Below are 55000 nucleotides of genomic sequence, written 5' to 3' on the forward strand. Positions count from 1 at the left end.
CGGCTGAGCCTCACAGGTGGCGGCCGTACTCGTCGAGGACCTTGAGGACGTCGCTCTCCCCGGCCGGCGGCAGTTGCAGCACGACCTCCTCGATGCCGAGGTCGGCGTAGTACGCGAGCTTGCCCGGGGAGGGGTGGACGGCGTACGGCACGATCTGGAGCGCCTCCGGCTCCCGCCCGGCGTCCGCCCACGCGGCGCGCAGCACCGGCAGGGTCTCGGACAGCCCGCGCCCGCCGATCGGCAGCCAGCCGTCGGCGTACTCGCAGATGTGGGCGAACAGCTTCGGCCCGGCGGCACCGCCGACGAGGGTGCGGGGCCCGACCACCGGACCACGCGGCTTCTGCGCCGGCTTGGGGTGCGCGGAGCTGGCGCGGACGGAGCCGTACGCCCCCTCGTACGGGGTGGGCTCCTCGCTCCACAGGGCGCGCATCAGCCCCATCCGGTCCCGGACGAGCTCCCGCCGCGTCCGCCATTCCACGCCGTGGTCGGCGGCCTCCTCCACGTTCCACCCGAAGCCGAGGCCGAGGGTGAGGCGGCCGCCGGACAGGTGATCGACGGTGGCGATCTGCTTGGCGAGGTCGATCGGGTCGTGCTGGGCCACGAGGGTGATGCCGGTGCCGAGGCCGAGGCCCTCGGTGACGGCGGCGGCCTGGCCGAGGGCGACGAAGGGGTCGAGCGTACGGCCGTACTCGCGCGGCAGGTCACCACCGGCGGGGTACGGGGTGGTCCGCTCCACCGGGATGTGCGTGTGCTCGGGCAGGTAGAGCCCGGCGAAGCCGCGCTGCTCCAGCTCACGGGCGAGGCGGGTCGGGGTGATCGTCTCGTCGGTGAGGAAGATCGTGACGGCGATGCGCATGGCGGGCCTTTCGATGCCGGTTCCTCTGTGTTCATCTGTGCCGGTTCATCTGTACCGGGAGAAGGGGTCGGTGTCCATACCGACCGGTCGGCACTGTGAGAAGGGTGACTCCGTGACGGACGCACAGGACATCCCCATGGCACGCCGCGCACTGTTGACGACGGGTGCCGCCGCCGCGCTTACGTTGGGGGACGTGAGCTTCGCCGCGGCCGACGGACGAGAGCCGGAGACACCGGAGCGGGAGACGCGGACGGTACGGGGCACCCTGCCGCCCGGCTCCCCCGACTTCGTGTACGTCCCGGTCGACGTCCCGTCGGGCGTACGGGAGCTGAGGATCTCGTACCTCTACGACCGTCCCTCCGTCCCCGCCGGCACCCCCGGCAACGCGCTCGACATCGGCCTCTTCGACGAGCGCGGCACGGAGCTGGGCGGGGAGGGCTTCCGGGGCTGGTCGGGGGGCGCTCGGACGGAGTTCTTCGTCCGAGCGGACGGGGCCACGCCCGGGTATGTGGCGGGCCCGGTGCGGGCGGGACGGTGGCACATCGCGCTCGGCCCGTACACGGTGGCGCCGCAGGGCCTGACCTACGAGATCACCGTGACGCTGACGTACGGGGAGCCGTCGCCGGCCGCGCCCGTGACCTACCCGCCCTCCTTCGCGCGGGGCCGGGGCCGGGCCTGGTACCGGGGCGACTGCCACCTCCACTCCTGGTACTCCGACGGCCGCCGCACCCCCGCCGAGATCGGGGCCCTCGCCCGGTCGGCGGGCCTGGACTTCATCAACACCTCGGAGCACAACACCCACGCGGGACACGGGGCGTGGGCGGACGTGGCCGGCGACGACCTGCTGGTGATGCTGGGCGAGGAGGTCACGACGCGGAACGGCCACGTCCTGGCGGTCGGCACGGAGCCGGGGACCTTCGTGGACTGGCGGTACCGGGCGAGGGAGGGCCGTTTCGGTCGCTTCGCGCGGAGGATCCGACAGGCGGGCGGCCTGGTGATCCCCGCCCATCCGCACGCCACCTGCATCGGCTGCGCCTGGAAGTTCGGCTTCGGGGAGGCGGACGCGGTGGAGGTGTGGAACGGCCCCTACACCCCCGACGACGAGGTGGCGCTGGCGGCGTGGGACGCGATGCTCGTGGCGGGGGTGCGGGGCGGCAGGGGCACCTGGCTTCCGGCGGTGGGCAACAGCGACGCCCACCGCGACCCGGACGTGGTGGGCCTGCCGCAGACCGTCGTCCTGGCGGACGACCTGACGGTGGAGGCGCTCCGGGAGGGCATCCGCGCGGGCCGGGCGTACGTGGCCGAGTCGAGCGCCGTGTCGTTGGCCTTCTCGGCGACGGGCGGGCGCGGCGAACGGGCCGGTATCGGCGAGCGGCTGGAACTGGACGCCGACGCGCCGGTGACCGTCCGTCTGGAGGTGACCGGCGCACCCGGCCGCACGGTCCGCTTCGTGACGGACGAGGGAGTGGTGTTCACCGGTTCCCCGCTGCCGGCGTCGGGGGTGGGGGTCGTGGAGTGGCGTACGACACCGTCGTACGCGGCATACGTACGGGCGGAGGTACGCCACGCGGCCACGGCACAGCCCCTCCCGGGGGCGTTGGCGGCGTTCACCAATCCGGTGTTCCTGGGGCGGGGGTGAGGACCGCACACCCCCGCCCGGACACGGTCGGGGGTGCTTCCGCTCGGGCGCGTTCAACCACGATGACGCCAACTTCAAGGTCGTCACCGGGTGATCACGGCCGCGCGGGGGCAGGCCACGGGCGGCTGATTGGCTCTCGACGCGGTACGGCGCTCCGGGGAGCCTGGGGATCCGGTGCCGTACGTGAAGGAGTCAGGATGCAGGTCGCCGTGGTCACCTTCGACGGGTTCAACGAGCTCGACAGCTTCATCGCGTCCGCGCTGATCAACCGGTGCCGCAAGGAGGGTCTGGAGGCGTTCATCACGACGCCGACGCCGGTGGTGACGTCGATGAACGGCGTCGAGGTCACCGGGCAGAAGCCGATGGAGTTCGTGACCGAGGCCGACGTCGTGCTGATCGGCAGCGGGGTGAAGGCGCGGGAGGTGGTGGCCGACGACCGGCTGATCTCCCGGCTCCGGCTCGACCCCTCGCGCCAGCTGATCGGCGCCCAGTGCTCCGGCGCGCTGGTGCTCGCCCGGCTCGGGCTGCTGGACGGCATGCCCGCCTGCACGGACCGCAAGAGCCGGCCCTTCGTCGAGGCCCTCGACGTCACCGTGCTGGACGTGCCGTTCCACTCCGACGGGAACATCGCGACGGCGGGCGGCTGTCTGTCGTCGCAGTACCTCGCCACCTGGGTGATCACCCGGACCCTCGGCGAGGAGGCCGCGCGCGACGTCCTCGACTACGTGGCTCCGGTGGGCGAGAACGAGGAGACCGTGGAACGTGCCCTGCGCGCCGTCCACACGGGCGAGGTCGCGCTGCGCGGCTGAGGGCGCTCAGGGCGCCGTCGGGCGGGTGAGGGCGGTGAGGGCGGCGCGCAGGGGGGAGTCGCTCGACGGGAAGTCGGGCCAGCGGGCGGCGATGTGGCCGTCGGGGCGGACGAGCAGGGCGCCTTGGGGGCGGAGGCCGAAGAGATCGGTGTGCTCGTGCGGCAGGGGCTCCACGCGCAGGGGCCAGGGGGCGGTGCCGTCGGTCTGCCGCTCCCAGTGGTCGGGGGCGGCGGTCAGGAGGGTGAACCATTCGCCGGAGCTGTCGAGCGTGGAGCGGTCGGGTGTGAGCCAGAGGTGCGGCAGGCGGTGCCCCGGCTCGGTGGTGGGGACGTAGTCCGTGCCGCTGTCGGGTGGCTCGGGTGAGGTGCCGTCGCCGTCGCCGTCATCGCGGCCATCGCCGTCGCCGTCGCAGAGGACGGCGTCGGAGCGGTAGGCCACGCCGAGCACGAGGCCGAGTTGCGCGAAGTACCGTTCCGACCACGGCAGTTCGATCCCCTCCTCCGGGGTAGTCTCGCCGGCCTGGACCTGGTCTCGGCGCTTGTTCTGCACCTGGAGCATGAGCTGGGTGTTGGCCACGGCCTGGCGGAGAGTCCGGTGGGCGACGGGCAGTCGTTCCGGCTCGTAGGAGTCCAGCAGACCCGGTCCGGCCCAGCCGTGGAGCACACCCGCCAGTTTCCAGCACAGGTTGTGCGCGTCGGCGATGCCGGCGTTCATCCCCAGGCCTCCGATGATGGGGACCGCGTGCGCGGCGTCGCCGGCCAGCAGGATCCGGCCGTGGCGGAGGCGTTCGGCGACGGACGCGTTCATCACCCAGTGCTGGACCCGTGACACGTCGACCCGTACGGCGGTCCGCGCGTCCGGGCGGGGGCCGAGCGCGCGCGAGACGAGGCCGGGCCAGTCGGCGTGCTCGACGTCCTCGGGTGTGGGTGCGATCCAGGCCCAGCCCCCTTCGGGGTAGAGCGGAAGGAACGAGCCGTGCGGGGTGAAGTAGACCCCGGCGGGCCGTTCGGCGCGCCAGTCGTCGAGGTCGGCGTCGAACACGACGGTGGTGACGCCCGCCAGCGCTCCCGGGCCGGTGGTGCCGATGCCCAACCGCTCCCGGACGGTGGAGTTCGCGCCGTCGGCGGCCAGGACGTACCGGGCGCGGACGCGGGTCTCCTCACCGCGCCGGTGGTCGACGAGGCGGGCCACGACGTGGTCGGTCTCCTCGGCCAGGTCGACGAGCTCGGCCCCGAACCGCGTCGGCGCGTCCGCCGCGGCGAGCAGGGTGGGTTCCAGCCGGTCCTGTGAGGTGACCACGCCGGTCACGGGGCTCTCGGGCACCGGCGCGTGGATCCCGACCATGGCCGCACTGGCGAAGTCAGGGCCGTGCAGGGTGTCGCGGAAGCGGATCCGGCCGTACTCCGCCGCGAACGCGTGGGCCGTGACCTCGGCGGCGAGGCCGAGCTGGCGGAGGATCTCCATCGAGCGCACGTTGACCAGCCGGGCCCGGGGAAACGGTGACAGATCGGCGTGCTTCTCGACCAGCAGGGTCGGCACTCCCCAACGCTCCAGCAGCGCCCGGGCGGTGAGCCCGACGGGCCCGCCCCCGACGATCAGCACGGGCACGTCGGCGTCCACTGCCGGCATGTCGAACTCCTTCACCGCGAGGTCGCCCCCGGTGATCAATCTCGCGCACCCGGTGGACGGCCGCAATGCGCGGGCGCCGGCGTACACCCGAACGAGCCGGGTCTCGGCCGCATGACGACGCCGGCCAGGCAGGCACGTCCACCGGCAGCGTTTCGCTCGCGGAAGCGTGCCGGTGGGCCGTCTACTCTCGGCCCGTGGGACAGCCCGAGCAGCGCGCCGAGGGCGCGGGACCCTTCACGACCCGGCTCACCTGGCGGCCTCCCGGTGGTGGCACGGCCGTGTGGGAGTCGCGGCCCGCACGGCGGCGCGGAGTCATCGCCGTCCGCCCGCCCGGCGCACCCACCAGCCTGCGGACCAGCGCCGACGCGGTCGGCCTCCGCCGCCTGCGCGGGCTCAACGCCATCGCCGCGACCGCCTTCGTCATCGGCGGAGCCCTCTTCGCGGTCGGCGCCGGCGTCGCCCAGTTCGGCTCCGGCGACGCCACCACCTGCGCGTCGATCTACTTCGCGGGCGGTCTCTTCTTCAACACCGGCGGCTACGTCTCGCTGCTCCAGGTCGTCAACGCCCCTCGCCATCTGCCCGGCGGCGAGGGCCGTCTGGTCACTCCCGGCTGGCGCTGGTGGAGCTACGAGCCGACGCGGGCGGACTGGCTGAGCGTGTTCGTGCTCTTCGTCGGCACCCTGGTGTTCGGCGTCAACCTGCTGGACTCCTTCTTCCAAGGGCTGAGCGTCCAGCAGGTCAACCGGCTGATCTGGGTCCCGGACGTGATCGGCTGCATCCTCTTCCTGATCTCCGGTCACCTCGCCTTCGCCGAGATCTGCCACGGCCGAGGCCCCTGCCTGCGCTGCCGCAGCCTCGGCTGGTGGATCGTCGCCGTGAACCAGCTCGGCTCCGTCCTCTTCATGATCTCGGCACTCGCCGCCTACACCCTCCCCACCACCGCCAGCCTCATCAACACGGACATCGCCAACTGGGGCACGCTGCTGGGGGCTCTGTGTTTCTCCGTCGGCGGGTTGCTTCAGTTCGGCGAACGCCCGTAGCCCCGGCCTGCGGGTCCCCCAAGGACTCAGCCCACAACCTGTGGATCACGGAAGTAGAAGACGACCGTCACTCCCATGCCTTGAGTGTGTGTATAGACGACCGTGATCGCCTCGGCCGAGTCGCGAGCGAGAGGGGTCGTATACGTGTACTCGACGGACGGCGGCCGCCAGCCGGGGATCTCTCGGCCCACCGCCGGGTCGCGTCCGATCGCCAGGAGCGCGTCCCGGACGACCTCCCGCTCCCCTTCGGTCAGATCACCGAACGCCTTCCTCGCCGGCTCGGCCTCCTCCAGAGGGACATCGTTCACGCACGGCCGCCTTCGCCGCGCGCGTCCTCCAGAGCGGCCATGATCTCCGGCGAGTTCCTGATCAGGATCCGGTGCCGGTACGCCCGTACCACTGCCGCCGCGCCCGCGAAGTCGTTGGTCGGTGAGGCTCCTATGGCGGCGGCCAGCTCCCGCTCGAAGCGCTCCCGGTCACCCGGGAAGCCGTAGCGGCTGAGCGCACTGCGCAGATCGTCCACGGTCCGGATCTCCGGGAGAGGCATCGCTCCCCAGCCGTGCTCGGGCTGTGCACTCATGGTCTGCTCCTGGTGTACGGGGCATGGCTCCACTTCCAGTATGACGTCGGCCGACCGGGCCCGGCAGCGCGTACTCACCACGCCACCCCGCCTCCGCAGTCCGCCCACAGCAGTTTGCCGCCCTTCGACGCGCCCAGTTCGCGCAGCACGGAGACGCCGATCTCGTCGGCACAGGCCCGTACGAGGTGCAGACCCCGGCCGCCTTCCGTGTCCGGTGGTGGTGCGGTGGGGGTCTCTGCCGAGAAGGCGGGCGGGATCCTGGGGTCCGTGTCCCATACGGCGACCCGTAGGCGGCCGGGGTGCGGGGACAGTACGCGTAGGGAGTACGGGCCCTTCGTGTGACAGTGCGAGTTGGCGAGCAGCTCGCCCGCGACCAGCTCCGCCGTAGGGGTCAGCTCGCCCAGGTCATGGGCGGCGAGGATCAGTCTGAGGGTGCCTCGGGCGATACCCGGTGCGCGTGGATCCCGGGGAAGGTGCAGGGTGTAGTTCCAGGACGGGGATACGGTGGGCATGGAAGTCTCCGGTCACTGAGGGGAGTTGGACGGGTGCCTGGTGTCATTGCCGCGGCGTTCCACGGTGCGCTTCCGGGCGGGGCGCCTGAACATGAAGATAGGGCGCAGCAAATGTCATTTGCGAGCTTTCAAGATACTTCCGCTTATATCTCGCTCGTGTGAGTGACCCAACTGAACGTGCGTCCAAGAGGAGTGCATGTGCCCGCAAGACCCCCTCTGACGGCCCGTCGCCTCCGGGTCGCCGCAGAGCTGCGCAAGATGCGGGAGCGCGCGGGCATAACAGCTACCGAAGCCGCGCGTACTCTCGGAACGAGTCAAGGGCAGCTCAGCAACGTCGAGTCGGGCCGCTTCGGGGTGAGCCCCGAGCGTCTCAGGGCACTCGCCCGCATCTACTCCTGCCCGGATCCGGAGTTCATCGAGGCCCTCGTCGACATGGCCACCGACAGGACGTGCGGCTGGTGGGAGTCGTATCGCGAAGTGCTGCCATCAGGCCTTCTCGACCTGGCCGAACTGGAGCACCATGCCACGGCGGTGCGGACCGCGTACACATCTCACATGCCCGGACTGCTCCAGACCCCCGATCACGCGCGGGAGATCTTCCGGCACATCATCCCGGCACCCACCCCGCCCGAGATCGAGCACCGCGTTTCCCATCGGATCAAACGGCAGGGCCTGCTCTATGGGGCAAACCCGACTCCGTACCGAACCGTCGTGCACGAAGCGGCCCTCCACATGGGCGTCGGCGGCCGGAGTGTGGCGCGTGGCCAGCTGCGACATCTGCTCGACATGGGAGGGCAGGACCACATCACAATCCGTGTACTGCCTTTCGGTATCGGCGCGTTCCCCGGATCGGGGCAGTCCATCAACTACCTGTACGGTCCCGTCCCCCAGCTCGATACCGCGCAACTCGACCAGTTCCACGGCCCCGTGCTTCTCGACGCCGAGGCCCACCTGCAGAAATACCGCCGTCTCCTCGACATCGTGGAAGGCACCGCGTTGACCCCCGAGAAGTCACTGGACCTGATCCACTCCATCGCCCAGACCATCTGAAGGATCCGACATGTCCCACAGCCCCTGGCAGAAGTCCTCGTACTGCCAAGAAGGCGACGCCTGCGTCCACATATCCGCCGGCCCCCACCCCCAAGCCATCCACCTCACCGAGTCCGCCGACCCCACCCACACCGTCCTCACCACCACCCACACCGCCTTCGCCGCCCTGCTCCGCGCCCTCAACCCGCAGTGACCGGATGAGCGATGAGGCCTTCAGTGAGTCGTTTCCAACCTGGGTGATCGGCAGGCGACTTGGCGTGGGAACGGTGTTGGGGAAGAGATGAAGCTCCTGGTAGATGGGTTGTCGACTAAGATCAACCTGTTCGCCTGGAGCTTCACGTGCTTGTCTATCCATCGGTAATCGATCTGTCCAGCGCGACCCTGCGTTACCTGACCGGCCTACTCGCCGCAGGCGTCGGGAGCGCGGGACACGGTGGCGCAGGCTGACCTGCGGCCGACAGGCCCTGCTTGTTCTGGCCCACCTGTGGTGCGGTCACACCTACACCCAGCTCGCGGCCGGGTTCGGCGTCGGCGTCACCACCGTCTATCGGTACGTCGCAGAGGCGGTTGAGATCCTGGCCGCCCACGCCCCCCGACCTCGCAACTGCCGTCCGCTCCGCGAGCCGCAAGGCGTTCGTGATCCTGGACGGCACCCTGCTGCCGATCGATCGGATCGCTGCCGACCGCCCCTTCTACTCTGGCAAGCACAAGAAGCACGGTATGAATGTGCAGGTCATCGCCGATCCCCTCGGTCGGCTACTGTGGGCCTCGCCCCGTTGCCCGGCGCAGTCCACGACGTCAAAGCCGCCCGCACGCACGGCATCGTCGACGCCCTGACCGACGCCGGTGTGCGCTGCTGGGCCGACAAGGGCTACCAGGGAGCCGGCGGTACCGTCTGCGTCCCCTACCACGGCCGCTGGGACAAGCTCTCCGCAGGTCAGCGGGCCGTGAACGTCTCCCACGCCAAGATCCGCACTCTCGGCGAGCAGGCCATCGCAGCCCTGAAGACCTGGCGGCTGCTGCGCAAGCTCCGCTGCAGCACCACGCGCATCACCGACCTGGTCAAAGCCATCCTCGCCCTCCATCGGGTGCCATCACGCTGAGTCGAAAAGTGGCTCACGGCCATCCAGGGCATCATCACCCGGCGCCCGCACGGCGGCGCACCCTGATGCCGGACGAGACAGCGGTCACAGGGCACGCCACGCACGTGCCCGGCGCGACAATCACCATCGTCGCCGCCAGGCGTCAGCCACGATCTGAGCGGGTCCCGTTTCGTTGACCGGGGCCGCGACCACCGTCCCGGCCCGGCTCAGGGCGCCAGCACAACCCTGCCGAACACCTTCCCCGCGTCCATCTCACGGTGGGCCAGCACCGCCTGGTCCAGCGGCAACACTGCATGCACGACTGTGCGCAGGTCACCGTGCGCAGCATCGGCGAAGTGGGACGACCGAACGGCCTGCCGGTCGGGGCCGGGCACGGTGTCAGAGCTGAAAGTGGCGAACGACAACGACCTGCGGAAGGCGTCCATCAGCCGCATGCCGAAGTCCGCCGGCGGCTGCCCACCGACCACACCGACAGCCACGTACCGCCCGTTGGAGGTCAACTTGTCCAGGAAAAGGGGAAGCTGGGCACCCCCCACGACATCGATCACCACGTCGAAGCCCGCCGGTGCGTCCGGGCCGCCCTCACCGGAGCGGTCAAGGACATGGGTCGCGCCCAAGTCCCGCAGGCGGGCGCCACGCTCCACCGACGAGGTGGTGACCGCCACCGCGCTCGCACCGCCCCTGGCTGCGAGCTGGACCGCCGTAATCCCGATGCTGCCCGCGGCACCGCGCACGAGCACCGTCTCGTCGGACGTGAAACGGGCCTGGTCCAGGGCGAAGTGGGCGACCACGCCGGAGCCGCCGAGGGTCACCGCGTCAGCGCCGGTCAGGCCGTCGGGCAGCGGAAGGACGTCCTCGATCAAGGCGACGGCCTGCTCGGCGTACCCACCGGACAGGCCGGTGAACGCCCACACCCGCCGCCCGATCCACGCGGCGTCCACGCCCGCTCCCACCGCTGTGACCTTTCCCGCGACCTCGCTGCCCAGGATATGGCCCTCCCGGAAGCCGTAGGCGGCAAGCGTTCCCCGGCGGATCACGGCGTCCACGCCGCCTACCCCGATCGCCTCCGTGGCGATCCGCACCTGCCCCGGGGCAGGAACGGGCACGGGCACATCGACGATCTCCAGGCCATCGGGGTCTCCGAACGTCCTGATCACGACGGCTTTCATCTCGGCTCCTCGGGTCGGTGGAAGGACGGATCGCAGCTGCTGCGGCCGCGGGCGTCGAGCCGGCCCCCACGGCCGGGGCACCACCGGCGAAGTGCCGGGACGGGGCGGCAGCACCGCCATCGGACCGTAACGGACGCCCCCGTCCGTTTGGCTAAAGTGAGAAACGATGACCAGTCGTTTGCCTCAGACCGTGCGCTCCGACGCCCGTGACAACCGGGCCCGCATCCTGGACGCCGCCCGCGCGGTGTTCGGGGAAGAGGGCCTGAGTGCGCCCATGCGCGAGGTCGCCCGGCACGCAGGCGTCGGCCCCGCCACGCTGTACCGGCACTTCCCGGCCAAACAGGCACTGATCGCGGAGACCTTCGCCGAGCAGCGGCGAGCCTGCCACGCCGCCGTCCGCGACGCCCTTTCGGACCCGGACCCGTGGCACGGATTCCGGAGCCTGATCGAGCGGATCTGCGAACTCCACGCGCACAGCCGGGGATTCGCCGACGCCTTCATGACGGCCTTCCCCGAGGCCATGGACTTCGCCGCCGACCAAGAGCAGACTCTGCGCGCGGTCGGAGAACTGGCCCGCCGCGCCCAGGAGACCGGCCAGCTGCGCCCCGGCTTCGTCGTCGACGACCTGACCCTCATGCTCATGGCCCACCGGGGCCTCCAAAGCACGCCGCGTGCCACCCGGGCCACGGCCTCCCGCCGCTTCGCCGCCTACGTGATCGAGGCGTTCCGCGCCGCACCAGAGACGGGAGCGCCTACGCCGCTGCCGCCAGCACCACGCCTGCAGCTCACAGACTCCCCCAGCACGCCGTAAATTCCATCACCTGCAGGTCCGTCAACCGCGCAGCAAGACAGCCTTGCCGGGTCCCTGCCGCAGCCAGGTTGGAAAGGCTCACTGCCTTTGACCAGCCACCCACTGCCGACCAGCCGAGCCACCTATAGCAGAAACGAGTGCCCACACTTCTCGTACGTCATAGTTACGCCAGAGATTTCCACGCGGTCAGAGTTCCGAAAACACCGGCCACAACTCGGAAACTCATCTTGGTCAACATGCAGGATGATCTCGCCGAGCACCGGCACAGCCACTCCTTCTCGAGCCAAAACATCCCGCACCACGGGCCTTGCCGCGTCATCAAGCTTCACCACGGTCCCCCTCCAGAGCATGTCCGCAGCCGCGCGACTAGACCGCGCATTATAGAGTCTATAGCACACACTAAGCCGCCACACGCCGTGGCTAATCAGAATGGATTGACGGCTTGACCCTCGCGGTGGCCCAGTTCATTGATCTCGTCGAGCGACATACCGAACTTTTCCATTACGAAACGAACGATCATCCAGTAATCAACGATCTCCTCCCTAAACGGACCGAAATAAGAAACATATAGGGGAATCCACCTAAGGAGATCCCGCACAGCTTCGCTTTTACCGATGTTCCGACTGTGATCACCAAAAGCTACCGTTCGATGGTGTATGAAATTCCCACCTGGCAGACTCTCGCACAGTTTCGCGTAAAATTCGGTCTGAAGTATGAGCTCATGCCATACATCGTCCACAGAATCTACGAGTGGAATAAAGCCGCTTCCCTCGATGGAGCGGATATAAAGAAACTTGAGACACTCTTCGAGTTGCAGCGCGAACTCACGCTCCTCTCGACCGGAGAGGCGCATACGAAGGGTGGAGATTATCTCTTCAGGAACGTAGGACATAACATCAACCATTTAAACTCCACTCCAAGCGCAAAGAATTGAGCATCCCGAGGGCACCAACCCTCGGGATGCTTACCCTGCCGACCTAGCGTCCCGGCCTTCCATCCGGGGCGGTGCACTCCTGTGCTGCTGCATCGAGGTCGTCGATCATCTCTTCCTCGATAACACGCTGAATTTCCTCAAGTGAAAGCATTCTCTCCTCCTCCCACCAAACAAAAATGACACTCACTGACCGCCGAAAGAGATTAATCGACCCACCGAAAAGTGTCCACAGGGCAATGCCGGGAATATCCCAAAATATCTTGAATGAAGCTCGTCGCGCATAGATTATGGCGACAAATACTGCACATTGCCATGATTTTTCGTTAACAGTCTTTGCCTTGCTCTGCCCCTGCGGCATTCCAAATGGCCTGGCACTTCGACCGATCTAAGCTCCTTCCCGATGCCCTCATGCATGCAGCACCCGAGGCCATCTCAGTCAGCTCAACCTGGACCATTGCGAAACTGCCTACCAAAACACGGTCATCCCAACCAATCCACCTCCGGTGCGCCCTTGCAGCCCTCGTCGCGGAAGGGTGATCTGGTTTCCGTCAAGTCCGCGTAAGGCCTGATCACCAAGGGCGCAGCCCGCCACCACCCACCAACTCCTCGTCGTCCGACTCATAGCGTTGGTGGTTGCTACGGGTGACCGAGGCATCCGGCTAGGAAACGGTGAGGTACCGGTGTCAGCGGGTGGAGTCGTTCGCCGGGACGGCAAAAGTCAAGCATTCGCCGACCTCGTGGTGATGGTGGTGTCCTCGGTGGTATGGCTCGTGGGCTCGTCGGTGCCCGAGCCGCAGCTCGCCGTCCAGAGCACCACGAAGGCCGCTGCCGCCATGCCAAGAGACCTGTCCGCAAAGGTCATCGACTGTCCCCGTCCCCGTCATCGATCATGACCGCCGGGAGGCTAGCACCCGGTCCCGCCCTCCCCCTCCGCCAGCTCCGCCACCACCGCCGCATGGTCCGACGGCCACACCCCGTCCACCGGACCGAGCCCCGCCCGCCGTACGTCACGGACGTGTCCCTCGCCGACCGGGCCGGGTGGGCCCACGTGGATGTAGTCGATGCGGGCGGGGGGTTCCAGGACGCGGGCCGCGTAGGGGTTCTCCGGGGTCCAGGTGGCGGAGGGGGCGGACGGGGCGGCGTAGTCCCAGGCGTCGTAGAGGATCTGGCCGGGGACGGCCGGTGGGGTGCGGTAGCCGCCGAAGAGGCGGACCTCGTCGGAGTCGGGCCAGGCGTTGAAGTCGCCGGTGACGATCGGCGGGTGCGGGGTGTCGCCCGTCCAGCGGGAGACGAACTCCGCCAGGGCGGTGACCTGTTCGCGGCGGACCGCGGAGGCGCCCAGGGTCGACGTGAGGTGGGTGGTGAAGAAGGGGATGTCGTACGACCCGGTCGCCAGGCGGGTGTACAGCGCCAGGCGGCCGTCGGCCAGTTCGGGCGGGGCCGGGAGGAGGAGGGTCTCCTGTTCGGTCACCGGCCAGCGGCTGAGGACCGCGTTGCCTATGTCGACGCCGTCGGAGTCGGAGGCGGCGATCCGGCGGCGCCAGCGTTCGGGGGCCGGGGACGGGGCCCAGGCGCAGTGCAGGCCCAGGTCGGCCGCGAGCCACTCCGCCAGGTTCTCGCCGTCCGCCGCCGCCCACACCTCCTGCAGGGCGACCACGTCGGGACGCAGGTCGCGCAGGACGGCGAGGATCGCCTTCTGCCGCTCACGCCACGGGCCGAAGCGCCACCACAGGTTCCAGGTCACCACTCGCACGCCCAGCCACCCGCTCTCCTCCGTACCGGCCCACCATTCAAGCAACAGTTCCGGTCGGCGGTACGCGGGAATCGCACGAACGTCTCAGTACCGCTGGGCCTTGGCGATCTCGGCGGTCAGCGGGGGTTCGGGGGGCTTGCGGCTGATGGCGAGCGGATGGGCGCTGCCGCCCGGTGCCAGGTCCTCGGCGCCGACGAAGCGGGTCTCGACGACCTTGCCGTCGGAGTCACGGAAGTCGACCTGGACGGCGTAGGAGGCGGTGCTGTCCGTGCGGTTGGTGATGTTCACGACGACGGCGAGCAGACCGCCCGTCTCGGATCTCGGCTTGCCCGTGAGGGAGACGTCGGCGGTCGCGTTGCCCCGGCCGTCGACGTCCTCGAGTTCCTTCTGTGCGGCCGCGTTGGCCCGCGCGACCTCCGCCGACACCGACGCCTCGAACTCGGAGGCCCGGGCCGAGGCCGAGGACGCCGCGGCGGAGGCCGCCGCGCGGGCGGACTCCTTGACGGACTCGCCGAGCGACGCGAGAGCGGAGGGCACCGAGCCGGCGGAGAAGGACGCGGTGTCGGCGGCCGTGGGGGTGGGGGTGAAGGAGGCCCCGCCGTTGTCGTCGCCGTCCCCGCCGCACGCGACGAGGGACGCGGTGCCCGCGGCGGCCAGGGCCAGCCCGGCGAGCACGGTCGCGACCCGGGGACGCGAGGCGGGGCGGGCCCGGGTCCGGGTCCGTCGCGGTGGTCTCCTGGGCTCCGACGCCTCGGCGCTCATGGGATGGGGTCCTTTCCGGCCGGATTCACACCCTTCAGCCAGATACATCCTGCATGGCGCGGACCGGTACGGCCACTCCGGCGGCGACCTGTGACTCCGCCGGTGGCAAGGTGGGGCACATCCCTGGCCACCTCTCGCCGGAAGGCACAACGGATCATGTCCGAACCGCGCCGCCCCGACCTCCGCTTCCGCGCGACCACCGCGATCCAGCGGTACGTCGCCAACCCCCTCATGCGCCGCCTGCCCTTCCACACCCTCCTGGAGACCACCGGACGCGTCTCCGGTGAGCCCCGGCGCACCCCGCTGGGCGGCCGCCGCATCGGCGACACGTTCTGGCTGGTCTCGGAGTTCGGGGAGCGGTCGCAGTACGTCCGCAACATCAAGGCCGATCCGCGGGTGCGGGTGCGGATCGGGGGGCGGTGGCACCACGGCACCGCCCACCTGCTGCCCGACGACGACCCGGTCGCCCGGCTGCGCACCCTCCCCAAGGCCAACAGCACGGCCGTACGGGCACTGGGGACGGGGCTGCTGACGATACGGGTGGATCTCACCGACTGACGGGCAGCCTTCACGAAAAAGGCAGTGGCCCCCTCGCGCCGGGGGCCACTGCCGTCGTGCTGTCGAACTACTTCGCCGGCTTGTAGAAGGCGTACGTCGCGGTGTACTGGACGCCGAGCTGCTCGGTTCCCGTGCAGGCGGTGGTCGGGGCGACGCCGCCGGTCGTGTTCAGGCGCTGGATGTAGGAGACGTCCGCGAAGACTCCGGTGCCCCGGGTGGCCGTGGACTTCAGGAGAACCTCGGGGATGGTGCCCTCCTTGGGGGAGGTGGCGACCGCGGAGGCGTTGACGGCGCTGCCGTCCACCGTGGACACCCAGACGGGGCCGCGGGAGTGCAGGGCGATGGTGCGGCCTCTCTTGTCCGTGAGCGTGGCGGCGGGCTCCAGGAGCTTCCAGGCACCGTCGGTGCAGGTGTAGGTCTGCACACCCCGGGCGGAGAAGACGCCGGTCAGCTTGTTGCCGTCGGGGACCGCGATCGCGGCGGGAGCCTTGACGGGGGCGAGGGCGGCGGCGGAGGTGGTGGCGGCACCGGCCGTCGTGCCCAGGAAGGTGCCGGCGGCCGCGATACCGACGGCCGTGGTGGTGAGGACGAGACGCTTGGCGAGCTTCAAGTGTGGTCTCCAGAACGGTTTCTGAATGTCTTTCAACGGGTAGACAGAGCTGATGTCCGTGTCCCCCTGGGCCGGGACGCTACGGGGCTACCGGAGGGTTCCAAGCCCGGTTGGCCGTTTTGGGTCCTCCGGCACCGCACTGTCTGCACGCCCGGGACAGCCCCGTAGCGCCAAAGGGCACCCACGCCGGTGACCTTGTGTGCGCTGAGGCGTCGTCAGCAGGTGCACAGTCCCCCCGCGGTTCTTCCCACACCCTGACCACTTCCTGATAACCGCGCTCCACGCTGGCCCCATGACCGACCGAGAATCCACACATCACAACGGCCCGGCCCGCCTCGTCCCGGCCCGGTCCGCCCTGGCACTGCTGTCCGTCTCGGTGTGCCTGCTGGCCGGCTGCGCCACCGGGGCGTCGGACGCGAAGAACCCCGCCGGCGCCCCGGCGAAGACACCGGTGCAGGCCGCCGGGGCGGCGACGGGGGCCCGACTGGACCTGCACGCCACCGACGGGCAGGAACATGTCCCGGTCACCGCCGGCGGCCGGGTCACGGTCGAAGGGGGCACGATCACCGAGGTGTCCCTGTCCACCGCGGACGGTCGGGCGGTGACGGGCGAACGGTCCCCGGACAAGAAGAGCTGGGCCCCCTCGGGCGACCTGAAGCACGGAACGACCTACCGGCTGACCGCCGCGGCCACCGACGCCGACGGCCACCGGGTGAGCAGGGCCGTGACGTTCACGACCCTTGCCGAGGCAGACCGGTTCACCGGCAAGCACACCCCGGAGAACGGCTCCACGGTGGGCGTGGGCATGCCCGTCTCGTTCACCTTCGACAAACCGATCACCGACAAGAAGGCCGTCGAGTCCGCCATCGAGGTGAGTGCCGACAGCGGACAGACCGTCGTGGGCCACTGGTTCGGCGGACAGCGCCTCGACTTCCGCCCGCGGGAGTACTGGAAGGCCCACTCCACGGTCACCGTCAGGATCCGCCTCGCCGGAGTGAAAGGGGCCGCCGGCGCGTACGGCGAACAGGACAAGACCCTCCGCTTCAAGGTCGGGCGCGGTCAGGTGTCCACCGTGGACGCCGCCGCGCACACCATGAAGGTCGTCCAGGACGGCACCACCGTGCGGAACATACCGATCACCGCGGGCGCCGCCTCGTCGCCCACCTGGAACGGGCAGATGGTCATCTCCGAGAAGCTGATCTCGACGCGGATGAACGGCGCCACGGTCGGTTTCGCCGGCCAGTACGACATCCCCGACGTCCCGCACGCCATGCGCCTGTCCACCTCGGGCACCTTCATTCACGGCAACTACTGGGGAGACGACTCCGTCTTCGGCCGGTCCAACATCAGCCACGGCTGTGTGGGGCTCAACGACACCAAGGGCGGCGGCGACTCCGGCCAGGACGCCGCCTGGTTCTACGACAACTCCCTCATCGGCGACGTGGTCGTGGTGAAGAACTCCGACGACAAGGTGATCGCCCCCGACAACGGACTCAACGGCTGGAACATGTCGTGGAACGAGTGGACGGCGGGTTCGGCGCGATGAGGCACCTCTTCTCTTCCCTCGGCTCCCGGCTGCCGGTTCCCGCCGCGGTCCTGGCCCTGGCCCTCGCCCTGGCCGGGTGCGGCGGCCCGGGTGCCGGCGCCGGGACGGAGGGGGTCGCCCCCTCGGCCGCCGCCGGTGCGCAGGACGTCCGGGCCGTCGCGCCCGCCACGGCTGACGCCGGATCCGAGCCGAACGCGGCCGGCGAAGGGGGCATGGACACCCCAACCGCGGCCACGAGCGCTTCCGCGGCGACCGAACTGCCGGGCCTCGGCCCCCGGACGCTCGCCGAGATCCCCGACAACGCCCGCCAGGTCGTCGTCGTCACCGGGAAGGACAAGAACTCCCCCGAATCGCAGGTGGTGCTGTACCGGCGCACCGACGACGCCGGCTGGGCCGCCGGGCATACCTGGGCCGCCCACAACGCGCTCAAGGGCTGGACCGACGACCACCATGCGGGCGACCTGCACTCGCCCATCGGCGTGTTCACCCTCAGCGACGCGGGCGGACTGCTCGCCGACCCGGGCACGAAGCTGCCCTACGACCAGTCCAGCAGCTTCACCATCGGCGGCACCGGATTCGAGGGCGAGTCGCTCGCCGGCTCCTTCGACTACGTGGTCGCGATCGACTACAACCGCAAGCCGGGCACCTCCCCGCTCGACTGGACCCGCCCGCTCGGCACGGGCCGCGGCGGCGGCATCTGGCTGCACGTCGACCACGGGGGACCCACCCACGGCTGTGTCAGCCTCGCGCAGCAGCACATGAAGGAGCTGCTGCTCACGCTCGACCCGGCGCTGCACCCGGTGATCGTGATGGGGGACCGCGCGTCCCTCGAACGGTGACGGGGTAACGGCTCCGGTCGCAGCCCTCACCCCGGCCAGACGATCGCCTGCACCTCGCTGTACGCATGGAGCGCGTACGAGCCCACGTCCCGTCCGACGCCGCTCTTCTTGAAGCCGCCGAAGGGGGCCTCCATGTTGCGCCCCACGGTGTTCACGCCGACCCCGCCCGCGCGGAGCCGTCGTGCCACCCGGAAGGCGCGGGCGACGTCTCCCGACCAGACGTAGTCGATCAGGCCGTAGTCGCTGTCGTTGGCCAGGGTCACCCCCTCGTCCTCCTCGTCGAAGGGGACGACGACGACCACCGGCCCGAAGATCTCCTCCCGGGCCACGCGCATGTCGTTCGTGCAGTCGGCGAGGACGGTCGGTGAGACGTAGAAGCCCCGCTCGAGGCCGGACGGCCGGTCGCCGCCCGCGACGACCGCCGCTCCTTCCTTGCGCCCGAGTTCGACGTAGGACTCCACCCGGTCGCGGTGCGCGGCGGAGATCACCGGTCCGACCAGCGTGTCCCGTTCCCTCGGGTCGCCCACCTTCAACCGGCTGGCGTATCCCGCGAGTTGCTCCACCAGCCGCTCGTACACCCCCCGCTGCGCCAGCACCCGCGTCGGGGCCGTGCAGATCTGCCCGCTGTAGAAGGAGAAGGTGGTGCCGATGCCGGCCACCGCCGAGGCGAGGTCCGCGTCGTCGAAGACGACCGCCGCGCCCTTCCCGCCCAGCTCCATCAGCTGGCGTTTCATGTCACGGCCGCACACCTCGGCGATCCGCCGGCCGACCGCCGTGGAGCCGGTGAAGCTCACCATGTCCACGTCCGGCGACTCCACGACGGCCTCACCGACGGACACCGCCTGCCCGGAGACGACGTTCACCACCCCGCGCGGCGCCCCGGCCGCCTCCAGCGCCTCCGCCATCCGGTAGACGGACAGCGGGTCCTGCGGGGCCGGCTTCACCACGACGGTGTTGCCCATGGCCAGCGCGGGGGCGATCTTCCCGGCCGGGTTCGCCCAGGGGTTGTTGTACGAGGTGATGCAGGCGACGACACCGACGGGCTGCCGTACGGCGAGCGCGCCCATCACGCCCGCCCTCCCGATCGGCCCAGCCTCGTTGATCTGCGGCGGGATCGCCCACTCGCTCGGCTCCACGCGCGCGTACCGCCGGAAACGGGCCGCGCCCACCCCCACCTGCATCCCGCGGGCCGTCCCCGTCGTGGCGCCGGTCTCCGCCTGGGCGAGGGAGGCGTACGGCTCCAGCTGCCCCCGGATGATGTCCGCGGCCCTCCCCAGAATCGCCGCCCGCTCCTCCGGCGTCGTACGCGACCACGGACCGAAGGCCTCCCGGGCCGCCGCGCAGGCCGCGAGGGCCTGCTCCCGGGAGGCCTCCGGCGCCCCGCCGACGGTCTCCTCGGTCGCCGGGTCGGTCACCTCGTAGTGACCGCCCTCCGGCTCGACCCACGCCCCGCCGACGAACAGCCGCTGCCCGTCGCCCCCTTGGGAAACCGGCCGGGAACTCACCGCGTGCTCACCGTCTCGGTGTCCCGCCCCGACCGCAGCACCCGGCCCGGTACGGCGCCGGTCACCACGTCGTCCCGGATGGCCTCGACCCCGTTGACCCAGACGGCCCGCACGCCCACGGCCCGGGAGTCCAGCCGCGGACTGTCACCCGGCAGGTCGTGCACCAGGGTGGCCTTGCCCGCGTCGATCCGGTCCGGGTCGAACAGGACGAGGTCCGCATGCCAGCCCTCCCGCACCTGCCCCCGCTCCCGCAGCCCGAACAGCCGCGCGGGATCGTCGGTCAGCATCTTCACGGCCTGCTCGAGACCCGCCAGCCTCCGCCCGCGCAGACAGTCGCCCAGGAAGCGGGTCGTGTACGGGGCCCCGCACATGCGGTCCAGGTGCGCGCCGGCGTCGGAGCCGCCGAGCAGGACGTCCTCGTGCTGCCAGGCCTCGGCGCGCATCGCCCAGGACGCGGGGTCGTTGTCGGTGGGCATGGGCCACAGGACCGTACGCAGCTCGTCGGCGACGCAGATCTCCACCAGACAGCTGAACGGATCCAGACCCCGCTCGCCGGCGATGTCCTCCACCACCCGCCCGGTGAGCCCCTCGTTGGCCTCGCTGTACGTGTCTCCGATGACGTACCGCCCGAAGTCGGTCAGCCGCCGGAAGACACCCGCCTCCTCGGACTCGGCCCGCCGCACCAGCTCGGCCCGCACGGCGGGATCGCCCAGGCGCTCGATCCGCTCGGGAACGGGCAGCCCCAGAACCGGCCCCCACCCCGGGATGAGATTCAGCGCGCAGAAGGTCCCCAGGGACATGTTCATCGGTGTGAGGATCGGCATGGTCAGGGCCACCACCCGCCCCCCGGCCTTGCGCGCCCGCTCGCTCGCCACCAGCTGCCGGGGCACCCGCTCCGGCACGGCCGAGTCGATCGTCAGGACGTTCCAGTTCAGGGGCCGTCCGGCCGCCGCGCTCATCTCCACGAACAGATCGATCTCGGCGTCGCTGAACTGGTCCAGACACCCGGCGACGATCGCCTCGATCTGCGTCCCCTCGTGCTCACCGACCGCCCGGGACAGGGCCAGCAGCTCGGCCGGCCCCGCATGCCGCGAGGCCACCGGCTGCCCGTCCCCGTCCGAGTGCGTGGACGACTGCGTGGTCGAGAACCCCCAGGCACCGGCGTCCATCGCCTCGTGCAGCAGCCGTACGATCTCGGCGAGCTGCTCCTCACTCGGCTGCCCGCCCACCGCGTCCGCCCCCATCACATACCGCCGCAGCGCACAGTGCCCCACCATGAACCCGGCGTTGACGGCGATCCGCCCCTCGAGGGCGTCCAGATACTCCCCGAAGGAACTCCAGCTCCACGGCGCCCCCTCCTCCAGCGCCACCAGCGACATCCCCTCCACCTTGGACATCATCCGCCGGGTGTAGTCGGCGTCCGAGGGACGGGAGGGATTCAGGGGCGCCAGGGTGAACCCGCAGTTCCCGGCGGCGACCGTCGTCACCCCGTGGTTGAGGGACGGGGTCGCGTACGGGTCCCAGAAGAGCTGCGCGTCGTAGTGGGTGTGCGGATCGACGAACCCGGGCGCGAGAACGAGGCCGGATGCGTCCTCGGACGTACGCGACTCCTCGGTGACGGTCCCGACGACGGCGATCCGCCCGTCCCGGATACCGACGTCGGCGACGAAGGCGGGCGCCCCGGTCCCGTCAACGACGGTCGCGCCCTTGATGACGTGATCGAGCATGAGGCCTGCCTCCTTGACGTGCGGCGAGCTGCCTAACCTCAGGGGCGCGGGGAACTGCGCGACCAGCCACAGACGGCCCGCACCCCGCAACGGCGATCAAGCGGCTTGACGGAACCGGGTCGTCCGATGCACAGGATCCGTGTCGATCTTCGGAATCACGTGCTCCCCGATGAGCCGAATCGTCTGGAGCGTCTCCTCCTTCGGCACCCCCACCGGCAGCCCGAAGGACAACTGATCCGCCCCCGCCTGCTCCCACCGCTTGCACTGCCGCAGCACCTCGTCCGGATCCCCGCAGATCAGCAGCTCCTCCTCCACGAGCAGCTCCACGAACTCCGGGGTGTACTCGGGCAGCGTCTCCGGCCACACCGGGAATCCCTCGGGCCGCGGGAAGGTGTCGTGGTACCGGAAGACGAGCGAGGGCAGATAGTGCAGCCCGCCGTTGACGGCGATGGAGATCGCCTCGTCGTGCGTCGGCGCGCAGATCGCCGTCGTCGTCACCATCACGTTGTCGTTGACGAAGTCCCCGACGGGTTCCGCGTCGACGATCGCCGTCTTGTACTTCTCCAGCACCCACTCCATGTCGGAGACCTTCTGGATGCTGAACCCCAGCACGCCGAGCCCCTTCCGCGCCGCCATCTCGTACGACGGCGGCGACCCGGCCGCGTACCACATCGCCGGATGCGACTTCCCGTACGGCTTGGGCAGCACCTTCCTCGGCGGGAGCTGCCAGTGCTTGCCCTGGAAGCCGGCGTACTCGTCCTGGAGCCACATCTTGGGGAACTCGGCGATGGTCTCTTCCCAGATCTCCTTGGTGTAGTTCATGTCGGTCACCCCGGGGATGAACCCGAGGATCTCGTGCGAGCCGGCGCCGCGACCGGAGCCGAACTCGAAGCGGTTCTCGGAGAGATGGTCGAGCATGGCGACCTTCTCGGCGACCTTCACGGGGTGGTTGACCTGGGCGAGGGGGTTGAAGATCCCGGATCCCAGGTGGATGCGTTCCGTCGCGTGGGCGAGGTAGGCGAGGAACACCTCGTTGGCGGAGAGGTGGGAGTACTCCTCCAGGAAGTGGTGCTCCGACGCCCACGCGTACTTGAAGCCGGACTTGTCCGCCTGGATGACGTACTCGGTCTCCTCCATCAGCGCCTTGTGTTCGGCGAGGGGGTCGGTCTCGGCGCGCTTGCCCACGTATCCCTGTACAAAGAGCCCGAATTCCACGGAGGTTCACCGTCCCTGGATCAGTTTTCTGACACATCGTCAGTTTTGGAGACTCTGACACCGCCCGCATGCGGGGTCAATAGCTGATGACCCGTCAGATGACACTGACCCCCGCCAGCCAGCCCCCGTCGATCACGAACGGCTGTCCGGTGATGTACGAGGAGTCCTCCGAGGTGAGGAACAGCGCCAGCCGCGCCACCTCCTCGGCCCGCCCGATCCGGCCCAGCGGCACGAGCTTGCGGTACAGCTGGTCCAGCGCCCGGGTCGTCTCCTCCGGGTCCGCGTCCGGGTCCAGCCGGGCCGGGTTGGACATCGCGGTGTCGATGGCGCCGGGGCACACCGCGTTGACCCGGATACGGCGGGGCGCCAGCTCCAGGGCCGCGACCCGGGTGAGGCCGAGTACGGCGTGCTTGGTGGCCGCGTAGGCACCCACGGCCGCCATGCCGGTGAGCCCGGTGTAGGAGGCGGTGTTGACGATGGTGCCGCCGTCGGCGAGCTCGGGCGCGGCCGTGCGCACGCCCAGGAAGCAGCCGACCTGGTTGACCTGGACGACCTGCATGAACTCGTCGAGAGGGGTGTCGACGAGGGCGTTGAAGCGCAGGATCCCGGCGTTGTTCACCAGCCCGTCGAGATGGCCGTAGGCCCGCTTGGCGGCCCGTACCGCCGCGGTCCACTGCTCCTCGCGGCCGACGTCGAGGTGGACGTAGAGCGCGTCGATCTCCTCGGCGAGGGCCCGGCCCGGTTCGTCGAGCACATCGGCCACGACGACCTCGGCCCCCTCCTCCCGGAACAGCCGTGCCTCCTGCTCTCCCTGCCCGCGCGCGGCGCCGGTGACGAGGACGACGCGTCCGTCGAGCTTGCCCATGCGGTTCTCCTTACGAGGGTCTCTCAGAGGTGGGGGCCCACTTCGGCGCCGAACGCGGCCAGCTGGTCGGTGAGTTCGCCGCGGTCGCGGCAGCGGAAGCGGACCTGGATCTGGTGCACGCCCATCGCGCCGTAGGCGCGCAGGGACTCGGCGAGGGCCTGCGGAGGCCCGGTGAGGGTGCGGCGGCCGACGTCCCAGGTGGGTGTGCCGACGTAGAGGGGCTCGGTGATGGCGCCGATCGTGAAGGGTGAGTCGTCGTCGCCCCGGAGCCGTGCGACGGTCTCGATCTGTGCGGGCAGCCGGTCCCTCGGGTCTCCCTGGGGGAGCCAGCCGTCGCCCTTGAGTGCGGCCCGGCGGACCGCCGCGGGGGAGGATCCGCCGACCCAGAGGGGCACGCGCGGCTGGGCCGGCCGGGGCCGCTGCCCGAGTCCCTCGAAGTCGTACAGCTTGCCGTGATGGGCCGGGTACTCCTCCTCCCCCAGTGCGGCCCGCAGCGCGTCGATCGTCTCGTCCAGGACGGCCCCCCGCTGCTCGAAGACGACCCCGAGCGCCTCGAACTCCTCCCGTACGTGCCCGGCGCCGACCCCGAGGATCAGCCGGCCGCCCGAGAGCGCGTCCAGGGTGGCGTACTGCTTGGCGGTGACCAGGGGGTGGCGCAGGCCGACCACCGCGACATGGGCCAGCAGCCGGACCCGCTCGGTCACCGCCGCGAGGTGGGCGAGGGTGGCCACCGGGTCGTACCAGACCGTGCTCATCGCGTCCGCGAGCCGGCGCGGGATCGCCACGTGGTCGCAGCAGGCGACGTAGGCGAAGCCGGCCCGGTCGGCGGCCCGGGCGATCTCCACCAGGTCCCCGGGCCCGGCGCCCGCCTCCCAGGGTTCGGCGTAGAGCGCGGACTGGGACTGGACGGGGAGCTGGATGCCGTAGGCGAGGCGCGCCGGGCTCACGCGGGGCTCCAGAGGCCGTCCGGGGTCAGGCCCAGCAGGTCGATGGCGTTGCCCCGGACGATGCGCTCGACCAAGGCCGGGTCCAGGTGGCCCATCTGGGCCTCGCCGACCTCCCGGGACTTGGGCCAGGTGGAGTCGGAGTGGGGGTAGTCGGTCTCGTACAGCACGTTCCCGACGCCGATCGAGTCCAGGTTGCGCAGGCCGAAGGCGTCGTCGAAGAAGCAGCCGTAGACGTGGTCGGCGAACAGCTCGGACGGAGGCCGGTGGACCTTGTCGGCGACGCCGCCCCAGCCGCGGTTCTCCTCCCACACGACGTCGGCCCGCTCGAGGATGTAGGGGATCCAGCCGATCTGGCCCTCCGCGTACATGACCTTGAGGTCGGGGAAGCGTTCGAACTTGCCGCTCATCAGCCAGTCGACCATCGAGAAGCAGCAGTTGGCGAAGGTGATCGTCGAGCCGACGGCCGGCGGGGCGTCCGCCGACGTGGACGGCATCCGGCTGCTGGAGCCGATGTGCATGGCGACGACGGTGCCGGTCTCGTCGCAGGCGGCGAGGAACGGGTCCCAGTAGTCGGTGTGGACGGAGGGCAGGCCGAGGTGCGGGGGTATCTCGGAGAAGGCGACGGCGCGCACCCCGCGGGCCGCGTTGCGGCGGACCTCGGCCGCCGCCAGCTCGGCGTCCCACAGGGGGATGAGGGTGAGCGGGATGAGCCGGCCCCGCGCCTGCGGGCCGCACCACTCCTCCACCATCCAGTCGTTGTACGCCTGGACGCACAGCAGGCCCAGCTCGTGGTCGGCGGCCTCGGTGAAGGTCTGGCCGCAGAAGCGGGGGAAGGTGGGGAAGCAGACGGCGGACTGGACGTGGTTGACGTCCATGTCGGCGAGACGGGAGGGGACGTCGTAGGAACCGGGGCGCATCTGCTCGTAGGTGATGACCTCCAGCTTGATCTCGTCCCGGCTGAAGCCGACGGCGGTGTCGAGGCGGGTGAGGGGGCGCTTGAGGTCCTCGTAGACCCACCAGTCGCCGAGCGGGCCGTCGTCGCTGCCGGGGGTGCCCATGACGGGCTTGAAGTGGCCGCCGAGGAAGGTCATCTCCTTCAGCGGGGCGCGGACGATGCGCGGCCCGGTGTCGAGGTGCTTCTTCGGGAGGCGGTCCTGCCAGACGGTGGGGGGTTCGACGGTGTGGTCGTCGACGGAGATGATCCGCGGGAGGGGTGTCGGGGTCGCCGGTGTGGTGTCCATGGGGGCACGGTAGCGCCGATCTGACGGTCCGTCAGCTGTATCAGAAGGGGTCGGAGTTGATCGTCTGTGTGGAGATGTGTGCGTCCCGGATGTGAGGGCTGTGTGGACTCACGCGTGTCGCCCGGAATCGGCGCCGTCCGCGGCTGACGACTCCGGCACGGACAAGGCAAACTGAACCGGTCATTCGGATGTCTAAGGGAGCCCTGATGGACCACCGCGTAGGACCCGGCGGCCCGCGCGTGCCGGAGCAGAGGCGTCCCGGCTCCCCCGAGGAACCGGCGGCGCTCTGCTTCGACGTGCTCGGCCCGGTGCGCGCGCGGCGCGGCGAGGAGCAGCTGAACACCGGCTCTCCCCAGCAACGCGCCCTGCTGGCCGCCCTGTTGCTGCGCGAGGGCCGTACGGCCACGGCCGGTGAGCTGATCGACGCGCTGTGGGGCGAGGAGCCTCCGTCGCAGGCGCTGGCGGCGGTGCGGACGTACGCCTCGCGACTGCGGAAGGTGCTGGACCCCGGGGTCCTGGTGAGCGAGTCCGGCGGGTACGCCGTGCGGGTGGGCGAGGGCGCCCTGGATCTCGGGCTGGCGCAGGAGTGGGTGGCGGAGGCGGAGAAGGCCCGTACGGCCGGGGACCTGACCCGGGCCCGCGAGGTGCTGAACCGCGCGCTGGGCCTGTGGGACGGCGAGGCGCTGGCCGGCGTACCCGGCCCGTACGCGGAGACGCAGCGCGTCCGCCTGGAGGAGTGGCGGCTGGGGCTGCTGGAGTCCCGGCTGGACATGGACCTGGAGCAGGGCTGCCACACGGAGGCGGTCTCGGAGCTGACGGCGCTGACGGCCGCGCATCCGCTGCGCGAGCGGCTGCGCGAGCTGCTGATGGTGGCGCTGTACCGCAGCGGGCGGCAGGCGGAGGCGCTGGCGGTGTACGCGGACACGCGGCGGCTGCTGGCCGAGGAGCTGGGGGTGGATCCTCGGCCGGGGCTGCGGGAGTTGCAGCGCCGGATCCTCCAGGCCGATCCGGAGCTGGCCGGGCCGTCGGCCCCGGCGGCGGAGCCGGGGGTGGTGCGCGTGCGCCCCGCGCAACTCCCCGCGAGCGTTCCCGATTTCACCGGCCGCTCGGCCTTCGTGGGCGAGCTGAGCAAGGTGCTGGCCGGAGCCGGTGACGGCGCGGGCCGGGTGATGGCGGTGTCGGCGCTGGCGGGCATCGGGGGCGTCGGCAAGACGACCCTCGCCGTGCACGTGGCCCACCGGGCCCGCGCGGCCTTCCCCGACGGCCAGCTGTACGTCGATCTCCAGGGCACGGCGGCCCGGGCGGCGGAGCCGGAGACCGTCCTCGGCTCCTTCCTGCGTGCGCTCGGCACTGCGGACTCGGCGATCCCGGACTCCCTGGAGGACCGGGCGGCGCTGTACCGGTCGGTCCTGGACGGCCGCCGCGTCCTGGTCCTGCTCGACAACGCGAAGGACGCCGCCCAGGTACGACCGCTGCTGCCGGGCACGGAGGGCTGCGCGGCCCTGGTCACCTCCCGGATGCGGATGGTGGACCTGGCCGGCGCGCACCTCGTGGACCTGGACGTGATGTCCCCCGACGAGGCGCTGACGCTGTTCACGAGGATCGTGGGCGAGGAGCGCGTGGCGTCGGAGCGGGAGGCCGCCCTGGACGTGGTGGCGGCGTGCGGCTTCCTGCCGCTGGCGATCCGTATCGCGGCGTCCCGGCTGGCGGCCCGCCGCACCTGGACGGTCGCCGTGCTCGCCGCCAAGCTGGCGGACGAGCGGCGCCGGCTGGACGAGCTCCAGGCCGGCGACCTGGCGGTGAAGGCCACCTTCGAACTGGGCTACGGCCAGTTGGAGCCGGCCCAGGCGAGGGCGTTCCGGCTGCTGGGCCTGGCGGACGGTCCGGATGTCTCCCTGGCGGCGGCCGCGGCGGTCCTCGACCTGCCGGCGGAGGAGACGGAGGACCTGCTGGAGGGCCTCGTCGACACGTCCCTGCTGGAGTCGGCGGCTCCGGGGCGGTACCGGTTCCACGATCTGGTGCGGCTCTACGCACGCGCGTGCGCGGAGCGGGACGAGGCGCCCCCCGGTGAGAGGGAAGCCGCGCTGTCACGGCTGCTGGACTTCTATCTGACCTCCGCGGCGGCGGTGTACGCGCTGGAGCGTCCCGGCGAGCGCGTCCTCGACCACTTCGCGGCCACCCGGTACCCGGGGCTGTCCTTCGCCACCCAGCAGGCGGCCCTCGACTGGCTGTTCACCGAGGCCGAAAACCTGCTGTCCTGCGCCCGCCAGTCGGCGGCCCTGGGCATGCTGCGCCGTGCCGCAGACCTGCTCATGGCGGCCGTGGACCTCGGTGAGTCCGGGGCGAACTCGTACCGGTTCACCCAGGCGGCGACGGCGGTCAGCGAGTCCGCCCGCTCGGCGGGGGACAACCTCGCGGAGTCCCGGGCACGGACCATGCTGACGCACGTCCACAGCCTGTCCGGACGGTTCGCGGAGTCCGAGTCCGAGGCACGCCGTGCGCTGGAGCTGGGGCTGGCGGCCAAGGACCCCGTGGCCTCGGGCCAGGCGCCCAACCAGCGCGGCATCATCGCCCTCTACGAGAACCGGCACGCCGATGCCGAGCAGCATCTGACCCAGGCGCTGGAGGCGTTCCGGGCGGACCAGAACAAGCCCGGGGAGGCCAGCGCGCTGTGCAACCTGTCCCGGGTCCACCTCGCGACGGGGCGGACCGCGAGCGCCGTCGAGCTCGCCCGGCAGGGAATCGCCCTCTACGAGGCGGCCGACACCGGCCTCGCGCTGCGGCTCGCGAACGGCAAGTACGCGCTCGGTCTCGCCCTCACGGGGGCCGGCCAGGTCGCCCAGGCGCACGCCGTCCTCACGGAGGCGCTGGAGACGTTCCGTGAGAACCGCCAGCAGTTCTGGCACGGGATGACACTGTTCCGGCTGGCCGAGGTCCACCTGGCCGACCGCCACCCCGCCCAGGCCGCCACCCAGGCAGAACAGGCGCTCGCCATGCTCCACGGCATCGGCGGCGAGTGGCGTCGGGCCAACATCCTCACCGTCCTGGGCCGCGCACTCGCCGCCATCGGCCAGACGGGCCGAGCCCGGGCATGCTGGTCCGACGCCCTCGCGGCCTTCGAGGAACTGGGGTCACCGGAAGCGGTGGAGGTCCGGGCCCTCATCAACCCACCCGCGGTCGTGTGAGGCCCGGGCGGCGGGGCGCCGAGGGCCGAGCGGATGGGTGCCGAGGGCGAGCGGATGGGTGCCGAGGGCCGAGCGGCCAGGCGCCGAGGGCCGGGTGGCCGAGCGGCCGAGCGCCGAAGACCAGGCGGCCCGGCCCCGAGAACCGGAAAGCCGAGCGCCGAAGACCGGACGGCCCGGCGCCAAAGACCAGGCGGCCCGGCCCCGAGAACCGGAAAGCCGAGCGCCGAGAACCGGAAAGCCGAGCGCCGAAGACCGGACGGCCCGGCGCCAAAGACCAGGCGGCCCGGCCCCGAGAACCGGAAAGCCGAGCGCCGAAGACCAGGCGGCCCGGCGCCGAAGACCGGGCGGCCGGGCGCCGAGGGCCGGGTGGCCCGGCGCCGAGGACCCGGTGGCATGGGGCTCGCCGGCGGGAGGGACGTTCCGCCCCTGGTCGTGCGCCCGTTCATCAATCGTTTATCGCAGCACGGCACTCTCGTGCGTATCGATCCGTCGCGTCGGGGGGCAGACGGGTCGGGCTGCGGCCGCACCACTAAGGTGAACGGCCTTGCGAAGCTCGTTCGGCGGCCCTCGGGGGAGCCGCCGGACGAGCCGTTCCATCCGTTGCACCGACTGATTCAGGAGTCCGCCATGGCCGACACCAGCCAGGACCTCAAGCCGACGGACGCTCACGCCTCCGGCGAGGAGCTCACCACCCTGGACGCCCACGCCTCCAGCGAACCGCTCAAGACCACCGACGCCACCGCTGAAGAGGTCACCACCCTGGACGCCCACGCCTCCAGCGAGCCCCTCAAGACCACCGGCGTCGCCACCGAGGAGATCACGACGCTCGACGCCCACGCGTCGACCGAGCGCCCGTGACGTAACAGACCGCTCCCGGACGGGGAAGCGCGGCCGCGGTGGCGCGGAGGGGGAGCCACCGCGGCCGCCGCGCGTCCCGGGCCGGCCCCCTCACCCCCTCCCGCGCAGTTCCCCCTTCACCACCTTCCCGCTGGCGTTCCGCGGCAGTTCGCCCACGAACTCCACCGACCTCGGCACCTTGTAGTTCGCCATCTCGCGCCGGGCCCAGGCGATCAGGTCGTCGGAGGTCAGGACGGCCCCGGCGCGCCGGACCACGTACGCCTTGCCCACCTCGCCGAGCCGGGCGTCCGGGACGCCGATGACGGCCACGTCCGTCACGTCCGGGTGCAGGCCCAGGAGTTGCTCTATCTCCGCCGGGTAGGCGTTGAAGCCGCCGACGATGAACATGTCCTTGAGGCGGTCGGTGATGCGCAGGTTGCCCGCCTGGTCCAGGACGCCGATGTCGCCCGTGCGCAGCCAGCCGTCGGGGGTCAGGACCTCCGCGGTCGCCGCCTCGTCCTCGTAGTAGCCGCGCATGACGTTGAAGCCCCGGACCAGGACCTCCCCGGGCTCGCCCGGTGGCGCGTCCACCCGTACCTCGGTGCCGGGGATCGCGCGGCCGGACGTCGAGGCGATGACCGTGGGGTCGTCGCCGCGCCGGCACATCGTGACGACTCCGCTCGCCTCCGAGAGGCCGTACGCCGTCAGGACCGTCTCCACGCCCAGTTCGCCCCGCAGGCGTTCGACGAGCCGCAGGGGCACCACCGCCGCGCCCGTCACCACCAGTCGCAGGGCGGAGAGGTCGTAGGCGTGCCGGGACGCGTGGTCCAGGAGCGACTGGTGCAGCGTGGGCGGACCCGGCAGCACCGACACCCGCTCCGAGGCCACGTTCGCCAGGACCGTGTCCACGTTGAACACCGGCTGGGGGATCATCGTCGCGCCCCGCATCAGACAGGCGATCACGCCCGCCTTGTAGCCGAAGGTGTGGAAGAAGGGGTTGACGATGAGATAGCGGTCGCCCTGCCGCAGACCCGCCAGGTCGGACCACACCTCGTACGCCCGCAGCGTCTGCGCGTGCGTGATCACCGCGCCCTTGGGGCGGCCGGTCGTGCCGGAGGTGAAGACGATGTCGGACGGCCAGGCCCCGCGGATCGTCCCCGCCCGCGCCCGGACCTCCCGCGCGCCCACGCCCTCCCCGCTCGCCAGGAAGTCCTTCCAGGTACGGAAGTCCGCCGGGGCGTCGTCCGAGAGCACGACCACCTCCTCCAGCGCCGGCAGTCCCGGCAGTGGCCCCCGGCCCCCGGACGCGCCCTCGCCCGCCGCCCGCCGCAGCGACGCCACGTACGACGTCCCGAGGAACGTCCCCGTGACGAACAGCAGCCGCGCCCCGCTGCGGCGCAGCACGTCCGCCGCCTCCGTCCCCTTGAAGCGGGTGTTGAGCGGGACCAGCACCGCCCCCGCCGACACCGCGCCGAGCGCCGCGACCATCCAGTCCAGGGAGTTCGGGGCCCAGATGCCCACCCGGTCGCCCGCCTCCACCCCGTTCGCCAGGCACGCGGCCGCCGCACGCTCCACCCGGGCGCCGAGTTCCCCGTACGAGATCCGCGTACGGCCCTCGACCACCGCCTCGGTGTCCGCGTACCGCTCGGCCGCCCGGCTCACCAGTCGGGGGATCGTTCCCCACTCCACGTCACCGCGCATGACCGGCCTCCCCACTAGCTGACTACCCGTCAGATTAGCTGTAACCTGACGGACTGTCAGCCGCCTTGTTCCCGCGCGGAGGTGCGTGCAGCATGCCCGGAGCGACCGGCCTGAAGGACGCCACGGCGATCGTCGGCATCGGCCAGACCCCCTTCGCCAAGCACCTCGCCGAGGACGAGCGGACCCTTGCCTGCCGAGCCGTCCTCGCCGCGCTCGACGACGCCGGGATCGCGCCCGGCGAGGTCGACGCGCTCGCCTCGTACACCATGGAGGAGACGGACGAGGTCGAGCTCGCGAAGGCCGTCGGCCTCGGGGACCTGACCTTCTTCAGCAAGGTCGGCTTCGGCGGCGGCGGTTCGTGCGCCACGGTCGCGCACCTCGCCGCCGCCATCGCCGCCGGACAGGCCACCGTGGGCGTCGCCTGGCGGTCCCGGAAGCGGGGCAGCGGACCGCGGCCCTGGACCAACACCGCCGTCCAGCTGCCCACCCCGGCCCAGTGGACCCGTCCCTTCGGCCTCCTGCGGCCCGCCGACGAGATAGCCATGCTCGCCCGCCGGTACATGCACGAGTACGGCGCGACCCGGGACCACCTGTTCAACGTCGCCCTCGCCTGCCGCAACCGGGCCAACCAGAACCCGGCCGCGATCATGTACGAGCGGCCGCTGACCCGCGAGATGTACATGACCTCGCGCTGGATCAGCGAGCCCCTCTGCCTCTACGACAACTGCCTGGAGACGGACGGGGCGCTGGCCTGCGTGGTCGTGAGCCGGGAGCGGGCGCGGGACTGCCGGCAGCGGCCCGTGTACGTCCACTCCGCCGCCCAGGGGCTGCCCGCCCAGCACCACGGCATGGTCAACTACTGGAACGACGACCCCCTCACCGGCCCGGCCTGGACCGCCGCCCGGCATCTGTGGAAGCACGCCGACCTCACCCCCTCCGACGTCGACGTGGCCCAGATCTACGACGCGTTCACGGCGCTGGTGCCGCTCTCCCTGGAGGGGTACGGCTTCTGCGGGCGCGGCGAGGGGGGCGCCTTCACGGAGGGCGGCGCGCTGGAGACGGGCGGCCGGCTCCCCCTGAACACCAGCGGGGGCGGCCTGAGCGAGGCCTATGTCCACGGCTTCAACCTGATCAACGAAGGCGTACGGCAGCTGCGCGGCACCAGCACCGCACAGGTCCCCGGCGCCGCCACCTGCCTCGTCACCGCCGGCGAGGGTGTCCCGACCTCCGCCCTGCTGCTGAGGAGCTGACCCGTGCTGACCCCCGTCACCGACGCCGACGGCGCCCCCTTCTGGCGGTACGCCGCCCAGGGCGAGCTCCGTGTCCAGGCCTGCGCCGACTGCGGTGAGCCCCGCTTCCCGCCCCGCCCCTGCTGCCCGCACTGCCAGTCCTTCGCGAGCGAGTGGCGGCCGGTGTCCGGACGGGGCCGGATCTGGTCGTACGTCGTCCCGCACCCGCCCCTGCTGCCCGACTACGCGGCGCAGGCCCCGTACAACGTGATCCTCGTCGAACTGGCCGACGCTCCCTGGATCCGGCTCGTCGGCAACCTCGTACGGCACGCGGGCGCGCCCCTCGACTCCCTTCCGCCCGAACGGATCCGCATCGGCGCCCGGGTGCAGGCGGTCTTCACCGCCGACGGTCTTCCGCAGTGGGTCCTGGAGCGGCCGTGAGCGTGCTGCTCGACATCGACAAGGACACCGGTGTCGCCGTCGTCACCCTCGACCGGCCGGAGAAGCTCAACGCCATCGACCTCGACACGGCCCGGCGGCTCGCGCACGTCTGGCGGGGGCTGCGGTGCGACGACACCGTTCGGGCCGTGGTCCTCACCGGGGCGGGGACGCGGGCGTTCAGCACCGGCCTCGACCGGGACGCGGTCGTGCCGCAGCCCGGCTCGCCCTTCATGCAGGACGATCCGCTGCTCACCATCGGGCCCAAGGCCAACGACCTGTGGAAACCGGTCGTCGCCGCGGTGGAGGGGATGGCCTGCGGGGGTGCCTTCTATCTGCTCGGGGAGTGTGAGTTCCTCGTGGCGGGCGCCGACGCCGTCTTCTTCGACCCGCACACCACCTACGGCATGGTCAGCGCCTACGAGTCGGTGCTGATGGCGCAGCGGATGCCGTACGGGGAGGTCGCGCGGATGATGCTGATGGGGACCGCCGAGCGGATCTCCGCCCGGCGGGCCCACGACATCGGACTCGTCTCCGAACTCACCGACGCCGGCGCGGCGCTGGGGGCCGCCATCGCCTGTGCCGCCGTCGTCGCCGGGTATCCGACCGCCGGTGTCCAGGGCACCGTACGGGCGTTGTGGGCGGCGAAGGAGGCGGCGCGCGCGGCGGGATTCGCACAGGCGCCGCATCTCATCGCCCTGGGGAACCTGCCGGACGAGCGGCAGGCGGAGCTGTTCGCGGGGCGGTCGACGGCCCGGCCGCGGATCCGCTGAGCGGAGGGACGGTTCACCTCGGCGCTGTCCGCGGAGCGGTGAAATCCGCGAGGCTGCGCAGATAGGACAGACCGGGGCGGCCGGAGAGCCGCGTCTCGCCGACGACGGCGAACCCCGAGCGGGCCAGCACGGCCCGCGAGGCCGCGTTGTCGAGGGTGGTGGCGGCACGTAGGAAGGTCAACCCGTAGGTGCGGGCAAGGCCGCACAGTTCCCGCACGGCCCAGGTGGCCAGTCCCCGTCCCGCGGCGCGCTCCGCGATCCGGTACCCGAGGTCGGCGCCGCCGTCCGCCACGTCCACGAGGTTGATCCGCCCCAGCACCTCGCCCTCGGCGCCGACCAGCACATGGAAGTAGCAGATGCCGGCCTCCTGCTCGGCGAGCAGGTCACGCAGACGCTCGTCGAACCGGGCGAAGTAGTCATCGCCCCGGTCGGGGATGGACGCGGCGAAGTAGGCCCGGTTCTCCTGCTCGAAGGCGAGCAGCGCGGGGGCGTGGCCTGGACGGAGCGGCTGGATCTCGGGCATGCACAGGAATATAGGAAACCCGGCCGCCGGCCGGTCCGTATTTTCAGTCGAGGCAGAACTCGTTGCCCTCGACGTCCTGCATCACGATGACCGACTCGTTCTCTTCGTCGGCGGGCAGCACGCGCACGCGTACCGCGCCGAGCGCGACCAGTCGCTCGCATTCGGCCTCGAGCGCGGCCAGGCGCTCCTCACCCACGAGTCCGGTGCCGACCCGCACGTCGAGATGCACCCGGTTCTTGACGACCTTCCCTTCGGGAACGCGCTGGAAGTACAGTCGCGGGCCGACACCCGAGGGATCACCGCATGCGGACCATGAACCCCGGTCCTCGGCATCCTCCGGTTGCGCCGCCAGGACGTACCCCAACACCTCGCACCAGAACCGGGCGACGCGCTCGGGTTCCGCGCAGTCGAAGGTGACCTGGATTTTCTTGATCGACGACATCGGGGCACCCTAACAGGGGAGCCCTCGCGGCTGTCACGGTCATGTCACTGCCTGGCGACCGGACGACACCGGGCGTAGCGTCTGGGGTGAGAGCGGTGAACGGACCGCTCCCCGCAGCGACGGCCGCCGCCCGGACCCCTTCCGTGCAGCCCCGGTACGACGGCCGTCCCGGACAGCGCCGGGACCGGACCGCAACCGGACCGACCGGACCGGCTCACGCCGTCCGTGCCGTCCCGGTGCCCTTCTCCGCGTCCAGCGCGTACACACAGCGGTCCTTGCTGCACGCGTACACCACGCCGTCCCGGACCACCGGGGAGCCGGTGATCTCGCCGCCCGTGGCCAGCTTCCAGCGCAGCCGGCCGTCGTCGGCCTTGAGGGTGTAGAGCAGGTGGTCCGTGGAGCCGAAGTGGATACGGCCCTCCGCGACCGCCGGGGCGCCCACGATGTCGCCGCCCGCCTGGAAGCGCCACTTGGGCGTGCCGGTGACGGCGTCCAGGGTGTACAGGCCCTTGCCGCTGCCCACGTGGACATGGCCCGCCGCCACCAGCACCGGGTCGACGGACGACCGGGACTCCGTGGCGATGCGCCAGCGGTCGCGGCCGTCGGTGGCGTCCAGGGCGTAGACCGTGCCGAGGTAGTCGGCGAGGTAGACGCCACCGCCGGTGACGGCCGGGCCGGGGACGAAGGCCGGCGGGGACAGGAACACCGCGGGCGCCTCGAAGTGCCAGCGCACCCTGCCGCTCGCCACGTCGACGGCGATGACGCGGGTGCCGGCCGAGAGGTACGCATAGCCGTCGGGGGCGGGCGTGACGCGGACCGGGACGCCGCCGCAGGAGGCCGCGTCGCCGATGGGGTACGACCAGCGTTCGTCGCCCGTGCGGGCGTCCAGGGCTCTGAGCCGGGCGTCCTGCCAGACGAAGACCGTGCCGTCGTGCAGCGCGGGGCCGGCCTCGGGGGACTCGAAGTCGCTCTGGCAGCCGGAGATCTCCCAGAGCTTCTGCCCGTTGGAGGCCTCCCAGGCCTGTACGCCGCCGCCACGGGTGCCGGTGACGATCGTGCCCCGCTCGGCCTTCAGGGAGTACACCCAGGCGTCCGTCTGAAGGCGCCAGAGGTCCTGGCCCTCGCGGGCCTCCAGGGCGAACAGCGTGGGGCCGTCGGAGGCGTGCACACGGCCGTCCGCGACCGCCATCGACCAGGCCACGTCCCGCGTCTTGAAGCGGCGCCGCCCGGTCGCCACGTCGAGCGCGTGCACCTCGAAGGAGGTGACGTAGACGAGGTCGCCGGAGACGGCCGGGGTGCCCCACACGTCGTTCGACATGCGGAACCGCCACGGGCGCCAGCCCGCCGGGGTGGTCTCCGGGGGCGCGGGCTGGGTGGCCGCGAGGCCGGTGTCGGCGCCGTTGACGCCGGGGCGGATCCGGGTCCAGTTGGCGACCAGGCCCGGCTCGGGCAGGGGCGCCTTGACGGCGGCGGTGGCGCGGACGTCGGCGACGCGCGGGCCGGGCCCGATCGGCACGGCCGCGCCGGGCAGCCGGACCGGGCCGGTGTCGGGGGCGCCGACCGCGACGGGCACCGGTCCCGGCACGACGGGGTCGTGGGACGGCGGGGGCGGCACCGGGAGCGGGGGCGGCGCGGGAAGGGCGTTCCGGCCGGCGCTGCGCGGGCCCGCCGGGGCCGGCTTGGGCGCCGGTCGGCCGCCGCGGCGCGTCTCGATGAGCGTGACGGCCTTCTCGGGCAGCCACGCCGACGCCGTACCGCTGTCGTCGGAGCCGGAGCCGAAGAGGTGCGGGGCCAGCTGGGCCTGGAGGTCGGCCGGGTTGGGGCGGGCCGTGGCCTCCATCTGCATACAGGACTCGATGAGCGGACGCAGCTCGTCCGGCAGGCCTTCCAGGTCCGGGCCCTCACGGAGCAGCATGAACACCGTCTCGACCGGGTTGGCGCCGTGGAAGGGCGGGTGGCCGGTGGCGGCGAAGACGAGCATGGAGCCGAGCGAGAAGACGTCGCTGGCGCCGGTGACGCTGCGGGAGTCCTTGGCCTGCTCCGGGGACATGTAGGCGGGCGTGCCGACGGCCACGTTCGTCATCGTCAAACGTGTGTTCGAGACGCCGGACGCGATACCGAAGTCGATCACCCGGGGGCCGTCCTCGACGACGAGGACGTTGGACGGTTTGAGGTCGCGGTGGACCAGTCCGGCGCCGTGGATCGACTGCAGCGCCTCAGCGACGCCCGCCGCGAGCCAGCGCACGGCCTGGGCCGGCAGCGGCCCGCAGTCGTTCACTATCTCCTCGAGGGAGGGCGCGGGGACGTAGGCCGTGGCCAGCCAGGGCACGGCGGCACGCGGGTCCGCGTCGACGACCGCGGCCGTGTAGAAGCCGGAGACCGCCCGGGCCGCCTCCACCTCGCGCGTGAAGCGCACGCGGAAGAGCTGGTCCTCGGCGAGCTCGGTCCGGACCGTCTTGATCGCCACGCGCCGGCCGGACGCCGAGCGCGCCAGATAGACCAGCCCCATGCCGCCGGCACCCAGCCGTCCCAGCACCTCGAACGGCCCGATCCGCCGCGGATCGTGCTGCGTCAGCTGATCCACCACTTGCCTGCCACCTCCCCGTACGGGCCACGTCACCCACTATGTGTACGCGACCGAAGTGCAGCGTCTCACCACAGCACCGCCATGGCGGCACGCACCCCAGATTCTTCCTGGCCGGGCGGCAGGTTGCGAACCCGGGGGCAATCGGGGTGTCTCCCCCCATAAACGGGCGAAACAGCACGTCGGACGGTACTTCAGCGAGTCTTCCAGTACGTGGTTCAACGCTGGAGCAGCGCGAACGACGCACCCTGATTGTCCGTGACGACGGCCACCGTGCCGTACGAGGCGGAGAACGGGCCCGCCTGGACCCGGCCGCCGAGCCGGGTCACCGCGCCGATCGCCGCCTCGCAGTCCTCGACCCCGAAGTGGACCAGGAAGTGCGGCGGCATCACCTCCGGGAAGACGTCGGTGACGGGCACCCGGCCGAAGTCGGGTTCGGCGCCGGGGCCGAAGAGGGCCTCGTGGAAGAGGTGGCCGTAGAAGGTGTTGGCGGTCTCGGTGTCGCGGGCGTACAGCTGCGCCCAGGCGAAGGCGCCGGGGATGTGCCGGACACCGAAGCCGGGGTGGCTGCCCGGCTGCCAGAGGCCGAAGACGGCGCCCTCGGGGTCGGCGGCGAGGGCGGCGGTGCCCAGGCCGTCGACCGGGAACGGGGGCATGACGACCTGTCCGCCGGCCGACCGGATCCGCCGGGCGGTGGCCTCGGCGTCGGGGGTGGAGAAGTACACCGTCCAGACGGTGGGCATCCGGCCGTCCGTCTTGTGGGCGAGCGCGGCGACGGGCCGTCCGTCCAGCCGGGCCCACACGGAGGCGCCGTACGCCTGCTCGAAGGTCCAGCCGAAGAGCTCGCCGTAGAACCGCCTGCCCGCGTCCACGTCGGGAAGCTGCGCGTCCACCCAGCACGGGACGCCCTCGGGGGCACCCGGGGCGCCACCCTCTGTGTTCACCGATGCCCTGTTTTCGGCCATGCAGCCAAACTAACGGCGGTTCACGCAACGCGCAGACCAGCACACCCTTCCCGTGACCTCCTCGCACCCCATTTGCAGTCGGCCGAATCGCGCTCCGATCACCCCTCGGTAAGCTGACGGCATGACAGGACAAGTGCGTACCGTCGACGGCCGCGTGGCCGGTCGGCGCGGGCAGGCGACGCGGCAGAAGCTGCTCGACTGCCTCAGCGAGATGCTCAGCTCCTCTCCGTACCGGGACGTCAAGGTCATCGACGTGGCCCGGAAGGCGGGCACTTCGCCCGCGACCTTCTACCAGTACTTCCCGGACGTCGAGGGCGCCGTCCTGGAGATCGCCGAGCAAATGGCCGCCGAGGGCGCCGGGTTGACCGAGCTGCTCGAGGGCCGCTCCTGGGTCGGCAGGGCCGGCTGGCAGACGGCGCAGGAACTCGTCGACGGGTTCCTGGAGTTCTGGAAGAAGAACGACGCGATCCTCCGCGTCGTCGACCTCGGCGCGGCCGAGGGCGACAAGCGCTTCTACAAACTCCGCATGAAGATCCTCAACTCGGTGAACAACTCCCTGTCGGACGCCGTCGCCGAGTTGCAGTCCAAGGGCCGGGTCGACAAGGACGTGAACCCGGCCGCGGTCGCCGGTTCGCTCGTCGCGATGCTCGCGGCCGTCGCCTCGCACCAGAAGGGCTTTCAGTCGTGGGGCGTCAAGCAGGCTGAACTCAAGCCGAATCTGGCGCTGTTGGTGCATCTGGGCATCACCGGCAAGAAGCCGACGAAGTAGCCCGCGCGCACCTTTTCTCCACGGTCAAGTCCTGTCTGGCAGGCGGTGGTTCACTCATGTGAGCCACCGCCTGCCGCGCTATGCGGGCAGCGGCCGATCCTTCACCACGTGCTTCATCACCAGCGTCGAGGTCAGCCGCTGCACCCCCGGGAGGGTGGCGAGGCGCTCGTCGTACAGCCGCTGGAAGGCTGCGAGGTCGGCGGTGGCCACCCGCAGCAGATAGTCCGGCTCCCCGAAGAGCCGCTGGGCGTCCAGTACGTGTTCCACCTCGCCCACCGCCCGCTCGAACTCGGCGACCGTGTCCCGGTCCTCCTGCCGCATCGAGACGAAGACCAGCGCCTCGAAGGTCAGCCCGACGGCCGTGGGCTCCACCACCGCCCGGTAGCCGCTGATCGCCCCGGACCGCTCCAGCTCCCGCAGCCGCCGATGACAGGGCGAGACGCTCAGCCGCACCCGCGCGGCCAGCTCGGTCACGGTCAGCCGCCCGTCCTGCTGCAGCTCGGCAAGAATCTTCCGGTCCACGTCGTCCATGAGGAAAATCCTCCCCCATAACCCCGCGTTTCAGGAAAAGAACGGGAACACTTTCGGGCACATCGCGCCTAATGTCCCCTTCATGGACTCCGGAACGCTGATTTCTTTCCTCGCCGTGGACCTGCTGCTGGTCTGCGTACCGGGCGCCGACTGGGCGTACGTGATCTCCGCCGGGCTGCGCGGCCGCTCGGTGGGCACCGCGGTGGGCGGGCTGGTGAGCGGGTACGCGCTGCACACCGCGCTGGCGGTGGCCGGCCTGGCGGTCCTGGTCGCGGGCTCACCCGCCCTGCTCACCGGGCTGACGGTGGCGGGGGCGGCGTATCTGGTGTGGCTGGGGTGGGGGGTGCTGCGCCGGCCCGGGATGCCGGTGGAGGGGGAGCCGGCGGTCGACGGCCGGGTCTTCCTGCGTGGCGCCACGATCAGCGGCCTGAACCCCAAGGGGCTGCTGCTGTACCTCTCCGTCCTGCCGCAGTTCCTCACCACCGGCGACGGCCGGCTGCCGGTCGCCGCCCAGACGGCCACCCTCGGACTGCTGCACATGGCCTGCTGCGCCGCCGTCTATCTGGCCGTCGGCGTCCTGGCCCGCAGACTGCTGAGCGCCCGCCCGGCGGCGGCCCGTGCGGTGACCCGCACCTCGGGCGCGGCGATGCTGGGCATCGGGACGTTCCTGCTGCTCCAGCACGCCATCTGAGGCCCGCTGACACGTCGAGATACGGCGAGCCCTCGGGGCTCACCGGGGCACGAGCCGGAACACCCTGATCTCCCGCTCCACCCGCGCCTGGTACGTCGCGTACGGCGGCCAGAACGCCAGCAGCTCCTGCCAGACCGCCGCCCGCTCCTCCCCCGCCAGCAGCAGGGCCGTGACGGCGACGTCCGTGCCCTTCCAGCTGATCTCGGCGTCGGGATGGGCGAGGAGGTTGGCGGTCCAGGCCGGGTGGCCGGTGCGGCCGAAGTTGGAGCCGACGAGGATCCAGCCGCGTCCCCCCGACTCCGGCATGCAGGCGAGGGGCGTGCGGCGCGGCTGCCCGCTGCGCGCACCGGTCGAGGTGAGGATCACCCCCGGCAGCATCTGGGCGCTGAGCAGCACCTTTCCCCGGGTGAGCCGGTGGACGGCCCGGTCGAGGGCGGGGATGACATGCGGGGCGACCTTGGCGAAGCCCCGTGTCGAGGACACCTTCTGCACCACCCGGACACCGATCACACCGTCACCTCCGTCCGCTCGAACAGCCCGGCCCCGTCGGCCGCGTGCGCGCGCAGCCGGTGCACGGGCCCGAACAGCAGTTCGTCACCGGCGGCCCGCTTGAAGTACAGGTGCGCCTCGTGCTCCCAGGTGAATCCGATGCCGCCATGCAGCTGGACACCCTCGGCGGCGGCAAGGCGCAACGCCTCCAGCGCCTGGGCGAGCGCGAGCCCGCCGACGCCTTCCCCCTGTCCGGCCGGGAGCGCGCGCCCGGCGACACCTTCCCCCCGTCCGGCCGGGAGCGCGAGCCCGCCTGCGGCTTCACCCCGTCCGGCCGGGAGCGAGGCCCCGCCGGCCCGCTCCGCCCGGCGGCCCGTGGCCTCCGTGGAGCCGGCCGTCTGCGCCCGGCCCGTGGCCCAGGCGGCGTAGTACGCGGCGGACCGGGCGGCCTGGACCTGTACGTACACGTCGGCCAGCCGGTGCTGCACCGCCTGGAAGGACCCGATCGCCCGCCCGAACTGCTCCCGCTGCCTCAGGTACTCGACCGTCCGCTCCAGCGCCCGGTCGGCGGCCCCGACGGCCTCGCAGGCGAGGAAGGCGGCGGCGAAGTCCCCGGCGCGGGCGAGGGCCGGCCGGATGTCCGCCTCCTCGCCGCCCAGCAACTCGGCTTCCACGTCCCGCAGTTGGACACGAGCCTGCGGCCGGGTGGCGTCGAGCGCGGTCTGCCGTGTCCGTACGACCCCGGCGGCGTCCCCCGCCACCAGGAACAGCAGGGTCCGGGACCGTACGAAGCCGCCGGTGTGCGCGGCGACGACCAGCAGCCCGGCGCTGTGCCCGTCGAGCACCTGCGCGGCCTCCCCGTACAGCCGCCAGCCGCCGTCGGCCCGCCGGGCCTGCACCCCTCCCGCGCGCCCCCCGCCGGACCAGTCGCCGCCGCCCGGCCCGGTCAGGGCGAGGGCGGTGCCGAGGGCGGGCGCGGGGACGGCGAGGGCGGCGGTCAGGGTGCCGTCGGTGATCCGGGGGAGCAGCCCGGCGCACTGGGCGTCGGTGCCGAGGGCCAGGATCAGGGGCGCGGCGAGGACGGAGGTGGCGAGCAGCGGGGTGGGGGCGAGGGCCCGGCCGGTCTCCTCGGCGGCGAGGGCGAGGTCGGTGGGCGGGCAGCCGACCCCGCCGAAGGCCTCCGGGAGGGCGAGGCCGGGCAGGCCGAGCTGTTCGGCGAGGGCGGCCCACAGGGCGGGGTCGTGTCCGGCGGGGGTGGCGAGGGCGGCCCGGAGTTCCTCGGGGCCGCAGCGTTTGTGGAGCAGTTCCCGCAGCGTGCGGCGGATCTCGTCCTGTTCGGCGGTGAAGCTGGGGTCCATGGCACTTCCCTCCGGATCTGACGGTCCGTCATATTAGGAGTCCGGGAACGAGATGCACAGAGGAACGGACACACAGAGGGCCGGGACACACACAGAGGGAGGTGGCCCCTCATGGCCGCGGGAAGCCGGAAGGTGGCGGTGGTGGGCGCAGCGCTCTCCGACTGCGGACGGGTGGACGAGGCGACCCCGTACGCCCTGCACGCCCAGGCGGCCCGCCGGGCGCTCGCGGACGCGGGGCTCGACCGGTCGCGGGTGGACGGTTTCGCGTCCGCGGGGCTCGGCACCCTCGCCCCCGTCGAGGTCGCCGACTATCTGGGCCTGCGCCCCACCTGGGTCGACTCCACCTCCGTCGGCGGCTCGACCTGGGAGGTCATGGCGGCGCACGCGGCCGACGCGATCGCCGCAGGGCACGCGAACGCCGTCCTCCTGGTCTACGGCTCCACGGCCCGCGCCGACATCCGGGCGGGCCGCCGCACCGGCACCTTCGCCTTCGGCGCGCACGGCCCGCTCCAGTTCGAGGTGCCCTACGGCCACACCCTGATCGCCAAGTACGCGATGGCCGCCCGCCGCCACATGCTCGAATACGGCACGACGATCGAGCAGTTGGCGGAGGTCGCGGTGCAGGCGCGGGCGAACGCGGCGCTCAATCCCGACGCCATGTTCCGCGATCCGGTGACCGTGGACGACGTCCTGTCCGGCCCGATGATCGCCGACCCGTTCACCAAGCTGCACTGCTGCATCCGCTCCGACGGGGGCGCGGCGGTCCTGCTGGCGGCCGAGGAGTACGTACGGGACTGCCGTACGGCACCGGTGTGGATCCTCGGCACCGGGGAGCACGTGTCCCACGCGAGCCTGTCGGAGTGGGAGGACTTCACGGTCTCCCCGGCGGCGGTCAGCGGGCGGCTGGCCTTCGAGCGGGCGGGGGTGCGGCCGCGGGAGATGGACTTCGCCGAGATCTACGACGCCTTCACCTACATGACGCTGGTGACCCTGGAGGACCTGGGCTTCTGCGCGAAGGGCGAGGGCGGGGCCTTCGTGGAGAAGGGGCGACTGCTGGTCGGCGGGGAGCTGCCGGTGAACACCGACGGGGGCGGGCTGTCCGCCCAACACCCCGGCATGCGCGGTCTGTTCCTGCTGGTGGAAGCGGTACGGCAGCTGCGGGGCGAGGCCGGGGACCGTCAAGTGCGGGCATCCGACGGCGAGTTGCCCCGCCTGGGGGTGGCCTCCGGCACCGGCGGATGGTTCTGTTCTTCCGGAACGGTAGTGCTGGGACGGAACTGAACTCTGCCGTACTCTCGTCGTGCCTCAGTGAGGTCTGGGAGAGGGCCGGGACAGCGCGGATTGCCGGGGGGCAAAAGCGTGGACAGAGGGTTCTTACGGGGCTTATTGCCCCTCACGGTGAGCGGATTACTGCTGGTCGGCGCGTGTTCCGGCGGAGGTGGGTCCGGCGGCGGGGAGGCCACCGGGACACCGAGTGCGACGGGCACGGTGAAGCCGGAGCGGACCGCCGACGCGGACGGCGCCGCCTCGGACGCGCCCAGCCCCGCGCCCACCGCGCTCGACTTCACCCCCGACCCGGCCCGCGCCCCGAAGAACCGCGCGGACGCGGTGAGCCTGGCCAAGAAGGTCGCCGCGGGTCCGGAGCTGTGGGGAGCCGGTTACGTCCTGTCCGCCCCGGACAGCGATCCCGGCACCTGGCCGGTCCTCGACGGCGACTGCGTCTGGCAGCGTGAGCCCGTCCCCGACGACGTGCTCGCCAGCGTCACCCGCTACAGCGAACTCCCCGCCGCCGACGGCAACGGCCCGGTCCGAGTCGCGGTGACCGTCACCGTCCACAAGGACACGGACAGCGCCGACTGGGAGCAGGCGTCGACGCTGGAAGAGGCACTGCGCTGCCCGGACCAGGTGCTGCGCGCCGGAGAACGCATCACCGGTCTCAAGTCCCTCGGCGCACCGTTCGGCACGAACGGCAACCAGTACGCCGAGGACTCGCTCTTCGAGTCCGGCCAGTACCAGAGCGACACCCTGGGCGGCCCGTACACCTACACCTGGACCCAGGGCCGTATCGGCCAGGTCACCGTCGCCACCACCTGCCGGGGCTCCAAGGGGCACGACTACGTGGAACTGACCCAGGCGGTGGCCGAGACCCAGAGCAACATGCTGCTGCGCCTGGAGAACGCTCTGGAGGTGGCCGGATGAACGGCCCGCTGCTGCCCTCCGACCCCTCCTCCCTCGCCGGGTACCGGCTGCTCGGCCGGCTCGGCGCCGGCGGCATGGGCGTGGTCTACCTCGGCCGTACGGACGAGGGCGCGCTGGCCGCGATCAAGGTGATCCAGGCGGAGTACGCCGAGGACCCCCAGTTCCGGGCCCGCTTCCGGCGCGAGGTCGAGGCCGCGCGCCGGGTCAGCAGCCCCTGGGCGGTGCCCGTCACCGGCGCCGACCCGGACGCCGCCGCACCCTGGCTGGCCACCGCCTTCGTCCCCGGGCCCTCGCTCGCCGAGGCCGTCGCCGAGTGCGGGCCGCTGCCCGCCCGCAGTGTGCGGGTGCTGGCCGCGATGCTCGCCGGGGCACTGGCCGAGGTGCACGCGGCCGGACTGGTCCACCGGGACGTCAAGCCCGGCAATGTGCTGCTCGCCGTGGACGGCCCCCGGCTCATCGACTTCGGGATCGCGCGGGCCGCCGACGACACGGCGATCACCTCCGCCGACATGGTCGTCGGCACCCCCGGGTTCCTCTCGCCCGAGCAGGCCGAGGCCCGCGCCGACGCACTCGGCCCGCCCAGCGACGTCTTCTCGCTGGGCTGTCTGCTGGCGTACGCGGCGACCGGCCGCCCGCCCTTCGGCACCGGCGCGGTCGACGCCCTGCTCTACCGCACGGTGCACGACGAGCCCGACCTGGAGGGCCTCGACGAGCGACTGCTGACGCTGCTGCGGCCGTGCCTGGCCAAGGACCCGGCCGAGCGTCCCACGGCCGCCGCGCTGCGCGAGCTGATCGTCGAGGACACCCCGGGAGATCCGGCGGGATGGCTGCCGGAGGACGTCGTACGGGTCATCGCGGAGCGTTCGGCGACGATGCTCGCGCTGCCGGACATCGAGCCGACGGTGGTGGCGGGATCGGCGACGGACACGGGAACGGCGGGGTCGGAGCCGCCCGCACCCAGCCGGCGGCGGTTCCTCCTCGCGGCGGGCGCAGGTGCCGTACTCGCGGCGGGCGGTGGCCTCGCGGCCTGGGCCGCACTGCGCGGGGACGACGACCACGAGACGTCCGGCCCCGCCGAGGCCCGGGACTGGATCATCGGCGTCCAGGCGGATCTCAGCGGACCGGGCAAGGCCCTCGGGCGGGCGCAGGAGCGGGGGGCGCGGCTCGCGGTCGAGCAGTTCAACGCCCGTAAGGACAAGCCGTTCACGCTCACCCTGAAGACGGCCGACGACGGGGGCGACGCGACCCGGGCGGGCGCCGTCGCCCGCGCCTTCGTCGCCGACAAGAACGTCCTCGCCGTCCTCGGACCGACGTCCGACGGACCCGCCCGCGCCGTCCTCAGCGTCTACGACGGGGCGCTGCTCCCGTTGATCTCCGTGTCCGCCGGATCCACCATCCTGACCGCCGGCGAGAACCGTTCCTTCCTGCACGCCCGCCCCGCCGACGTGGAGGCCACCGGATCCATCGCCGTGTTCCTGACGGCCGGCGGCGAGGCGGTGAGCGAGGAATACGCCTCCGGGTTCGCCGCCACCGGCCCCTCCCGGCGGCCCGGCCTGCTCATGGACCGCGGCGGCGGCGACTACGCCTGGGAGACCGTCGGCTCCGTCAACCTGCTGCTGCGGGGGCAGGGCCGGGTGCCCTATCCGCGGGTCGTCCCGGCCGGAACCACGGCCTTCCGGCCCGTCGTGGCCGACATGCTGGCGGCGGGCGCCGACGCCTTCGTCTACGGCGGACCCGCGGCGGGCGCGGCGGCCTTCGCACGCGAGCTGGCCGCGGCCGGCTTCGACGGACCCAGGTACACCCCGGGAGCCGTCCTGACCCAGGACTTCCTCGACGCGGCGGGCGAGGCCGCCGAGGGCTGGCTGATCACCAGCACCTGTGTGGACCCGGTGGCCCTGCCCGAGGCCGCCGACTTCACCGCCGCCCACCGCAAACGGTTCGGCTCCGCGCCCGGCTTCTTCGCGGTGGAGGCGTACGACGCGGTCAACCTGATCGCCGACGTCCTGCGCAAGGCGGCGAAGCGGCCGACGCGCGCCCAGCTGACCAACTCGCTGCGCCGGGCCGGCTATCAGGGATTGGCGAAGAAGTACGCGTTCGATCCCGAGACCGGGGCCTTCAGCCCCTCGAACGGGCCGATCTTCGGATACCTGGTCGACGGCGGCAGGTTCCGCTTCCTCGGTACGGCACCCGTACCGAACTGGTCGGACGCGTAGGACCGCCCCGCCGTGCCCGTCACCGCCCTGCGTCCCGGGGACCCACAGGCCGTCGGCGGCCACCGGCTGCTGGGCCGGCTGGGCGCGGGCGGCATGGGCGTGGTCTATCTGGCCCGTACGCCGGGCGGGGCGCTGGTCGCGCTCAAGGTGATCCGCGCCGAGTACGCCGCCGACCCGGCCTTCCGGGTGCGGTTCCGGCGCGAGGCGGAAGCGGTGGGCCGGCTGGGCGAGCGGGTCGCCGCGCGGCCGGGCGGACGCTGGCTGGTGCCGGTGACCGCCGCCGACCCGGAGGCCCGCGAGCCCTGGCTGGCCACGGCGTACGTCCCCGGGCCCTCGCTCGCCGACGCGGTCGCGCGGTACGGACCGCTCCCGCCGGAGAGCGTACGGGTGCTCGGCGCCCGGCTGGCCGAGGCGCTGGCGGAGGTGCACACGGCCGGACTGGTGCACCGGGACGTCAAGCCCGGCAACGTCCTCCTCGCCCTGGACGGACCGCGGCTCATCGACTTCGGCATCGCGCGCTCGGCGGACGCGACCGCGCTCACCGCGAGCGACGTGGTGATCGGCTCCCCGGGCTATCTCTCCCCCGAACAGGCCCAGGCGGGCCGGGCGGAACGGGTCGGCCCGCCGAGCGACGTCTTCTCCCTGGCCTGCGTCCTCGCCTTCGCCTCGACCGCCCGCCGCCCCTTCGGCACCGGCACCCCGGCCGCCGTCATCTACCGCACAGTGCGCGAGACCCCCGACCTCACCGGCGTACCGGCCCCACTGCTGCCCCTGCTGACGGCCTGCCTCACCAAGGCCCCCGGGGCCCGGCCGACTGCGGAGGAGGTACGGGTCGCTCTGGACTCCGGTTGGGCTGCGGGGAGCGCGGCACGTGCGGCGGGCGAGGGCGGGCGGCCGGGTACGGCAGCCGAAGGCGAGCCGGGTTCGTCAACCGGTGGAGGGGTCGGTGCGGGGAGCGGCGGTGGGCCGGGGTCGTCGAGCGGTGGTGGTTGGCTGCCCGCTCCCCTGCCGGGGCTGATCGCCGAACGGGCCGCGCGGGTGCTGGAGTTGTCGGTGCCGGTGCTCGAGACGGCGGAACTCGACGAGACCCGGGTGGAGGCCCGGCCGTCGCGGCGTCGCTTCATGGCGCTCGGGGCGGTCGTGGGGGTGCTCGGCGCCGGGGGCGGCGTGGCGGCCTGGGTGGCGCGCTCGGGCGGGGGACCCGGCGGAGGGACGGGCGGCGGGACGGGTCCGCTGCCCCGGTACACGATCGGGCTGCACGCCGATCTCAGCGGCGGCACGAAGAGCCTCGGGCGGGCGCAGGAGCGGGCGGCGCGGCTCGCCGTGGAGCAGCACAACGCCCGTGCGGACCGGGAGTTCGACCTGGTGCTCAAGGTCAGGGACGACGGCGGGAAGCCCGCGCAGGCCGTCAAGACCGCCGACGCCTTCGCCGCGGACGACTCGGTGTACGCGGTGATCGGTCCCACGACGAACGAGACGGCCGTCGCCGCCCAGGCGACCTACCAGAAGGCACTGCTGCCCGCGCTGATCGTCTCCGCCGGGGACGAGCGACTGTCCAACACCTCGAAAACGGCGGTCTTCCAGCTCAGGCCCAACGACGTCTACCTGACGACACCGGTCGGCTGGTACCTCACCCAGGTCGAACCCGCCCGCAGGACCGCCGCAGTCGACGACCAGGCGGCGGGACAGACCAGTTGGAAGAGCGCCAGGTCGATGAACGAGTACCCGCCCTCCAGGGGCACCACCACCCTCCACACCGTCGCCGCCGGCAGTGAGGACTTCCGCCCGGCCGTGGAGGCGGCGATCGCCGCCAAGGCCCAGGCCCTCGTCTACACCGGAACGTCCGCCCACCGGGCCGCGCTGTGCGCCCGCGCCGCACGCGAGGCGGGGTTCACCGGCTCGTGCGCGGCCATGGAGCCGGTGCTGGGTCCGGCGTTCCTGGAGGAGGCAGGGGAGGCCGCCGAGGGCTGGGTGTTCGGCACCACCTACGTGGACCCTTCGGCTTCCCCGGCGCCGAAGGCGGCGAAGGCCTTCGCGGCGGCGTACCGCAAGCGCTACGGCGTCGACGAGGTCCCTCCGTACGCCGCCGAGGCCTACGACGCGCTCGGCCTGGCCACGGAGGGGCTGCGCCTGATCGGCCCGGACGGGGTGGAGCGGGGCGGGGTGACGCAGCGCCTGCGTACGCTCACCTACCAAGGTGTCTGCAAGGAACTGTCGTTCAACAGCACGACCCTCCAGATGGCCGCCACCCCCGGGCTCTTCCTGTACCGGGTGGAGGACGGCCGGGCCCGGTTCCTGGGCCAGTACGAGACGGTGAAGTGAGCGGCCCGGCAGCCTTTCCGGATCCGGCGGCAACCTTTCCGGGATACGGCGGCGACTGACGAGTCGGAAGTTTTTCCGGACGTGCTCACCCGAACCGCGTAAGGATTCACCCGTGGCATCCTCTTCGCACCGCCGACCGCGCCCCGAGCGCCGCCCGGCCCGCGTGCCCCTGGTCGCCCTGTCGGCCGTGGCGGCCGTCGCGCTCGTCGTGACCCTGGTCGTCGCCTTCCGCCCCGGCGGCGGGTCCGACGACGGGAAGGACGCGGTCAGCCCGGTGGCGGGCGCCGAGGTGAGCGCGTCGCCGCCGGCGGCACCGACCTCCGCCTCTCCGCAGCCCTCCACGGCGTCCCCGAGCACCACGGCCAGTGCGACGGCCGGCGCGAAGAAGACCCCGTCGGCCTCGGCACGCGCCTCGGCCACCCGCACATCCACGTCCACGTCCGGAAAATCATCCGCGACCGGCTCCCTGGCGGGCCGGATCCGCCCCGGCACCACCTACACCGGAGTCGCCACCTCCTACGACGTCGGCAACGGCGACGGCGCCTGCTCCTACGGCCCCACCTCCGACGTGATGACAGCGGCGATGAACACCGCCGACTACGAGACGTCCAAGGCGTGCGGCGCGTACGTGGCCGTCCACGCGGGCGGCAAGTCCATCACCGTCCGGATCACCAACGAGTGCCCGGCGCCCTGCCAGGCCGGCCAACTCGACCTCAGCCAGCAGGCCTTCGCGAAGCTCGCCCCGCTCTCCGCCGGCCGGATCCAGATCACCTGGAACCTCCTGAGCCCCGCCACCTCCGACACGATCTCCATCCGCTACAAGACCGGCTCCAGCCAGTACTGGTGCGGCATCCAGGCCATCGGCCACCGCAACCCCCTGGCCCGCCTGGAGGTCCGTGCGGGCGGCTCCTGGGTCCAGCTGGCGCGCACCGAGTACAACTACTTCCTCTCCGAGCAGGGCAGCGGCTGCGGCGGCGCGATCCGGCTCACCGACATCTATGGCGAGCAGCTGACGGTCGACGGGATCTCGGTGAAGCCCGACGCCGTACAGCCGACGAAGGTCCAGTTCACCCGCCACTGACGACCGGGCCCGGATACTCGGGGCATGGCTACGGATCTTCATGAACTGCTGAGGTCGCTGCGGGTGTGGGACCCGACGGTGACCGAACTGCCGGCCTTCGACACGGAGAAGGCCCCCAGCGACCCCGTTCCCCTCTTCACGTCCTGGTTTGCCGAGGCGGTCGCGGCGGGTGAGCGCGAGCCGCACACCATGACCCTGGCCACCGCCGACGAGGAGGGCCTCCCGGACGCCCGGATCGTGATGCTGCACGGTGCCGACGCGACCGGCTGGTCCTTCGCGACCCACGCCACCAGCCGCAAGGGCCGCCACCTCACCGCCCGCCCGTACGCGGCGCTCACCTTCTACTGGCCCGTGCTGGGCCGCCAGGTCCGCGTCCGGGGCCCGGTCACCTCCGCCCCCTCCGAGGAGGCGCAGGCGGACCTGCACGCCCGCTCGACGGGCGCCCTGGCCGCCGCGTTGACGGGCCGCCAGAGCGAGGTCCTGACCTCGGCGGTGGAACTGGCGAGAACCTCGCAGGCGGCCTGGGAGGAGGCCCAACGGAACCCGACCGCGCCGTCCCCGACCTGGACGCTGTACCGGCTCACGCCGGAGGAGGTGGAGTTCTTCCAGGGCGACGAGAGGCGACGGCATGTACGTCTCGCGTACCGGAGGAGCGGGGAAGGGGACGGCTGGTCACGGCACCTGCTGTGGCCGTGAAACCCGGTGATCAGGCCGCGCGTTCCTCGAACACCAGGGTGTTGGGCCCGTCGGAGACGACGTGGAGGTCCACGGTGACCTGGAGCGCGGCCGCCAGCCGGACGAGCAGATCCGCAGTGAGGGGAAGCATCCCGCCGACCTCCACCGTCTCCACCTGGTCCTCGGTCATCCCCAGCCGCCGCCCGAGAGCGTCCTGGGTCATCCCGAGCTCCGTCCGACGGTCGTACACCAGCTGTCCCAACGCGTACGCCAGCCGAATCTGCTCCCGCTCCGCGATGACCGCGGGCGGTTCGGAACCGCCCCCGGCGGCACTCCGCTCCCGGGTCGGCTTCCAACGGGTGTGGCTCACAGGTCCTCCCGGAACTCACGCGTGAATTCGTCATGTGCTGGGCCATGCTCGGCCTCGCACCGCTCTTTGGCCAACCTGGCGCGCTTGACCTCGATGTCCTCCCGCATCCGGGTCTTCCGGAACAGGGTGAGCAGCACGATCCTCCTACGGGGTGCCAGCCAGTAGGTCACCCGCGTAGCGCATCCGCCCAGGACGAACCGCAGCTCCCGCACTCCTTCTCCCAGGTTACGAGAGTGTGGCTCGCCGAGGGTCGTGGGAGCCTGAGCGAGAAGCTCGGCTTTCTCCTCCACCTGACGGTAATGCTGCGCGGACAGCTGCCCCAGCCAGTCCCGCACTTCCGGCTCCAGCTCGATCACGTAGGGCTCGGTCACGCCGTGAACCCACGGGGATCGCAGAGAGACCGGTTCCGGTTTCCGGCGCTGTCACTCATATGTGCGCTCGTTCCTGAGATATCCGGCCGCCCCCGCCCGCGGCAGCACCGCCCACATCCGGGTGCCCCCGCCCGGTTCCCGGTCCCCGCCGATGCCCCAGTCGCCGTGGCAGGCTCGCACGACCTCGTCCAGGACGCGCAAGGACACCCGGCGGGACAGGACGCAGATGGCGCCGAGGCGGGCGTGGGTGTGGCGGGGGTGGCCGTCGTAGACCGTGACGCGCAGGGCGTCGTTGCGGTGGCGCAGCGAGACGTACACCTCGTTGGTGGCGGACAGGCGGCAGGCGCAGGCGGTCAGTTCGCTGACCACCTGGACGACCGCGTCGGTCACCTCGGGCAGACCGTGCGCCTTGAGGATCGCGCGGGTCGCGGCACGGGCGACACCGGGACTTCGGGGCGCCGCCGGGAGCGTGAAGCTGTAGAGGAGGTTCTCCGGGAGGGCCGGGGTGAAGGGGGCGTCGGCGGGTGCGACGGTCGGCGAAGGGCAGGACGTGGTGACGGCGTGCACGGCAACTCCCTTGTCTGATGGGGGGGTTCCACCCGGTGGCCTGTCTCCCTGGACACGAGCGCACCCCTCCCAGGGAGGAGAAGGCGGGCGGCACGTGTGATGCGCTTCCGGATGGCTCCGATACGACCTTGTGGTCGCTCGGTTACAAACCGTAGAGGATGAGAGTGGCACGTTGCCACCAGATCGACAGAATTACCACTTCCGTGGTGGACCGGGCGCAGCCCGACGCGGCAGACTGGCGCCGCGACCATTGGAGGAAGTGACAGATGCCGCCCAGGGCAACCCCCAGCGAGCGCCAGAAGCGTCTGGGCGCCGAACTGCGGAAGATGCGCCTCGCAGCACAGGTGAGCACGGACTACGCGGCAGGACTGCTGGGCATCGACCGGACGAAGATCTCCAACATCGAGTCGGGCGTCCGGGTCATCTCACCGGAACGGCTGCGGACCCTCGCCTGCAACTACGACTGCCAGGACCAGGCGTACGTCGACGCACTGGCCGACATGGCGGCCGACAACAAGCGCGGCTGGTGGGACGCGTACCGGGGGCAGCTCCCCGCCGGCCTCATGGACATCGCGGAGCTGGAATGGCACGCCAGAAGAGTGCGGGCCGGCCTGGCCATGCATGTGCCCGGCTTGCTCCAGACCGACGGCTACGCCCGCACCCTCTTCTCGGCCGCGCTCCCTCCCCTGTCCCGTGACGAGGTGGAACTGCGTGTGGCCCTCCGGTTGCAGCGCCAGCAGGTGCTGCACCGCGAGAACCCCATCGGGTACGACGGCTACGTCCACGAGGCCGCGCTGCGCGTCGAGTTCGGCGGGGCCAAGGTCATGCGTGCCCAGCTCGACCAGCTCTGCGAACTGTCCGAGCAGGACAACATCGACGTACGCGTCATCCCCTTCCGGGCCGGGGCCTTCCCCGGAGCCGGACAGGCCGTGATCTACGCCGAGGGTCCCGTGCCCCAACTCGACACCGTGGAGCTCGACTCGGCACACGGACCGGAGTTCCTGCACGGCCAGTCCCAGCTCGACAAGTACCGCGCCCACCTCGACTGGATGGAAGCCGCGTCACTGTCGCCCGCCGACTCCCGTGACTTCATGCACCGCATCGCCGGCGACTTCTGAGGAGTTACACGATGAACGAGATCACTTGGGAAGCCCCCTACTGCGCCGAGGGCGCCAACTGCTTCCGCATAGGCACCGACCCCACCGGCAACGCCTACATCGCCGTCGCCGGCCAGGAGGACACCCCCCTCACCGACACCCGCGAAGCCCTCCGCGCGCTGATCCTCGAGATCAAGGCAGGGAAGGCCGACCACCTGCTCTAGCCGTCATGGCGCGGCTGCGCCGTTCGGCCCTGTCCGATTGCCGTCCGGCTGATGACCCTCTGTGATGATTCATGACTTTCCGTTGGCTTTCCCAGCCTTCGGACGAATCGTGCGGAGGTATCAGTGACATTCCGTCGTTGGAGTGCGGCCCTGGTCGCGACGGCCGGGCTCGCGGGCTCCGTGCTGCTCGGCGCACCCTCGCCCGCCACGGCCGCCGACCGGTCGGTGGCGCAGGAGCCCAGGACGGCGCCGCTGCCCATCGGACGGGCGGACGGCAAGGACAAACCACGGCAGGAGTACGGAGCCCCGGCGCCGGAGGGCAGACAGGCGTCCTGCCTGGGGCTGGTGCCGTCGCCCTACCCGTACGCGCACACGCCGTACTACTGCAACGACTGGCGCTTCGGCCCGGCCCAGTTGCCCGAGTCCGGCCTCATCGGTCGCACTCTCGAGGGCTACAACCGGTTCGGCACGCTGACGCCCGTGGAGTTCCTCAACAAGTGGTGGGACCCGATCGCGGATCACGGGCAGGGCGACTGGAAGTACTCGTCGATCCCGGACGACGGCTTCGCCCACAACACCCAGGGCGTGCCCATCGCGACCGAGGTGGTGCTCCCGGTCGGCCAGCTGCTCGACCGCTTCGGCAACGAGTTCGGCAAGTTCCTCGCGCCGGCCGGCGCCAAGTACGCGGAGCGGTCCATTCCGCCGTCCGGCCTCGACACCCAGGACCCGCGCTTCCCGTACAACTACCACCTGTACCGGGTGAAGAAGCCGACGCTGGTCTGCGCCGGCCCGACCGCACCCGCCTTCGAGCAGCCGGGCCAGGGGGTGCAGTACGTCACCTCGGTGGCGCCGAAGGCGACGTACTGCACGCATGTGAAGACCGGCGCCACCGTCAGCTCCCTGCTCACCAGCGGCAATCTGGAGCGCGCCAACTGACATGAGACGGAGGAGGGGCCGGGGCATGGATCGGCAGGAACTGTGCGAGGCGCTGCGCGCGGCCGGCGTCCCCGCAGGGCTGTACGAGATCGCCGACTGCCCCGCTCCACCTGGCACACCCCGGCCGGAGGACCGCCTCTATCTGGAGAAGGACGCGGGTGACTGGGTCGTGGGCGTACGGCAGCGCGGCGTACGCACCGTCCTGGAGCGGTTCCCCGACGAGGACCGGGCATGCCGCGGTCTCTACGCCAGGCTGACCGATCCGGGGCCGCCGTCCGTACCGCTCACCCCTGAGGAGAGGGAGCGGCTGCTGCCCCCATGAGGTCAGTCCTCGAACTCGTACACCGCGAAGTCGGCCACCGGCCGGTAGCCGATGCGTTGGTAGAGGCCGTTGCTGGTCGGGTTCGCCAGGTCGGTGAAGAGGAGGATCTCGCGGGTGCCGGAGGCGAGGACGGCGCGGCTGACCTCGGCGGTCACCGCTCCGGCGTAGCCCCGGCCGCGCAGCTCCGCCGGGGTGTAGACGGTGGTGACCCGCACCTGGCCGGCCACCTCCGGGGTGACGGCGGCCAGGGAGACGGGGGTGCCGTCGGGGGTCTCCCAGAAGGTGGCCCCGCCGCGGGCGATGCGGGCGTCGGCGAGGGCGCCGCTGTCCTGGAGGTTGCGCTCGCCGATGCTCTCGGCGAACTCCTCGCACCACTTCATGAGGTGGGCGCGGTCGGTGGCGCCGGCG

56 protein-coding genes and 1 pseudogene (2 of these 57 running past the window's edge) are annotated in these 55000 nt (G+C 71.7%); 28 read left to right on the top strand and 29 right to left on the bottom strand.

Going from position 1 to position 55000, the window contains the following annotated elements:
* Positions 1-7, top strand: partial view of an acyl-CoA carboxylase epsilon subunit gene (locus ACIRF9_RS16155; RefSeq protein ID WP_403821535.1) — the end only. 245 nt of this gene lie to the left of the window's left edge; the window shows 7 of its 252 coding nt (coding positions 246-252); its start codon lies off the left edge, out of view; its stop codon occupies positions 5-7.
* A gap of 3 nt (positions 8-10) precedes the next feature.
* Here the strand turns inward: ACIRF9_RS16155 and ACIRF9_RS16160 are convergent, their stop codons facing one another.
* On the bottom strand, positions 11-856 hold the full coding sequence (locus ACIRF9_RS16160) for an LLM class F420-dependent oxidoreductase (RefSeq protein ID WP_403821538.1): 846 nt from the start codon (positions 854-856) through the stop codon (positions 11-13).
* 136 nt (positions 857-992) lie between these two features.
* Here ACIRF9_RS16160 and ACIRF9_RS16165 point away from each other — a divergent pair, with 136 nt between their 5' ends.
* Together ACIRF9_RS16165 and ACIRF9_RS16170 are read left to right on the top strand one after the other, a co-directional pair.
* On the top strand, positions 993-2495 hold the full coding sequence (locus tag ACIRF9_RS16165) for a CehA/McbA family metallohydrolase (RefSeq protein WP_403822421.1): 1503 nt from the start codon (positions 993-995) through the stop codon (positions 2493-2495).
* A gap of 197 nt (positions 2496-2692) precedes the next feature.
* Complete coding sequence (locus ACIRF9_RS16170) at positions 2693-3304, top strand: DJ-1/PfpI family protein (RefSeq protein WP_403821541.1); 612 nt, start codon at positions 2693-2695, stop codon at positions 3302-3304.
* Positions 3305-3310: 6 nt separating this feature from the next.
* Here ACIRF9_RS16170 and ACIRF9_RS16175 read toward each other — a convergent pair whose 3' ends face one another.
* Complete coding sequence (locus tag ACIRF9_RS16175) at positions 3311-4933, bottom strand: FAD-dependent monooxygenase (protein ID WP_403821544.1); 1623 nt, start codon at positions 4931-4933, stop codon at positions 3311-3313.
* Positions 4934-5127: 194 nt separating this feature from the next.
* Between ACIRF9_RS16175 and ACIRF9_RS16180 the strand changes: the two genes are divergently transcribed.
* Complete coding sequence (locus ACIRF9_RS16180) at positions 5128-5973, top strand: hypothetical protein (RefSeq protein WP_403821547.1); 846 nt, start codon at positions 5128-5130, stop codon at positions 5971-5973.
* A 26-nt stretch (positions 5974-5999) separates the two neighbouring features.
* On the opposite strand, the gene ACIRF9_RS16185 is transcribed toward ACIRF9_RS16180, so the two are convergent.
* The 3 genes from ACIRF9_RS16185 to ACIRF9_RS16195 form a co-directional block, all read right to left on the bottom strand.
* Positions 6000-6281, bottom strand: a complete 282-nt coding sequence (locus ACIRF9_RS16185) for a hypothetical protein (RefSeq protein ID WP_403821550.1) — start codon at positions 6279-6281, stop codon at positions 6000-6002.
* Complete coding sequence (locus tag ACIRF9_RS16190) at positions 6278-6553, bottom strand: hypothetical protein (protein WP_403821553.1); 276 nt, start codon at positions 6551-6553, stop codon at positions 6278-6280. The genes ACIRF9_RS16185 and ACIRF9_RS16190 overlap by 4 nt, the downstream gene beginning before the upstream one ends.
* Before the next feature lie 74 nt (positions 6554-6627).
* Complete coding sequence (locus tag ACIRF9_RS16195) at positions 6628-7065, bottom strand: ATP-binding protein (protein WP_403821556.1); 438 nt, start codon at positions 7063-7065, stop codon at positions 6628-6630.
* A 198-nt stretch (positions 7066-7263) separates the two neighbouring features.
* On the opposite strand from ACIRF9_RS16195, the gene ACIRF9_RS16200 reads away from it, so the two are divergent.
* The 3 genes and pseudogenes from ACIRF9_RS16200 to ACIRF9_RS16210 all read left to right on the top strand — a co-directional run bounded on the left by ACIRF9_RS16200 (position 7264) and on the right by ACIRF9_RS16210 (position 9218).
* Positions 7264-8115 (top strand): helix-turn-helix transcriptional regulator, encoded by an 852-nt coding sequence (locus ACIRF9_RS16200; RefSeq protein WP_403821559.1) that lies wholly within the window; start codon positions 7264-7266, stop codon positions 8113-8115.
* A gap of 10 nt (positions 8116-8125) precedes the next feature.
* Positions 8126-8308: a DUF397 domain-containing protein gene (locus tag ACIRF9_RS16205; RefSeq protein ID WP_403821562.1), complete on the top strand. Its 183-nt coding sequence runs from the start codon at positions 8126-8128 to the stop codon at positions 8306-8308.
* 146 nt (positions 8309-8454) lie between these two features.
* Positions 8455-9218, top strand: a pseudogene (locus tag ACIRF9_RS16210) (transposase family protein).
* A 206-nt stretch (positions 9219-9424) separates the two neighbouring features.
* On the opposite strand, the gene ACIRF9_RS16215 reads toward ACIRF9_RS16210, so the two are convergent.
* Positions 9425-10387: a zinc-binding dehydrogenase gene (locus ACIRF9_RS16215; protein WP_403821564.1), complete on the bottom strand. Its 963-nt coding sequence runs from the start codon at positions 10385-10387 to the stop codon at positions 9425-9427.
* Positions 10388-10553: 166 nt separating this feature from the next.
* Here ACIRF9_RS16215 and ACIRF9_RS16220 point away from each other — a divergent pair, with 166 nt between their 5' ends.
* Entirely contained in the window at positions 10554-11198 is a 645-nt protein-coding gene (locus ACIRF9_RS16220) for a TetR/AcrR family transcriptional regulator (protein ID WP_403821567.1), read from the top strand.
* Between the two features lie 424 nt (positions 11199-11622).
* Here ACIRF9_RS16220 and ACIRF9_RS16225 read toward each other — a convergent pair whose 3' ends face one another.
* The 4 genes from ACIRF9_RS16225 to ACIRF9_RS16240 form a co-directional block, all read right to left on the bottom strand.
* Complete coding sequence (locus ACIRF9_RS16225) at positions 11623-12090, bottom strand: hypothetical protein (protein ID WP_403821570.1); 468 nt, start codon at positions 12088-12090, stop codon at positions 11623-11625.
* An 85-nt stretch (positions 12091-12175) separates the two neighbouring features.
* The gene (locus tag ACIRF9_RS16230) at positions 12176-12490 is read right to left on the bottom strand and encodes a hypothetical protein (protein WP_403821573.1); all 315 of its coding nucleotides are present in this window, start codon (positions 12488-12490) and stop codon (positions 12176-12178) included.
* A gap of 546 nt (positions 12491-13036) precedes the next feature.
* Complete coding sequence (locus ACIRF9_RS16235) at positions 13037-13885, bottom strand: endonuclease/exonuclease/phosphatase family protein (RefSeq protein ID WP_403821576.1); 849 nt, start codon at positions 13883-13885, stop codon at positions 13037-13039.
* Between the two features lie 84 nt (positions 13886-13969).
* Positions 13970-14647 carry a hypothetical protein gene (locus ACIRF9_RS16240; protein ID WP_403821579.1) on the bottom strand — a complete coding sequence of 226 codons (678 nt, stop codon included), beginning with the start codon at positions 14645-14647 and terminating at the stop codon, positions 13970-13972.
* Between the two features lie 156 nt (positions 14648-14803).
* Here ACIRF9_RS16240 and ACIRF9_RS16245 point away from each other — a divergent pair, with 156 nt between their 5' ends.
* Positions 14804-15205, top strand: a complete 402-nt coding sequence (locus ACIRF9_RS16245) for a nitroreductase/quinone reductase family protein (protein WP_403821582.1) — start codon at positions 14804-14806, stop codon at positions 15203-15205.
* Between the two features lie 67 nt (positions 15206-15272).
* Here the strand turns inward: ACIRF9_RS16245 and ACIRF9_RS16250 are convergent, their stop codons facing one another.
* Positions 15273-15815, bottom strand: coding sequence for a DUF3455 domain-containing protein (locus tag ACIRF9_RS16250; protein ID WP_403821586.1), 543 nt, complete (start codon positions 15813-15815; stop codon positions 15273-15275).
* A gap of 292 nt (positions 15816-16107) precedes the next feature.
* On the opposite strand from ACIRF9_RS16250, the gene ACIRF9_RS16255 reads away from it, so the two are divergent.
* Both ACIRF9_RS16255 and ACIRF9_RS16260 read left to right on the top strand, forming a co-directional pair.
* Complete coding sequence (locus ACIRF9_RS16255; protein ID WP_403821589.1) at positions 16108-17361, top strand: Ig-like domain-containing protein; 1254 nt, start codon at positions 16108-16110, stop codon at positions 17359-17361.
* Positions 17358-18200, top strand: coding sequence for a L,D-transpeptidase family protein (locus tag ACIRF9_RS16260; RefSeq protein WP_403822424.1), 843 nt, complete (start codon positions 17358-17360; stop codon positions 18198-18200). The genes ACIRF9_RS16255 and ACIRF9_RS16260 overlap by 4 nt, the downstream gene beginning before the upstream one ends.
* Before the next feature lie 26 nt (positions 18201-18226).
* Here the strand turns inward: ACIRF9_RS16260 and ACIRF9_RS16265 are convergent, their stop codons facing one another.
* From ACIRF9_RS16265 to ACIRF9_RS16290, 6 genes are all read right to left on the bottom strand, one after another.
* Entirely contained in the window at positions 18227-19705 is a 1479-nt protein-coding gene (locus ACIRF9_RS16265) for an aldehyde dehydrogenase family protein (RefSeq protein ID WP_403821592.1), read from the bottom strand.
* The gene (locus ACIRF9_RS16270) at positions 19702-21432 is read right to left on the bottom strand and encodes an amidohydrolase family protein (protein ID WP_403821595.1); all 1731 of its coding nucleotides are present in this window, start codon (positions 21430-21432) and stop codon (positions 19702-19704) included. The genes ACIRF9_RS16265 and ACIRF9_RS16270 overlap by 4 nt, the downstream gene beginning before the upstream one ends.
* A gap of 96 nt (positions 21433-21528) precedes the next feature.
* Positions 21529-22647 carry an LLM class flavin-dependent oxidoreductase gene (locus ACIRF9_RS16275; RefSeq protein WP_403821598.1) on the bottom strand — a complete coding sequence of 373 codons (1119 nt, stop codon included), beginning with the start codon at positions 22645-22647 and terminating at the stop codon, positions 21529-21531.
* 94 nt (positions 22648-22741) lie between these two features.
* Positions 22742-23512, bottom strand: coding sequence for an SDR family NAD(P)-dependent oxidoreductase (locus tag ACIRF9_RS16280; RefSeq protein ID WP_403821601.1), 771 nt, complete (start codon positions 23510-23512; stop codon positions 22742-22744).
* 23 nt (positions 23513-23535) lie between these two features.
* Complete coding sequence (locus ACIRF9_RS16285) at positions 23536-24459, bottom strand: TIGR03619 family F420-dependent LLM class oxidoreductase (protein WP_403821604.1); 924 nt, start codon at positions 24457-24459, stop codon at positions 23536-23538.
* A complete protein-coding gene (locus ACIRF9_RS16290) occupies positions 24456-25700 on the bottom strand; it encodes an amidohydrolase family protein (protein WP_403821607.1) in 1245 nt (414 codons plus the stop codon). The genes ACIRF9_RS16285 and ACIRF9_RS16290 overlap by 4 nt, the downstream gene beginning before the upstream one ends.
* Before the next feature lie 206 nt (positions 25701-25906).
* Here ACIRF9_RS16290 and ACIRF9_RS16295 point away from each other — a divergent pair, with 206 nt between their 5' ends.
* Together ACIRF9_RS16295 and ACIRF9_RS16300 are read left to right on the top strand one after the other, a co-directional pair.
* Positions 25907-28885 (top strand): AfsR/SARP family transcriptional regulator, encoded by a 2979-nt coding sequence (locus ACIRF9_RS16295; protein ID WP_403821610.1) that lies wholly within the window; start codon positions 25907-25909, stop codon positions 28883-28885.
* Positions 28886-29512: 627 nt separating this feature from the next.
* Entirely contained in the window at positions 29513-29743 is a 231-nt protein-coding gene (locus ACIRF9_RS16300; protein ID WP_403821613.1) for a hypothetical protein, read from the top strand.
* A gap of 90 nt (positions 29744-29833) precedes the next feature.
* On the opposite strand, the gene ACIRF9_RS16305 is transcribed toward ACIRF9_RS16300, so the two are convergent.
* Positions 29834-31423 (bottom strand): FadD3 family acyl-CoA ligase, encoded by a 1590-nt coding sequence (locus tag ACIRF9_RS16305; RefSeq protein WP_403821616.1) that lies wholly within the window; start codon positions 31421-31423, stop codon positions 29834-29836.
* 92 nt (positions 31424-31515) lie between these two features.
* On the opposite strand from ACIRF9_RS16305, the gene ACIRF9_RS16310 reads away from it, so the two are divergent.
* The 3 genes from ACIRF9_RS16310 to ACIRF9_RS16320 are packed head-to-tail and all read left to right on the top strand — an operon-like array spanning position 31516 to position 33863.
* Complete coding sequence (locus ACIRF9_RS16310; RefSeq protein ID WP_403821619.1) at positions 31516-32673, top strand: lipid-transfer protein; 1158 nt, start codon at positions 31516-31518, stop codon at positions 32671-32673.
* A gap of 3 nt (positions 32674-32676) precedes the next feature.
* The gene (locus ACIRF9_RS16315) at positions 32677-33093 is read left to right on the top strand and encodes a Zn-ribbon domain-containing OB-fold protein (protein ID WP_403821622.1); all 417 of its coding nucleotides are present in this window, start codon (positions 32677-32679) and stop codon (positions 33091-33093) included.
* Positions 33090-33863, top strand: a complete 774-nt coding sequence (locus ACIRF9_RS16320) for an enoyl-CoA hydratase/isomerase family protein (RefSeq protein ID WP_403821625.1) — start codon at positions 33090-33092, stop codon at positions 33861-33863. Before ACIRF9_RS16315 ends, ACIRF9_RS16320 begins: the two co-directional genes overlap by 4 nt.
* Before the next feature lie 13 nt (positions 33864-33876).
* Here the strand turns inward: ACIRF9_RS16320 and ACIRF9_RS16325 are convergent, their stop codons facing one another.
* The 4 genes from ACIRF9_RS16325 to ACIRF9_RS16340 form a co-directional block, all read right to left on the bottom strand.
* Positions 33877-34386, bottom strand: a complete 510-nt coding sequence (locus tag ACIRF9_RS16325; protein WP_403821628.1) for a GNAT family N-acetyltransferase — start codon at positions 34384-34386, stop codon at positions 33877-33879.
* Positions 34387-34429: 43 nt separating this feature from the next.
* Positions 34430-34828 (bottom strand): VOC family protein, encoded by a 399-nt coding sequence (locus ACIRF9_RS16330; protein WP_403821631.1) that lies wholly within the window; start codon positions 34826-34828, stop codon positions 34430-34432.
* Between the two features lie 214 nt (positions 34829-35042).
* Positions 35043-37415, bottom strand: coding sequence for a PQQ-binding-like beta-propeller repeat protein (locus ACIRF9_RS16335; RefSeq protein WP_403821633.1), 2373 nt, complete (start codon positions 37413-37415; stop codon positions 35043-35045).
* Between the two features lie 215 nt (positions 37416-37630).
* Positions 37631-38377, bottom strand: coding sequence for a VOC family protein (locus tag ACIRF9_RS16340; protein WP_403821636.1), 747 nt, complete (start codon positions 38375-38377; stop codon positions 37631-37633).
* 133 nt (positions 38378-38510) lie between these two features.
* Here ACIRF9_RS16340 and ACIRF9_RS16345 point away from each other — a divergent pair, with 133 nt between their 5' ends.
* Positions 38511-39146, top strand: a complete 636-nt coding sequence (locus ACIRF9_RS16345; protein ID WP_403822427.1) for a TetR family transcriptional regulator — start codon at positions 38511-38513, stop codon at positions 39144-39146.
* Between the two features lie 78 nt (positions 39147-39224).
* Here ACIRF9_RS16345 and ACIRF9_RS16350 read toward each other — a convergent pair whose 3' ends face one another.
* Entirely contained in the window at positions 39225-39677 is a 453-nt protein-coding gene (locus tag ACIRF9_RS16350) for an Lrp/AsnC family transcriptional regulator (protein ID WP_403821638.1), read from the bottom strand.
* A gap of 82 nt (positions 39678-39759) precedes the next feature.
* On the opposite strand from ACIRF9_RS16350, the gene ACIRF9_RS16355 reads away from it, so the two are divergent.
* Positions 39760-40368 (top strand): LysE family translocator, encoded by a 609-nt coding sequence (locus ACIRF9_RS16355; RefSeq protein WP_403821640.1) that lies wholly within the window; start codon positions 39760-39762, stop codon positions 40366-40368.
* 39 nt (positions 40369-40407) lie between these two features.
* Here ACIRF9_RS16355 and ACIRF9_RS16360 read toward each other — a convergent pair whose 3' ends face one another.
* Positions 40408-40878 (bottom strand): nitroreductase family deazaflavin-dependent oxidoreductase, encoded by a 471-nt coding sequence (locus ACIRF9_RS16360; protein WP_403821643.1) that lies wholly within the window; start codon positions 40876-40878, stop codon positions 40408-40410.
* Positions 40875-42215 carry an acyl-CoA dehydrogenase family protein gene (locus ACIRF9_RS16365; protein ID WP_403821646.1) on the bottom strand — a complete coding sequence of 447 codons (1341 nt, stop codon included), beginning with the start codon at positions 42213-42215 and terminating at the stop codon, positions 40875-40877. The genes ACIRF9_RS16360 and ACIRF9_RS16365 overlap by 4 nt, the downstream gene beginning before the upstream one ends.
* A 111-nt stretch (positions 42216-42326) precedes the next feature.
* Between ACIRF9_RS16365 and ACIRF9_RS16370 the strand changes: the two genes are divergently transcribed.
* The 6 genes from ACIRF9_RS16370 (at position 42327) to ACIRF9_RS16395 (ending at position 50726) form a co-directional block, all read left to right on the top strand.
* Positions 42327-43496, top strand: a complete 1170-nt coding sequence (locus ACIRF9_RS16370; protein WP_403821649.1) for a thiolase C-terminal domain-containing protein — start codon at positions 42327-42329, stop codon at positions 43494-43496.
* Positions 43497-43613: 117 nt separating this feature from the next.
* Positions 43614-44414: a hypothetical protein gene (locus tag ACIRF9_RS16375; RefSeq protein WP_403821652.1), complete on the top strand. Its 801-nt coding sequence runs from the start codon at positions 43614-43616 to the stop codon at positions 44412-44414.
* Positions 44411-46627 carry a bifunctional serine/threonine-protein kinase/ABC transporter substrate-binding protein gene (locus tag ACIRF9_RS16380; protein WP_403821655.1) on the top strand — a complete coding sequence of 739 codons (2217 nt, stop codon included), beginning with the start codon at positions 44411-44413 and terminating at the stop codon, positions 46625-46627. The genes ACIRF9_RS16375 and ACIRF9_RS16380 overlap by 4 nt, the downstream gene beginning before the upstream one ends.
* A gap of 12 nt (positions 46628-46639) precedes the next feature.
* Positions 46640-48949 carry a bifunctional serine/threonine-protein kinase/ABC transporter substrate-binding protein gene (locus tag ACIRF9_RS16385; protein ID WP_403821658.1) on the top strand — a complete coding sequence of 770 codons (2310 nt, stop codon included), beginning with the start codon at positions 46640-46642 and terminating at the stop codon, positions 48947-48949.
* Between the two features lie 112 nt (positions 48950-49061).
* Positions 49062-50030 (top strand): expansin EXLX1 family cellulose-binding protein, encoded by a 969-nt coding sequence (locus ACIRF9_RS16390; protein ID WP_403821661.1) that lies wholly within the window; start codon positions 49062-49064, stop codon positions 50028-50030.
* Positions 50031-50054: 24 nt separating this feature from the next.
* On the top strand, positions 50055-50726 hold the full coding sequence (locus ACIRF9_RS16395) for a pyridoxal 5'-phosphate synthase (RefSeq protein ID WP_403821664.1): 672 nt from the start codon (positions 50055-50057) through the stop codon (positions 50724-50726).
* Positions 50727-50736: 10 nt separating this feature from the next.
* Here ACIRF9_RS16395 and ACIRF9_RS16400 read toward each other — a convergent pair whose 3' ends face one another.
* From ACIRF9_RS16400 to ACIRF9_RS16410, 3 genes are read right to left on the bottom strand one after another with little or no spacing between them, the layout of a single operon-like run.
* Positions 50737-51075, bottom strand: coding sequence for a helix-turn-helix domain-containing protein (locus ACIRF9_RS16400; RefSeq protein WP_403821667.1), 339 nt, complete (start codon positions 51073-51075; stop codon positions 50737-50739).
* The gene (locus ACIRF9_RS16405) at positions 51072-51446 is read right to left on the bottom strand and encodes a type II toxin-antitoxin system RelE/ParE family toxin (protein ID WP_403821670.1); all 375 of its coding nucleotides are present in this window, start codon (positions 51444-51446) and stop codon (positions 51072-51074) included. The genes ACIRF9_RS16400 and ACIRF9_RS16405 overlap by 4 nt, the downstream gene beginning before the upstream one ends.
* Positions 51447-51497: 51 nt before the next feature.
* Complete coding sequence (locus tag ACIRF9_RS16410) at positions 51498-52013, bottom strand: ATP-binding protein (RefSeq protein WP_403821673.1); 516 nt, start codon at positions 52011-52013, stop codon at positions 51498-51500.
* Positions 52014-52279: 266 nt separating this feature from the next.
* Between ACIRF9_RS16410 and ACIRF9_RS16415 the strand changes: the two genes are divergently transcribed.
* The 4 genes from ACIRF9_RS16415 to ACIRF9_RS16430 all read left to right on the top strand — a co-directional run bounded on the left by ACIRF9_RS16415 (position 52280) and on the right by ACIRF9_RS16430 (position 54592).
* The gene (locus ACIRF9_RS16415; protein WP_403821675.1) at positions 52280-53131 is read left to right on the top strand and encodes a helix-turn-helix domain-containing protein; all 852 of its coding nucleotides are present in this window, start codon (positions 52280-52282) and stop codon (positions 53129-53131) included.
* A gap of 11 nt (positions 53132-53142) precedes the next feature.
* Positions 53143-53334 carry a hypothetical protein gene (locus tag ACIRF9_RS16420; protein WP_403821678.1) on the top strand — a complete coding sequence of 64 codons (192 nt, stop codon included), beginning with the start codon at positions 53143-53145 and terminating at the stop codon, positions 53332-53334.
* 123 nt (positions 53335-53457) lie between these two features.
* Positions 53458-54270: a TNT domain-containing protein gene (locus ACIRF9_RS16425; RefSeq protein WP_403821681.1), complete on the top strand. Its 813-nt coding sequence runs from the start codon at positions 53458-53460 to the stop codon at positions 54268-54270.
* A 25-nt stretch (positions 54271-54295) separates the two neighbouring features.
* A complete protein-coding gene (locus tag ACIRF9_RS16430; RefSeq protein ID WP_403821684.1) occupies positions 54296-54592 on the top strand; it encodes a hypothetical protein in 297 nt (98 codons plus the stop codon).
* Positions 54593-54594: 2 nt separating this feature from the next.
* Here ACIRF9_RS16430 and ACIRF9_RS16435 read toward each other — a convergent pair whose 3' ends face one another.
* A protein-coding gene (locus ACIRF9_RS16435) for a GNAT family N-acetyltransferase (protein ID WP_403821687.1) crosses the window boundary here: on the bottom strand, positions 54595-55000 show its 3' end. It continues 464 nt past the right edge of the window; 406 of the gene's 870 nt are visible here — the last part of the coding sequence; its start codon lies beyond the right edge, outside the window — the gene reads right to left on this strand; its stop codon occupies positions 54595-54597.

This window comes from Streptomyces sp. NPDC096132 (assembly GCF_044763345.1).
Classification (GTDB): domain Bacteria; phylum Actinomycetota; class Actinomycetes; order Streptomycetales; family Streptomycetaceae; genus Streptomyces.

What these genes read in the sequence shown, in the direction of transcription:
- ACIRF9_RS16160 (WP_403821538.1), bottom strand. Translation starts at nt 856, where the DNA reads ATGCGCATCGCCGTCACGATCTTCCTCACCGACGAGACGATCACCCCG.
- ACIRF9_RS16165 (WP_403822421.1), top strand. Translation starts at nt 993, where the DNA reads ATGGCACGCCGCGCACTGTTGACGACGGGTGCCGCCGCCGCGCTTACG.
- ACIRF9_RS16170 (WP_403821541.1), top strand. Translation starts at nt 2,693, where the DNA reads ATGCAGGTCGCCGTGGTCACCTTCGACGGGTTCAACGAGCTCGACAGC.
- ACIRF9_RS16175 (WP_403821544.1), bottom strand. Translation starts at nt 4,933, where the DNA reads ATGCCGGCAGTGGACGCCGACGTGCCCGTGCTGATCGTCGGGGGCGGG.
- ACIRF9_RS16190 (WP_403821553.1), bottom strand. Translation starts at nt 6,553, where the DNA reads ATGAGTGCACAGCCCGAGCACGGCTGGGGAGCGATGCCTCTCCCGGAG.
- ACIRF9_RS16195 (WP_403821556.1), bottom strand. Translation starts at nt 7,065, where the DNA reads ATGCCCACCGTATCCCCGTCCTGGAACTACACCCTGCACCTTCCCCGG.
- ACIRF9_RS16205 (WP_403821562.1), top strand. Translation starts at nt 8,126, where the DNA reads ATGTCCCACAGCCCCTGGCAGAAGTCCTCGTACTGCCAAGAAGGCGAC.
- ACIRF9_RS16215 (WP_403821564.1), bottom strand. Translation starts at nt 10,387, where the DNA reads ATGAAAGCCGTCGTGATCAGGACGTTCGGAGACCCCGATGGCCTGGAG.
- ACIRF9_RS16220 (WP_403821567.1), top strand. Translation starts at nt 10,554, where the DNA reads ATGACCAGTCGTTTGCCTCAGACCGTGCGCTCCGACGCCCGTGACAAC.
- ACIRF9_RS16225 (WP_403821570.1), bottom strand. Translation starts at nt 12,090, where the DNA reads ATGTCCTACGTTCCTGAAGAGATAATCTCCACCCTTCGTATGCGCCTC.
- ACIRF9_RS16230 (WP_403821573.1), bottom strand. Translation starts at nt 12,490, where the DNA reads ATGCCGCAGGGGCAGAGCAAGGCAAAGACTGTTAACGAAAAATCATGG.
- ACIRF9_RS16240 (WP_403821579.1), bottom strand. Translation starts at nt 14,647, where the DNA reads ATGAGCGCCGAGGCGTCGGAGCCCAGGAGACCACCGCGACGGACCCGG.
- ACIRF9_RS16245 (WP_403821582.1), top strand. Translation starts at nt 14,804, where the DNA reads ATGTCCGAACCGCGCCGCCCCGACCTCCGCTTCCGCGCGACCACCGCG.
- ACIRF9_RS16255 (WP_403821589.1), top strand. Translation starts at nt 16,108, where the DNA reads ATGACCGACCGAGAATCCACACATCACAACGGCCCGGCCCGCCTCGTC.
- ACIRF9_RS16260 (WP_403822424.1), top strand. Translation starts at nt 17,358, where the DNA reads ATGAGGCACCTCTTCTCTTCCCTCGGCTCCCGGCTGCCGGTTCCCGCC.
- ACIRF9_RS16270 (WP_403821595.1), bottom strand. Translation starts at nt 21,432, where the DNA reads ATGCTCGATCACGTCATCAAGGGCGCGACCGTCGTTGACGGGACCGGG.
- ACIRF9_RS16280 (WP_403821601.1), bottom strand. Translation starts at nt 23,512, where the DNA reads ATGGGCAAGCTCGACGGACGCGTCGTCCTCGTCACCGGCGCCGCGCGC.
- ACIRF9_RS16290 (WP_403821607.1), bottom strand. Translation starts at nt 25,700, where the DNA reads ATGGACACCACACCGGCGACCCCGACACCCCTCCCGCGGATCATCTCC.
- ACIRF9_RS16295 (WP_403821610.1), top strand. Translation starts at nt 25,907, where the DNA reads ATGGACCACCGCGTAGGACCCGGCGGCCCGCGCGTGCCGGAGCAGAGG.
- ACIRF9_RS16300 (WP_403821613.1), top strand. Translation starts at nt 29,513, where the DNA reads ATGGCCGACACCAGCCAGGACCTCAAGCCGACGGACGCTCACGCCTCC.
- ACIRF9_RS16305 (WP_403821616.1), bottom strand. Translation starts at nt 31,423, where the DNA reads ATGCGCGGTGACGTGGAGTGGGGAACGATCCCCCGACTGGTGAGCCGG.
- ACIRF9_RS16310 (WP_403821619.1), top strand. Translation starts at nt 31,516, where the DNA reads ATGCCCGGAGCGACCGGCCTGAAGGACGCCACGGCGATCGTCGGCATC.
- ACIRF9_RS16325 (WP_403821628.1), bottom strand. Translation starts at nt 34,386, where the DNA reads ATGCCCGAGATCCAGCCGCTCCGTCCAGGCCACGCCCCCGCGCTGCTC.
- ACIRF9_RS16330 (WP_403821631.1), bottom strand. Translation starts at nt 34,828, where the DNA reads ATGTCGTCGATCAAGAAAATCCAGGTCACCTTCGACTGCGCGGAACCC.
- ACIRF9_RS16340 (WP_403821636.1), bottom strand. Translation starts at nt 38,377, where the DNA reads ATGGCCGAAAACAGGGCATCGGTGAACACAGAGGGTGGCGCCCCGGGT.
- ACIRF9_RS16350 (WP_403821638.1), bottom strand. Translation starts at nt 39,677, where the DNA reads ATGGACGACGTGGACCGGAAGATTCTTGCCGAGCTGCAGCAGGACGGG.
- ACIRF9_RS16355 (WP_403821640.1), top strand. Translation starts at nt 39,760, where the DNA reads ATGGACTCCGGAACGCTGATTTCTTTCCTCGCCGTGGACCTGCTGCTG.
- ACIRF9_RS16365 (WP_403821646.1), bottom strand. Translation starts at nt 42,215, where the DNA reads ATGGACCCCAGCTTCACCGCCGAACAGGACGAGATCCGCCGCACGCTG.
- ACIRF9_RS16370 (WP_403821649.1), top strand. Translation starts at nt 42,327, where the DNA reads ATGGCCGCGGGAAGCCGGAAGGTGGCGGTGGTGGGCGCAGCGCTCTCC.
- ACIRF9_RS16380 (WP_403821655.1), top strand. Translation starts at nt 44,411, where the DNA reads ATGAACGGCCCGCTGCTGCCCTCCGACCCCTCCTCCCTCGCCGGGTAC.
- ACIRF9_RS16395 (WP_403821664.1), top strand. Translation starts at nt 50,055, where the DNA reads ATGGCTACGGATCTTCATGAACTGCTGAGGTCGCTGCGGGTGTGGGAC.
- ACIRF9_RS16415 (WP_403821675.1), top strand. Translation starts at nt 52,280, where the DNA reads ATGCCGCCCAGGGCAACCCCCAGCGAGCGCCAGAAGCGTCTGGGCGCC.
- ACIRF9_RS16420 (WP_403821678.1), top strand. Translation starts at nt 53,143, where the DNA reads ATGAACGAGATCACTTGGGAAGCCCCCTACTGCGCCGAGGGCGCCAAC.
- ACIRF9_RS16430 (WP_403821684.1), top strand. Translation starts at nt 54,296, where the DNA reads ATGGATCGGCAGGAACTGTGCGAGGCGCTGCGCGCGGCCGGCGTCCCC.